General features: G+C 40.5%; 69 protein-coding genes, 1 pseudogene and 1 riboswitch (1 of these 71 only partly in view). Of the genes and pseudogenes, 58 read left to right on the top strand and 12 right to left on the bottom strand.

Going from position 1 to position 57054, the window contains the following annotated elements; translation table 11 throughout:
- The 36 genes from AWH49_RS06920 to AWH49_RS20665 form a co-directional block, all read left to right on the top strand.
- Positions 1-211 carry the 3' portion of a hypothetical protein gene (locus AWH49_RS06920; RefSeq protein WP_082862705.1) on the top strand. The gene continues 530 nt to the left of window position 1, outside the view, so 211 of the gene's 741 nt are visible here — the last part of the coding sequence; the start codon falls outside the window, past its left edge; it ends in the stop codon at positions 209-211.
- The gene (locus tag AWH49_RS06915) at positions 211-1509 is read left to right on the top strand and encodes a PBSX family phage terminase large subunit (RefSeq protein WP_063965134.1); all 1299 of its coding nucleotides are present in this window, start codon (positions 211-213) and stop codon (positions 1507-1509) included. The genes AWH49_RS06920 and AWH49_RS06915 overlap by 1 nt, the downstream gene beginning before the upstream one ends.
- 12 nt (positions 1510-1521) lie before the next feature.
- Entirely contained in the window at positions 1522-2889 is a 1368-nt protein-coding gene (locus tag AWH49_RS06910) for a phage portal protein (protein WP_063965112.1), read from the top strand.
- Positions 2870-3772 (top strand): phage minor head protein, encoded by a 903-nt coding sequence (locus AWH49_RS06905; RefSeq protein ID WP_063965111.1) that lies wholly within the window; start codon positions 2870-2872, stop codon positions 3770-3772. The genes AWH49_RS06910 and AWH49_RS06905 overlap by 20 nt, the downstream gene beginning before the upstream one ends.
- Positions 3773-3979: 207 nt before the next feature.
- Positions 3980-4747 carry a DUF4355 domain-containing protein gene (locus tag AWH49_RS06900; protein WP_063965110.1) on the top strand — a complete coding sequence of 256 codons (768 nt, stop codon included), beginning with the start codon at positions 3980-3982 and terminating at the stop codon, positions 4745-4747.
- 13 nt (positions 4748-4760) lie between these two features.
- The gene (locus AWH49_RS06895; RefSeq protein WP_063965109.1) at positions 4761-5708 is read left to right on the top strand and encodes an SU10 major capsid protein; all 948 of its coding nucleotides are present in this window, start codon (positions 4761-4763) and stop codon (positions 5706-5708) included.
- 57 nt (positions 5709-5765) lie between these two features.
- Entirely contained in the window at positions 5766-5927 is a 162-nt protein-coding gene (locus AWH49_RS19920) for a hypothetical protein (RefSeq protein ID WP_157723679.1), read from the top strand.
- A 25-nt stretch (positions 5928-5952) separates the two neighbouring features.
- Positions 5953-6216 carry a Rho termination factor N-terminal domain-containing protein gene (locus tag AWH49_RS06890; RefSeq protein WP_063965108.1) on the top strand — a complete coding sequence of 88 codons (264 nt, stop codon included), beginning with the start codon at positions 5953-5955 and terminating at the stop codon, positions 6214-6216.
- A gap of 56 nt (positions 6217-6272) precedes the next feature.
- The gene (locus tag AWH49_RS06885) at positions 6273-6788 is read left to right on the top strand and encodes a hypothetical protein (RefSeq protein WP_063965107.1); all 516 of its coding nucleotides are present in this window, start codon (positions 6273-6275) and stop codon (positions 6786-6788) included.
- A gap of 13 nt (positions 6789-6801) precedes the next feature.
- Positions 6802-7047: a hypothetical protein gene (locus AWH49_RS06880; RefSeq protein ID WP_063965106.1), complete on the top strand. Its 246-nt coding sequence runs from the start codon at positions 6802-6804 to the stop codon at positions 7045-7047.
- Between the two features lie 2 nt (positions 7048-7049).
- Positions 7050-7412 (top strand): DUF4054 domain-containing protein, encoded by a 363-nt coding sequence (locus AWH49_RS06875; RefSeq protein ID WP_063965105.1) that lies wholly within the window; start codon positions 7050-7052, stop codon positions 7410-7412.
- 24 nt (positions 7413-7436) lie between these two features.
- Complete coding sequence (locus tag AWH49_RS06870) at positions 7437-7808, top strand: hypothetical protein (RefSeq protein WP_063965104.1); 372 nt, start codon at positions 7437-7439, stop codon at positions 7806-7808.
- On the top strand, positions 7795-8286 hold the full coding sequence (locus AWH49_RS06865) for a phage neck terminator protein (protein WP_063965103.1): 492 nt from the start codon (positions 7795-7797) through the stop codon (positions 8284-8286). The genes AWH49_RS06870 and AWH49_RS06865 overlap by 14 nt, the downstream gene beginning before the upstream one ends.
- Positions 8287-9297 carry a DUF3383 family protein gene (locus AWH49_RS06860; protein WP_063965102.1) on the top strand — a complete coding sequence of 337 codons (1011 nt, stop codon included), beginning with the start codon at positions 8287-8289 and terminating at the stop codon, positions 9295-9297.
- Positions 9298-9312: 15 nt separating this feature from the next.
- Positions 9313-9705, top strand: a complete 393-nt coding sequence (locus AWH49_RS06855; RefSeq protein WP_063965101.1) for a phage structural protein — start codon at positions 9313-9315, stop codon at positions 9703-9705.
- A gap of 102 nt (positions 9706-9807) precedes the next feature.
- Positions 9808-10089 (top strand): hypothetical protein, encoded by a 282-nt coding sequence (locus AWH49_RS06850; protein ID WP_063965100.1) that lies wholly within the window; start codon positions 9808-9810, stop codon positions 10087-10089.
- Between the two features lie 37 nt (positions 10090-10126).
- On the top strand, positions 10127-10279 hold the full coding sequence (locus AWH49_RS20300) for a hypothetical protein (RefSeq protein ID WP_169815977.1): 153 nt from the start codon (positions 10127-10129) through the stop codon (positions 10277-10279).
- Between the two features lie 21 nt (positions 10280-10300).
- On the top strand, positions 10301-14587 hold the full coding sequence (locus AWH49_RS06845; protein ID WP_063965099.1) for a VldE C-terminal domain-containing protein: 4287 nt from the start codon (positions 10301-10303) through the stop codon (positions 14585-14587).
- Position 14588: 1 nt separating this feature from the next.
- On the top strand, positions 14589-15221 hold the full coding sequence (locus tag AWH49_RS06840; RefSeq protein WP_063965098.1) for a LysM peptidoglycan-binding domain-containing protein: 633 nt from the start codon (positions 14589-14591) through the stop codon (positions 15219-15221).
- 3 nt (positions 15222-15224) lie between these two features.
- Entirely contained in the window at positions 15225-15557 is a 333-nt protein-coding gene (locus AWH49_RS06835; RefSeq protein ID WP_063965097.1) for a phage baseplate plug family protein, read from the top strand.
- Positions 15544-16353 carry a phage protein gene (locus tag AWH49_RS06830; RefSeq protein WP_063965096.1) on the top strand — a complete coding sequence of 270 codons (810 nt, stop codon included), beginning with the start codon at positions 15544-15546 and terminating at the stop codon, positions 16351-16353. Before AWH49_RS06835 ends, AWH49_RS06830 begins: the two co-directional genes overlap by 14 nt.
- Complete coding sequence (locus AWH49_RS06825; protein ID WP_063965095.1) at positions 16353-16682, top strand: hypothetical protein; 330 nt, start codon at positions 16353-16355, stop codon at positions 16680-16682. The genes AWH49_RS06830 and AWH49_RS06825 overlap by 1 nt, the downstream gene beginning before the upstream one ends.
- Positions 16679-17041: a contractile injection system sheath initiator gene (locus AWH49_RS06820; protein ID WP_063965094.1), complete on the top strand. Its 363-nt coding sequence runs from the start codon at positions 16679-16681 to the stop codon at positions 17039-17041. The genes AWH49_RS06825 and AWH49_RS06820 overlap by 4 nt, the downstream gene beginning before the upstream one ends.
- Positions 17031-18203, top strand: a complete 1173-nt coding sequence (locus tag AWH49_RS06815) for a baseplate J/gp47 family protein (RefSeq protein WP_063965093.1) — start codon at positions 17031-17033, stop codon at positions 18201-18203. Before AWH49_RS06820 ends, AWH49_RS06815 begins: the two co-directional genes overlap by 11 nt.
- The gene (locus AWH49_RS06810) at positions 18196-18891 is read left to right on the top strand and encodes a hypothetical protein (protein WP_094777148.1); all 696 of its coding nucleotides are present in this window, start codon (positions 18196-18198) and stop codon (positions 18889-18891) included. The genes AWH49_RS06815 and AWH49_RS06810 overlap by 8 nt, the downstream gene beginning before the upstream one ends.
- 15 nt (positions 18892-18906) lie before the next feature.
- Positions 18907-19485, top strand: coding sequence for a phage tail protein (locus AWH49_RS06805; RefSeq protein ID WP_063965092.1), 579 nt, complete (start codon positions 18907-18909; stop codon positions 19483-19485).
- Positions 19486-19487: 2 nt separating this feature from the next.
- Positions 19488-20030 (top strand): hypothetical protein, encoded by a 543-nt coding sequence (locus AWH49_RS06800; protein WP_063965091.1) that lies wholly within the window; start codon positions 19488-19490, stop codon positions 20028-20030.
- 81 nt (positions 20031-20111) lie between these two features.
- On the top strand, positions 20112-20660 hold the full coding sequence (locus AWH49_RS06795; RefSeq protein ID WP_082862697.1) for a hypothetical protein: 549 nt from the start codon (positions 20112-20114) through the stop codon (positions 20658-20660).
- A complete protein-coding gene (locus AWH49_RS06790) occupies positions 20660-21364 on the top strand; it encodes a hypothetical protein (protein ID WP_063965090.1) in 705 nt (234 codons plus the stop codon). The genes AWH49_RS06795 and AWH49_RS06790 overlap by 1 nt, the downstream gene beginning before the upstream one ends.
- Before the next feature lie 135 nt (positions 21365-21499).
- On the top strand, positions 21500-23200 hold the full coding sequence (locus AWH49_RS06785; protein WP_157723678.1) for a polysaccharide deacetylase family protein: 1701 nt from the start codon (positions 21500-21502) through the stop codon (positions 23198-23200).
- Positions 23201-23275: 75 nt separating this feature from the next.
- Positions 23276-23734, top strand: a complete 459-nt coding sequence (locus AWH49_RS06780; protein ID WP_063965088.1) for a phage holin family protein — start codon at positions 23276-23278, stop codon at positions 23732-23734.
- Complete coding sequence (locus tag AWH49_RS06775) at positions 23731-24423, top strand: N-acetylmuramoyl-L-alanine amidase (RefSeq protein WP_063965087.1); 693 nt, start codon at positions 23731-23733, stop codon at positions 24421-24423. The genes AWH49_RS06780 and AWH49_RS06775 overlap by 4 nt, the downstream gene beginning before the upstream one ends.
- Positions 24424-24866: 443 nt before the next feature.
- Positions 24867-25445: a hypothetical protein gene (locus AWH49_RS06770; RefSeq protein WP_063965086.1), complete on the top strand. Its 579-nt coding sequence runs from the start codon at positions 24867-24869 to the stop codon at positions 25443-25445.
- 2 nt (positions 25446-25447) lie between these two features.
- Positions 25448-26020 (top strand): hypothetical protein, encoded by a 573-nt coding sequence (locus tag AWH49_RS06765; protein WP_063965085.1) that lies wholly within the window; start codon positions 25448-25450, stop codon positions 26018-26020.
- 274 nt (positions 26021-26294) lie between these two features.
- Complete coding sequence (locus tag AWH49_RS19915; protein WP_157723677.1) at positions 26295-26462, top strand: hypothetical protein; 168 nt, start codon at positions 26295-26297, stop codon at positions 26460-26462.
- A 275-nt stretch (positions 26463-26737) separates the two neighbouring features.
- Entirely contained in the window at positions 26738-27028 is a 291-nt protein-coding gene (locus tag AWH49_RS20665) for a hypothetical protein (RefSeq protein ID WP_063965084.1), read from the top strand.
- Here AWH49_RS20665 and AWH49_RS06755 read toward each other — a convergent pair.
- The 5 genes from AWH49_RS06755 to AWH49_RS06735 form a co-directional block, all read right to left on the bottom strand.
- Positions 27019-27252: a hypothetical protein gene (locus AWH49_RS06755; RefSeq protein WP_063965083.1), complete on the bottom strand. Its 234-nt coding sequence runs from the start codon at positions 27250-27252 to the stop codon at positions 27019-27021. The two genes, AWH49_RS20665 and AWH49_RS06755, sit on opposite strands and share 10 nt — an antisense overlap.
- Before the next feature lie 129 nt (positions 27253-27381).
- Positions 27382-27576, bottom strand: a complete 195-nt coding sequence (locus tag AWH49_RS06750) for a hypothetical protein (RefSeq protein WP_063965082.1) — start codon at positions 27574-27576, stop codon at positions 27382-27384.
- A gap of 45 nt (positions 27577-27621) precedes the next feature.
- Positions 27622-27993 carry a hypothetical protein gene (locus AWH49_RS06745; RefSeq protein ID WP_063965081.1) on the bottom strand — a complete coding sequence of 124 codons (372 nt, stop codon included), beginning with the start codon at positions 27991-27993 and terminating at the stop codon, positions 27622-27624.
- Between the two features lie 87 nt (positions 27994-28080).
- Positions 28081-28263, bottom strand: coding sequence for a hypothetical protein (locus tag AWH49_RS06740; RefSeq protein WP_063965080.1), 183 nt, complete (start codon positions 28261-28263; stop codon positions 28081-28083).
- Positions 28264-28353: 90 nt separating this feature from the next.
- Positions 28354-28587: a hypothetical protein gene (locus tag AWH49_RS06735; RefSeq protein ID WP_063965079.1), complete on the bottom strand. Its 234-nt coding sequence runs from the start codon at positions 28585-28587 to the stop codon at positions 28354-28356.
- A 166-nt stretch (positions 28588-28753) separates the two neighbouring features.
- On the opposite strand from AWH49_RS06735, the gene AWH49_RS06730 reads away from it, so the two are divergent.
- Both AWH49_RS06730 and AWH49_RS21200 read left to right on the top strand, forming a co-directional pair.
- Positions 28754-28978 carry a hypothetical protein gene (locus AWH49_RS06730; RefSeq protein ID WP_063965078.1) on the top strand — a complete coding sequence of 75 codons (225 nt, stop codon included), beginning with the start codon at positions 28754-28756 and terminating at the stop codon, positions 28976-28978.
- Positions 28971-29195: a LexA family protein gene (locus AWH49_RS21200; protein ID WP_063965077.1), complete on the top strand. Its 225-nt coding sequence runs from the start codon at positions 28971-28973 to the stop codon at positions 29193-29195. The genes AWH49_RS06730 and AWH49_RS21200 overlap by 8 nt, the downstream gene beginning before the upstream one ends.
- Before the next feature lie 145 nt (positions 29196-29340).
- Here AWH49_RS21200 and AWH49_RS06720 read toward each other — a convergent pair whose 3' ends face one another.
- Positions 29341-30861, bottom strand: coding sequence for a recombinase family protein (locus tag AWH49_RS06720; protein WP_063965076.1), 1521 nt, complete (start codon positions 30859-30861; stop codon positions 29341-29343).
- A gap of 342 nt (positions 30862-31203) precedes the next feature.
- Here AWH49_RS06720 and AWH49_RS06715 point away from each other — a divergent pair, with 342 nt between their 5' ends.
- The 4 genes from AWH49_RS06715 to AWH49_RS19005 all read left to right on the top strand — a co-directional run bounded on the left by AWH49_RS06715 (position 31204) and on the right by AWH49_RS19005 (position 35733).
- Positions 31204-32889 (top strand): spore germination protein, encoded by a 1686-nt coding sequence (locus tag AWH49_RS06715; protein WP_063965075.1) that lies wholly within the window; start codon positions 31204-31206, stop codon positions 32887-32889.
- The gene (locus AWH49_RS06710; RefSeq protein WP_063965074.1) at positions 32879-34108 is read left to right on the top strand and encodes a Ger(x)C family spore germination protein; all 1230 of its coding nucleotides are present in this window, start codon (positions 32879-32881) and stop codon (positions 34106-34108) included. The genes AWH49_RS06715 and AWH49_RS06710 overlap by 11 nt, the downstream gene beginning before the upstream one ends.
- A 7-nt stretch (positions 34109-34115) precedes the next feature.
- Positions 34116-35210, top strand: a complete 1095-nt coding sequence (locus tag AWH49_RS06705; protein ID WP_063965073.1) for a GerAB/ArcD/ProY family transporter — start codon at positions 34116-34118, stop codon at positions 35208-35210.
- Between the two features lie 397 nt (positions 35211-35607).
- Positions 35608-35733 (top strand): hypothetical protein, encoded by a 126-nt coding sequence (locus tag AWH49_RS19005; protein ID WP_082862696.1) that lies wholly within the window; start codon positions 35608-35610, stop codon positions 35731-35733.
- Positions 35734-36203: 470 nt separating this feature from the next.
- Here the strand turns inward: AWH49_RS19005 and AWH49_RS19000 are convergent, their stop codons facing one another.
- Positions 36204-36311, bottom strand: a complete 108-nt coding sequence (locus AWH49_RS19000) for a YjcZ family sporulation protein (protein WP_018392705.1) — start codon at positions 36309-36311, stop codon at positions 36204-36206.
- A gap of 841 nt (positions 36312-37152) precedes the next feature.
- Between AWH49_RS19000 and AWH49_RS06695 the strand changes: the two genes are divergently transcribed.
- The 6 genes from AWH49_RS06695 to AWH49_RS06685 all read left to right on the top strand — a co-directional run bounded on the left by AWH49_RS06695 (position 37153) and on the right by AWH49_RS06685 (position 39799).
- Positions 37153-37353, top strand: a complete 201-nt coding sequence (locus tag AWH49_RS06695; protein WP_063965071.1) for a LexA family protein — start codon at positions 37153-37155, stop codon at positions 37351-37353.
- Between the two features lie 291 nt (positions 37354-37644).
- Entirely contained in the window at positions 37645-37812 is a 168-nt protein-coding gene (locus AWH49_RS19905; RefSeq protein ID WP_157723675.1) for a hypothetical protein, read from the top strand.
- Positions 37813-38158: 346 nt separating this feature from the next.
- Complete coding sequence (locus AWH49_RS19900) at positions 38159-38314, top strand: hypothetical protein (protein WP_157723674.1); 156 nt, start codon at positions 38159-38161, stop codon at positions 38312-38314.
- Between the two features lie 13 nt (positions 38315-38327).
- Positions 38328-38426, top strand: coding sequence for a hypothetical protein (locus AWH49_RS21195; RefSeq protein ID WP_425305697.1), 99 nt, complete (start codon positions 38328-38330; stop codon positions 38424-38426).
- Positions 38427-38764: 338 nt separating this feature from the next.
- Positions 38765-38851: riboswitch (cyclic di-GMP riboswitch) on the top strand.
- A gap of 52 nt (positions 38852-38903) precedes the next feature.
- On the top strand, positions 38904-39227 hold the full coding sequence (locus AWH49_RS06690) for a hypothetical protein (RefSeq protein WP_034290870.1): 324 nt from the start codon (positions 38904-38906) through the stop codon (positions 39225-39227).
- 2 nt (positions 39228-39229) lie between these two features.
- Entirely contained in the window at positions 39230-39799 is a 570-nt protein-coding gene (locus AWH49_RS06685; protein ID WP_063965070.1) for a helix-turn-helix domain-containing protein, read from the top strand.
- Between the two features lie 357 nt (positions 39800-40156).
- Here AWH49_RS06685 and AWH49_RS20290 read toward each other — a convergent pair whose 3' ends face one another.
- Positions 40157-40297: a hypothetical protein gene (locus AWH49_RS20290; RefSeq protein ID WP_169815978.1), complete on the bottom strand. Its 141-nt coding sequence runs from the start codon at positions 40295-40297 to the stop codon at positions 40157-40159.
- A gap of 441 nt (positions 40298-40738) precedes the next feature.
- On the opposite strand from AWH49_RS20290, the gene AWH49_RS06680 reads away from it, so the two are divergent.
- Complete coding sequence (locus tag AWH49_RS06680) at positions 40739-41647, top strand: LCP family glycopolymer transferase (protein ID WP_063965069.1); 909 nt, start codon at positions 40739-40741, stop codon at positions 41645-41647.
- Between the two features lie 159 nt (positions 41648-41806).
- The gene (locus tag AWH49_RS06675) at positions 41807-43156 is read left to right on the top strand and encodes an FAD-binding oxidoreductase (RefSeq protein WP_063965068.1); all 1350 of its coding nucleotides are present in this window, start codon (positions 41807-41809) and stop codon (positions 43154-43156) included.
- A gap of 219 nt (positions 43157-43375) precedes the next feature.
- On the opposite strand, the gene AWH49_RS06670 is transcribed toward AWH49_RS06675, so the two are convergent.
- Together AWH49_RS06670 and AWH49_RS06665 are read right to left on the bottom strand one after the other, a co-directional pair.
- Positions 43376-43555, bottom strand: coding sequence for a hypothetical protein (locus AWH49_RS06670; RefSeq protein WP_063965067.1), 180 nt, complete (start codon positions 43553-43555; stop codon positions 43376-43378).
- Between the two features lie 240 nt (positions 43556-43795).
- On the bottom strand, positions 43796-44041 hold the full coding sequence (locus AWH49_RS06665; protein WP_063965066.1) for a DUF2164 domain-containing protein: 246 nt from the start codon (positions 44039-44041) through the stop codon (positions 43796-43798).
- Positions 44042-44554: 513 nt separating this feature from the next.
- Here AWH49_RS06665 and AWH49_RS06660 point away from each other — a divergent pair.
- Entirely contained in the window at positions 44555-45685 is a 1131-nt protein-coding gene (locus AWH49_RS06660) for an MFS transporter (protein ID WP_063965065.1), read from the top strand.
- Between the two features lie 513 nt (positions 45686-46198).
- Here AWH49_RS06660 and AWH49_RS06655 read toward each other — a convergent pair.
- Complete coding sequence (locus tag AWH49_RS06655) at positions 46199-46738, bottom strand: helix-turn-helix domain-containing protein (protein ID WP_063965064.1); 540 nt, start codon at positions 46736-46738, stop codon at positions 46199-46201.
- A gap of 150 nt (positions 46739-46888) precedes the next feature.
- Between AWH49_RS06655 and AWH49_RS06650 the strand changes: the two genes are divergently transcribed.
- The 6 genes and pseudogenes from AWH49_RS06650 to AWH49_RS06625 form a co-directional block, all read left to right on the top strand.
- Positions 46889-47128: a PLD nuclease N-terminal domain-containing protein gene (locus tag AWH49_RS06650; protein WP_018392718.1), complete on the top strand. Its 240-nt coding sequence runs from the start codon at positions 46889-46891 to the stop codon at positions 47126-47128.
- Positions 47125-48030 carry an ABC transporter ATP-binding protein gene (locus AWH49_RS06645; RefSeq protein ID WP_063965063.1) on the top strand — a complete coding sequence of 302 codons (906 nt, stop codon included), beginning with the start codon at positions 47125-47127 and terminating at the stop codon, positions 48028-48030. The genes AWH49_RS06650 and AWH49_RS06645 overlap by 4 nt, the downstream gene beginning before the upstream one ends.
- Positions 48027-48815 carry an ABC transporter permease gene (locus AWH49_RS06640; protein ID WP_063965062.1) on the top strand — a complete coding sequence of 263 codons (789 nt, stop codon included), beginning with the start codon at positions 48027-48029 and terminating at the stop codon, positions 48813-48815. Before AWH49_RS06645 ends, AWH49_RS06640 begins: the two co-directional genes overlap by 4 nt.
- 738 nt (positions 48816-49553) lie before the next feature.
- Positions 49554-51626, top strand: coding sequence for a hypothetical protein (locus tag AWH49_RS06635; RefSeq protein ID WP_063965061.1), 2073 nt, complete (start codon positions 49554-49556; stop codon positions 51624-51626).
- 59 nt (positions 51627-51685) lie between these two features.
- Entirely contained in the window at positions 51686-53623 is a 1938-nt protein-coding gene (locus AWH49_RS21085) for a beta-propeller fold lactonase family protein (protein WP_094777149.1), read from the top strand.
- Between the two features lie 18 nt (positions 53624-53641).
- Positions 53642-54070, top strand: a pseudogene (locus AWH49_RS06625) (IS6 family transposase); the annotation flags it as partial.
- A 466-nt stretch (positions 54071-54536) separates the two neighbouring features.
- Here the strand turns inward: AWH49_RS06625 and AWH49_RS06620 are convergent.
- On the bottom strand, positions 54537-56072 hold the full coding sequence (locus tag AWH49_RS06620) for a cation:proton antiporter (RefSeq protein ID WP_063965131.1): 1536 nt from the start codon (positions 56070-56072) through the stop codon (positions 54537-54539).
- 355 nt (positions 56073-56427) lie between these two features.
- On the opposite strand from AWH49_RS06620, the gene AWH49_RS06615 reads away from it, so the two are divergent.
- Positions 56428-56907, top strand: a complete 480-nt coding sequence (locus AWH49_RS06615; RefSeq protein ID WP_063965059.1) for an NAD-binding protein — start codon at positions 56428-56430, stop codon at positions 56905-56907.
- Positions 56908-57054: the final 147 nt, after the last annotated feature.

Genomic DNA, 57054 nt, shown 5'->3' with positions numbered 1-57054 from the left:
CATCAAAGCCCAGACGAGAGCTATGGCAGAATTCAGAAATTTAACGAAACAATTCCTAGAACTTGCTCATGATGAAGATGAACGGCGTTTGAAGCTGGAGCAGATGCAAATAGGTATCGATAAAACAAAAGCAGAACTGGATAAAATCAGTAACTCAGATGGTGATAAGCCGATCGAAGTCATTATTAAACGAAAAGGTGAATCGTTATGATGGCAGTTGAAAAAGAAGTGAATCCGCGCTTCGAAGATTTTCTGTTTGACTGGTCAACAAAATTTCAATTCCTTGTCGGGGGCTATGGTTCCAGCAAGAGTTATCACGTAGCGTTAAAGATCATCCTGAAGCTTTTGGAAGAAAAACGGACTGCTCTTGTTGTCCGTGAAGTGTACGATACACACCGGGATTCCACATATTCATTACTGGAAGAGCTAGTGATTGATTTGGGGCTTGATGGTCGAATTAAATGCATGACATCTCCCATGCAAATCCGCTTCCCAAATGGCAGCAAGATCATCTTTAAAGGAATGGATAAGCCAGCCAAATTAAAGTCTATTAATAACATCTCTATCGTCTGGATCGAAGAGTGTTCTGAAGTGAAATATTCAGGCTTTAAAGAATTACTCGGGCGGCTCCGGCATCCGACATTGAAGCTGCATATGATTCTTTCTACAAATCCAGTAGGGGAAGATAATTGGTCGTATAAACATTTCTTTAAAGATGAATTAAACAACCGCTTGATACTAGATGACGCGGATTTATATGATAAAAGAACAGTTGTGACAAACGACACGTACTATCACCATTCCACAGCGGAAGATAATTTGTTTTTGCCAGAAAGCTATGTTTCCCAATTAGATGAATTAAAAGAATACGATCCAGACCTTTATCGAATTGCCCGAAAAGGTCAATTTGGCGTGAACGGCGTGAAGGTGCTGCCACAATTTGAAGTACAGCCGCACGACGCTGTTATGAAGGCGATCAGCAATATTCGTTCACCAATTAAGCGGGTGGGAATGGACTTTGGCTTTGAAGATTCTTACAATGCGTTGGTTCGTTTGGCAATCGATCATGATAAAAAGATTCTTTATATCTACTGGGAATATTACAAAAATAAAATGACGGATGACCGGACCGCTGAAGATCTGGCTGAATTCAAAGAAACAAAAGAATTGATTCGAGGGGACAGTGCAGAACCGAAAACAATCCAATTTTTTAAACAAAACGGCTTCAATATAAGGGGAGCGAAGAAATTCGGTGGTTCCCGCTTGGCAAATACAAAAAAAGTGAAGCGGTTCAAGCAAATCATTTGCTCTGATCAATGTACGAATACAATTGCGGAATTAAAGCCGCTCACATATAAGAAAAATAAATTGGATGAAATTATTAAGGATGAATTTAACATCGATCCTCATACATTCTCAGCCATCTGGTATGCGCTTGATGGTTACGAAGTCTCGGACTTAAAAGGCAATGGGGTCCACAGCTTCAACAAAGCAAAATTGGGCTTATAAGGTGGTGAATCCATGTTTCGATTGGATGAAGATATAGAAGTAACGCCTGAATTGATTCAGAAGCTAATTGAAAAGCACGATACAAAGCGAGAATTAAAGCTTCGTCAGTATTATGACGGAGAACACGACATTTTAAAGCGGAAATTCGAGGATGAAACGAAGCCGAATAATAAAATCGTCACAAATTTTTGTCAGTACATTACGGACTTGAGTATCGGTTATTTTACCGGGAAGCCTGTGAGTTACAGCATCTCCCAAGAGCAAGAGGCTGCTTATATGGAGCAGATACAGGAGATATTCGACCTAAATGATGAACAGCAGGTAAACGCCGCTCTCGCACAATCTACGAGTATTTATGGCAAAGGAGTTGAAATCCTGTATACGACGACAGGATTAAACAACGAATTAGAAATCCGCTTTTGTGAATTGGATTTAACCGAACAAAATGTCATTTTGGCGTACGACCGCTCCGTGGAAAAGAAATTGGTGCTGGCCATCCGCTATTTCAGAAATAAAGACATTCTTGATGATAAAGAAACGACGCAGGCATTTGTATACACGTCGGATACTATTTCTCATTACATTGGTACAGATGAAGGATACCAACTTAAAAACGAAGAAGACCATTACTTTCAGGAAGTGCCGATTAATGTGTATTGGAATAAGGAAGAAGACGGCAAGGGAGATTTTGAAGACATTATTACCTTGAACGATGCCTATAACCTTCTGCAATCCGATGATATTAACGAATCAAACTATTCTAACGATGCCTATCTGGTCTTTAAAGGACTGTCACCGGATGCGGAAGATATCCAATTAATGAAGGAGCACCGTTCAATGAAAGTCGATGGCGATGGTGAAGTAAAATGGCTCATTAAAGACATTAATGATACATGGAAAGAAAACTTGAAAAGCCGATTGGTAAGTGACATTCACCGCATATCTGGTACGCCGGATTTATCCGATGATTCATTCGGTGGTAATCAAACGGGTGAGTCAATGAAATATAAATTAAAAGCATTTGAGGATAACCGTGCGATGAAAGAACGCTGGTTCAAACAAGGCTTGCAGCGGCGCATATGCTTGATTACGAACATTTTAAATATCCAGGGTCATGCGTATGACTGGCGTTCCATTGTGCCGGCATTCTCTGCTAACTTGCCAAAAGCAGATTTAAGTGTGGATGAAATGATTAAATTGGTTGGGGCTGGCATCCTCAGCAAAGACACGGTCCGCTCAAAAGTTAGCATCATAGAAGATCCAGCCGATGAAGCGGAAAAGATTGAACAGCAGGAAGCGGAGTATATTCGCTTAAACGTCAATCCTGTAGCCTCTTCTGAACAGAAGGAAGTGGTAAGTAATGATGCAGGAACGGTATAAAAAGCTTACTGAAAAGCTGATAAAGCTCACAGGGATAACAGAAAAGGTACTCATTACTGAGTACATGATCACCTTGCAAGAGATTCACGCACTTTTAGAGACGCAGTATAAGCAATATGAAGAGGATGGAAAGCTCACCTTTGATGTCATGACCAAACACAACCGTTTAAAGAAGTTCGAGCAAGGGCTGATTGACCATATCGTTGTGCTTAATAAAAAGGTTGGCCCCACTCTTATAAAGCACCTAAAAGACTTATATACAGAGGGTTATTATACATCTGCTTGGATTCTTGAAACCGAAACGCTGACGAAACTGGCGTTTAGTGCTGTTCAGGTAGAAGTGTTGGAGAATGCTATTCAACATAACTTTACTGGCTTAACGCTGAATGAGCGGCTGCAAGCACAGCGGAATGAGGTCATTTTAAAACTCCGTCAAGTTGTGACGAGCGGCTTGCATGAAGGGCAGACGTACCACACGATGGCAAAGGCTATTCAAAATCAGATGGAAATGAGCGCCACTAAAACTATGCGGATTGTGCGGACGGAAGGGCATCGCCTTCAGGAAAGTTCAAAACATGATAGCACGGAACATGCTCATAAAAATGGCGTGCGAATGAAAAAAACATGGAACAGCGTGGGAGATGAACGCGTGCGAGATGCTCATCAAGACTTGAACGGAAAAACAATTCCGATTGACCAGGAATTCACCAGCAAAGCGGGTGGCAAAGGGAAAGGCCCTGGCATGATGAATAAGGCGGCGGACGACATTAATGACCGTTGTTTCCTCACGTATTCCATTGAAAAGATCGAGAAGCCGCAACATGCCGAATTAAAAGACATGCCGCTTGAACAGTGGAAGAAGGAGCGACTAAAAAATGGCTAAGTATCGTAAAAATCAGTTGTAGTTGATACGCCGTTTGATACAAGAAAAGCGCTAAAAGAGATTATAGATAGAAATACGGGCTACCGATAAGGATAGTCTTTTTTTTATTGCCTTTTTTCATGTCTGTAGGCGTAAAAGAACAGCATGAACTAAAATATTGAACATTGCAGGGGCAATGCAACTGTAATGGGCAAGGAGGAACTATTTATGATTAACCATCAACCTGAAACAAAACTGCCTTTTTTCTATAAACCATCATTGCCGCTCCGTTTAGACATTCAGTTCTTTGCTGATGAAGATGAGCAAGGTGGGGGCAATCAGTCTACCGCTGTGGTGGACGAAGACAATCAGCAACCCGCTGTGGGGGATGAAGACAACCAGCAACAACAGGGGAAATCGCCGTCAACTATTACACTGACGGAAGAAGAGCTGCAGAAACGCCTGCAAAGTGAAACGGATAAACGGGTCACGGAAGCGATTAAAAAGCGTGAAGAATCATTGCGTAAGGAAATGGAAGAAAAGATCAAAATCGAGCGCAAGGAAGCGGAAGAGCTGGCAAAACTCACAGCTGACGAGCGGGCAAAATTCGAGAGCGAGAAAGAAAAAGCCCAACTTCAAAAAGAGAAGGATGCTCTTGAAGAAGATCGCAAGGCGTTCCAGCATGAAAGACTGTTTCTTGAAACAGAAAAGGCATTGACGAATGAGAGCTTGGATGATCGTCTCGCACCTTTCTTGATCGGTGAAGACGCTGAAAAAACCTATGAAAATATCAAGATTTATAAAGAAATTCACCAAGAAGCGGTACAGAAGGAAGTCAATGAGATTTTGAAAGGCAAGAAGCCGCTTATTGGCGGCAAGCAAAACCTAAGTGAGATCGAGCAGCTTGAATCTGAGCGTCAAGACGCATTAAAACGTAAGGATTTGGCGACTGCGGTTGCACTTAAAAACAAAATCCATCAATTAAACAAAAAATAGGAGGTAATGAATCATGACAGTCATTACAGGACAAGGAAACTCTTTTAATCTCCCTAACTATTCAGGTGAATTATTCACAGCGGATGCAGAAACAACACCTTTTCTAACCATGATTGGCGGATTAACAGGGGGTGGGCTTGAAACAACTAACAAAGAATTTTCAACTGCCAGCCTTTATGATTATCCAACACCGGCGCAACCGGCAATTTCAGAACAAGCGTCCACTACGGCTCCTGCTGCTAAAACTTACGCTCGTTCACAAGAAAAGAATATTACGCAAATTTTCCAGGAAAAAGTGTCTGTGACGTACCGCAAAATGTCCAATTCTGGCCGCTTGAGCGGATTGAATACAGCGGGTGCACGCGGCAATACGGCGAGCGAGAAGGATTTCCAAATCGCACGTGCGTTAACGAAAATTGCGCGTGATGCAGAACATACCTTCCTCAATGGTCAATATGCTGCAGGTGCAACAGTTACCGATGCGGATAAAACACGTGGGATGTTTGAACTTTGTTCCACGGGCAATACCATTGCCGCAGCGGGTGCGACATTAAGCAAATCGTTAATCCAACAATTGCTTCGTACAATGGCGACAAACGGAGCAATGTTCTCCGATCCGGTATTATTTGTGAATGCGTACAACAAACAAATCATCAGCGATATTTATGGTTATGCTCCGCAAGATCGTAACGTGGGCGGCGTGAACATTCAACAAATTGAAACCGACTTTGCCAAAATCGGGATTGTGTGGGATCGATTTGTTCCAGCCAATTCTATCGGTGTTTTTGATTTGGCGTATGTAGCACCTGTCTTCCAGCCTGTTCCGGACAAAGGTGTTCTCTTCTATGAAGAGCTTGCTAAGAGCGGTGCAGCTGAAGATGGGCACATCTACGGTGAAATCGGACTAGATCACGGTCCATCGTTCCTTCATGGAAGCATTACAGGCCTAGCGGTTTCTTGATGACAAGGGAGAAGGTGCTCTTCTCTCTTTTAATCTTCATAAAAAGGAGGAATTCTGGTGGGGAAAATTCAAAATGACAACCGTGTAGATCCGGTTTTGAAAGAAGTGATTCAGATGCCAGCGCAAGCGAACAGCACTGCTGTAGATGTTGCTGGTTTGAATACACAAATCAACAGCCTTCTTCAGAAACTGCGCGATACAGGATTAATGAAAAACTAACTAAAAAATTAAATGAGGTGAAATCATGAAATTCTACGGCCATGGCATTGTATGGGATAAAGACAACGATAAAGCCCTTTGTACCTTCGAAAACGGGGAATACGAAACGGATGATCAGCGGGCCATTGATTTATTAACCGAAGCGGGATTCGAGCATGATGCAGAGGAACCTAAGTCAATAACAGAGATGGGCGTTCCGGACCTGAAAAAGCTTGCGAAACAGCAAGGTATTGAAGGGTACAGCAAAATGGATAAGGAAGAATTGCTTGCTGTTTTAGTCAGTGAGTAAGCGTGACACTGGCGGAAAAAAGAACGTTTAAAAGCCACCTGATGAGGTGATGAAAGATGGCTAGATCGAGAAGAACGATCAGAAGTTTGAGCGAGCTGGATGCGTTAGCGGATAATCTAGCAGCGTTAAATAACAAAAAAATCAAAGTGGGTGTCTTTGGTTCGGATGATGCTGAAATGGTAACGATTGCCCGCGTCCATGAATACGGAACGAAAATTCAAGTGACGGATAAAATGCGGGCATGGTTTGCGTATCAAGGGTTCCCTTTGAAAAAGGAAACAACCGAAATTGTCATTCCAGAACGTTCTTTTCTTCGCAGTGGATATGATGAAAACGCGGATGATATAGCTGATAAAATGGAATCATTGATGCCTGATGTCCTGGACGGAAACCTTAATCCAGACATATTCGCCGATATGATCGGTCTTGAAATGGCCGGTTTGATCCAAAAGAAACTGCGCGATCTGCGCGATCCGGCAAACAGCAGCATGACCACCGAACGTAAAGGATCATCAAATCCGCTTGTTGACACAGGTCGGCTAGTTGGTTCTATCCGTCACGAGGTGGAATGAAGGAGGTGAGATCATGCTCGTACAAAACAAAGGGAACAGTGTCCATCATATCGGTGCCGTGCTGTTTCCGGGTTTAACTCGTTTAAGCCCTGATGATGCAAAAGCATTTCTTCAAGCTGCTAAATACCCGAATAATCAAAGCTTGATCGACAGCAAGGAAATTGAAATCGTGAAAGCAGATCAACCTAAGAAGCAGCGAAAAGCGCAGGAAATCGGCTCGGACGATGTTAAAAATGCCCTTGTGTCCGAGGAGGTGTAAGCATGTCCGCACCTTATACAACGATTGAGAACGTGAAAGGGACTGTTTCCCATCTTGCGGCCGTACCGGATGCACAGCTTAATCTTATTATTGCGGATGCATCATTGGAAGTGGACGGGCTTGAATTGCTGGAAAAATACCAGGCAGACGTATACAAAGAAAAACTCACCCGTTATTTATCGATTCATCTGGCCACTTTAAAACCACAGGAAGTGGTGAAAGAAAAGCTGGACGTGCTTGAACGGACGTATAAAAGCGAAACGGGATTGAGCGGTTTGTCTGTCACGGTTTACGGACAGGAGTACGAACGCATGGTAAATGAATATACAGTATCAACAGATCACAATAAAGTGGTCTTTTTTTAATGTTGAAAAAGGTGGTGTTAAAAAGTGCCTGAAAAAATAAGTTTCGCATCGATGATTCACTCATTTGGCGTGATCTTTAAAGCAGACGTGGAAGCGGCTGGCGGTTCTTATGCTTCTAATGGGGATTGGATCGACAGTACAACGTATCCAGCGGATGTGACAGGGGTTTTACTTCCTTTCAGTCAGAATGGTTCCGGTAAAGATGAACTTCATTATTCTGAAGCAGGTACGTATTCGACCAAAGATCGGAAGTTGCTCACATTGGTCTATCTAAAGCTAGGACAGACCATTGTATATAAGGGTATCCGCTATACGATCCAGGAATTCGATGATTTTACCGATTATACGGATGTGAAAATGTACGTGGCAAGGTGGGTTGGCAATGAAAACAAATGATGTGAAAGCCATGATTGAGGTCCTGTCGGTTCACGCAGGCGTTTTAATCGTCAAGGCAGACCAACAGGGCGCTAAACAGCCGCCGCTCCCATACGGGCAATACAAGGTCACGTCACCGCATATCAAAGGACGAGGCCGGGGAAACGTGACGCAATATACAGAAGGAGAGTCCGTATATGAACGTTTGACGACGCAGCCTTTGATGTCCATCTCATTCAGCTTTTTCCATGTTGATGAAGATTTATCGAGAGAACTGGCTGTGCTGGCTCATGGCTGGTTTCAATTTGCGGGCGCTCTTTATTTCATTGATGAAGGGACAGCGGTTCACCGTCTTGGAAACGTGGAAAATCGAACGACGCATATTGTGAATCATTATGAATATAAACACGGGTTTGATGTCCAGGTACGTTCGAAGCATCACATCGACCGTGAAATGGAATGGATCGAAAAAGCGAACATCCAACAGGAGGGAAATTAAATGACCATGAAAGACGTCAAAGTCACCATTAATTTACGGAAGCCACTGGGTTTAACGGGTTTAGGCAAGCCGCTCATCCTTGCGCAAAAAACAGGGACAAGCTCGCTTAAAAATTATAGCTCGATTGAAGCGGTGAAGGTTGATTATATTGAATCAACATCCGTGTACAAAAAAGCATTCGCCATCTTTAATCAGGAACAGCCGCCAGCGGTAATTGCCATTGCTACGTATGACACCGCAGCGGTCGCACCAGCGCCAAAAACAGCAGTCGATGCGGTTACGAAATATTACGATGAGGATTGGTATTTTGCGGTTGTATCCGATGAAGTGATCGCGGAGCAAATCAAAGTAGCTGATTTCATTGAACTGAAAAAATTCAAAATGTTCTCCATGCGTACAAAGCTCCAAGCTGACCGTGCAACCATTAAAGCGAAATCATATAAATACACAATCAATACGTATCATGTGCCGGATGAAGGCATTGATGCGGCGCTTGTCGGTGCGCTCGGTTCACAAGAGGTCGGGTCGCTTACGTGGAAATTTAAAACGCTGAAAGGCATCACGCCAACTGAAATGCTGGACGATGAAATGAATACGATCCATGCAGACGGGGCGATCTGTTATGTCCGTAAGATGGGCATTGCTCAAACGTCTGAGGGAAAAGTGGTATCCGGTGAATACATCGATGTCGTGCATGGTCTGTCATGGGTGATCACAGAAATTGAAAAGAATGTACAAAACACGTATATCCAAAACAAAAAACTGCCGTTTGATCATCGTGGGATTGCTACGCTGGATTCAGCAACGAAAACAGCACTTAAACTGGGCCATCGTCAAGGGATTATTGCAGAAGATGATGCGAAAAATCCGATTTATTCCACGTCTACTTTGTCACGTACTGAAGTACAAGCGGCAGAACGTGGGGCGCGTATTTATAACGGTTTGGGCTTTTCTTTTGAGTTGGCAGGAGCCATTCATGAAGCCAATATCACAGGCGAAGTCATTAAATAAAGGAGGGACTAATCAATGGGATCATATAATGCGGATCTTTGTGTATTAACAGTAGGATCACGAATCATAACAGGGTTTGAAGAAGGTACAATGGTCAATTCAGAAAAGGATGAAGATTTTTTCTCTGAGAAAGTGGATGCGCAAGGTGAGGTTATTGTGTCCGAATCCAATAACCCATTAGGGACGATCACGTTCACGTTATCGCAAACATCACCTCATGTGGCATATGTGGAAGCGTTGGCTAAAAATCGTACAGAATTCCCTATCTGGAATAACTATTCAGGAACGCCAAAAGAAGTAACGGGCGGCACGCGGGCACGAATCAAGAAAACGGCTGGCAAGGAATATGGCGATGAAGCCAGCGGGCGTGAATATGAAGTCAAGGTTTTCGATTACACGTCAGAGTGATAGAATATGCAGCCAGGTAAACGCAAGAAACCAAATAATACCACGAAGCGGTCCACTCGGGCTGCTTCTTTATTTTTACACACAAAAGGAGAGATTTTTAAAATGACAACTAAATTAGGTACCCAAAAAATCGTTGAAGTAGAAGGCACAGAATACACATTACAACACCCAGGACACCGTGAAGCGACAAGAATTCAGGATCGTGTTCAGACAGGTGAAGGGAAATTTTCGACGGAAAAATTTTATGAGGAACTAATGAAACACGTCATTGTTTCACCAAAAGTAAACTGGGAGTACTTTGACGGGAATGAAGCAAAAGGCATCGAGGGACATGATGGGTTTGATGAACTCATGAAAGAGGCTGCCGCCTTTCTTCGAGAGTGAAAACGGCAGTAAAACAAAGGCAATTCTGAAAAAAGAAGTGAATGAGGAATGGTTTTTCTATCGCCCTATTTTAGAGCGTGGCCTTTCTTATGCAGAAGCGGAACAGCTCTCCCGCTATCAATTGGATAAAGTCAATGCAGCGTACGACATTAAAATCGAGATGGAAAAGAAAGCGATCAACAAAAAATAAACAGACGAAAGGGGGGAGAGGATGGAATCTGTTCGTGATTTACTAGTTGATATTGGCATCCATGCCGATACATCACCGATTGCAGAAACACAGCGTCATTTACGAGAGTTGCAGCGGCAGATCGGCGGGTACGAAAGAACGCAAACAAGTGCAAACAACAACATTATTCGTTCGAATCAACGTCTGATTGACGAGACACAGGTGGTCAACCGGCAATTAGGAGCGCAAAGTGATGTCATTCGCCAATTAGCTCAAACAGCTGGCGGATCTGCGCGGCATATGGCGGACAGCTGGAACAGTATGAGCGGTGACATGCGTCGCTCGTTGGTACAGAATCATAACAACTTGGATAAGTATCGCCGGGTGTTGGCGGATGTAGAAGGCGATGTGTTCAAACTCAGCACGCAGATGGGGCATTACAGCGGAACGACCAATGACTTTATGCAAGACATTCGCAAGCTTGGGAAAGAGCATAAAAAAGCTTCTGATCAAATGATTAACAGCAATTTGGCAATGAGACAGGGCTTTATTCAACAGATCGCCACGATGAGCGCTATGAGCGGTCAGAGTGATAAAATCATCAAGAATTACGACCGCATGGGCAATGTCATGCTCAGTGTGAACAAACCGTTTCTTAGTATTACAAGCGGAATGGAGCGCATGGCCCGTGAAGCGAACGCGGCAAATTTGGCTCTTCAAATGCTTGGTCCAAATGCGAGTATGAAAGATTTAGCGGATCAAATCGCGTTGATTAATCAAGGGGTAATGCGCCAGCAAATGGTCCTCATGTTTGCGGCTGCTGCCTGGATTGCATTCACAGCTGTTGTAGCGAATGCTGCGCTCGGTCCTGATCCCGCAGAGGTCAAAGCAGAGCAAGACCTGATAAACAAGATTTACAAAGACGCGCTCGCGGATCGTATAAGTGAAATTAAATTATTCGCGAGTATTTTCCAAGATGTAGCGACGCCAAAAATAGATCCTGACCAGTTATCAAAAAATCTTCAAGAACAAGTCGTCATTATCCGTAATTGGTCAAGTAATTTAAAAACATTGGCTGGACGAGGCGTGAGTGATGCTATGATGGCTGAACTCCAAAAGATGGGGCCTTCTGCCGCTTCTGAAATTCAGGCGATGACTCAAATGACGCAGCCTCAATTAGATCAATATGTAAAAGATTTTCACCAGCGATATAAACTCATCACGAAACAAGCTACATCCGAACTCGCCAACTTAAAGAAAGAAACAGATAAACAAATAAAGGATTTGGAAGACAGTTTAATGCCGCTCGGTGTTGCCTGGGAGAATTTTAAAGGAACTTGGACGAAGGCAGTGGCACCGTTCGTTGAATTTTGGGGACAAATTGCTGCAACGATTGTGAATGTGGGTACCAAAGTAGGTGAATTTGTTCAACGTCTGAATGAAATTAGTCCGTGGTTTACAAGAATTGGCGGAATGTTTATCTACTTGGCATCAACGGCTCTTTTGATGCTCACGCCTTTAGCGGCAGGGATAGGCTGGGTTATGGGGTTAAAAGCAGCATTTGCCTCGATTATGCTCGTGATAGGTCCGCTTGTTCAAGGCCTGGGAGCCATGATGGGTACCGTCCTTCTCGTTTCTGGCGTTGTTCTTGGTCTAGGTGTTGCGTTTTATTTGCTGTGGACACGTTCGGATAAGTTTAAAGAGGGCGTCATTAATGGCTGGAATACGATTAAATCGTCAGCTGTTAGCGTATTTGGATTCATAAAACCGTACATCATGCAGGCGCTTGATACCATTGTGACGTTCGGGAAACAAAAACTGGATCAACTCCGTGCGTTTTGGGATGAAAATGGCACGCAAATCCTGCAAGCAGGGAAAAACGTGTGGACCGTCATTAGCACGGTGATTGGCACAGTTTTAGGTGTGATCTGGAAGGTCATGAAATTTGTGTGGCCTGCGGTGCTCCTGTTGATTAAATCTGTATGGGGCAACATCAAGGGTGTGATCGACGGCGCATTAAAAGTGATTATGGGCATTGTCAAAATCTTTACAGGGCTTTTCACATTAGATTTTAAACTAATGTGGGCAGGCATTAAACAGGTCTTTTTTGGAGCCATTCAATTTGTTTGGAATTACATTAACTTACTGATGTTCGGGCGTATTTTAAGTGCTGGAAAGCTCTTTATACAAGGGTTTAAAGGCGTATTCGTCGGGATGTGGACTGGAATACGTTCCGCATTTACAACCAGCGTGAACGTTGTGAAAAGTACGGTTTCTGACGGTTTTACAGCCATGAAATGGATCGGCGAAAGCATCATGAAAGGATTCAAGAATGCCATTAACGGGGTCTGGTTAGCCATTCATGGAAATTTTATGGGAATGCTTAGTCGTATCAAGTTAGCGGTAAAAACAGCCTGGGGAACGATGAGGGAAGAAACAAAAATAATATTCGGTCTGTTCAAGTCCGATATTGGAAAAGTGTGGGAAGGTATTGTCAAAGGAGCCAAAGACCTGCCGAAAAGAATTGGGGCTGGTATTAAAAGTGCTTCCGGAGATGTGACTGCCGGAGTAAAAGCGTTAGGTACTGATATTTTCAAAGGGATCAAGAAAATCATCGATGGTGTAACGGACGGTGTTAAGTGGGTTTTAGGCAAACTAGGCGCTGAATCGATTATGGGAGAATGGAAAATTCCTCAGTATGCTAACGGAACCAATTATCATCCCGGAGGACCCGCCGTGCTGGGCGACGGACGAGGATCGAATGCAGGACCGGAACTTTATCGCACTCCTCGTGGAGACATGGGATTAAGTCCGTCAACAAACACGATCATGAACCTTCCGAAAGGGACGCAAGTACTCTCTGCAACCAATACACGTAAAGTACTAGGGTCCATTCCAGCATACAATCAGGGCAATACTACTGTAGGAAATTTCATGTCTGGAGCTGGAAATGCCATTAAAAATACTGCATCCGGTGCATGGGACGGGATTAAAGATGCTGCCGGAAAAGTAAAAGATATTGGCGTAGATGTCTTTTCTTACTTTGGTAATCCATCCGGTCTTTTGGATAAAGTATGGTCCGGACTGGGCGTCGTGTTCCCTCAAATGAAAGGTGTTTTTAAAGACGTAGGATCTGGCGCTTTGAAAATGATTAAAGATGCGGCTGTCAACTTTGTGGGAGGAAAGTTACTCTCTTCGGGAGGATATACAAGCGGTATGGAAAAAGATCCGCATAAAGTCGGACGCGGAGCTGGTATGGGCGGCATGATGAAGTACGTTGAATACTGGTATAACCAGGTCAAAGACCGATTCGGGCCGACGCGTTTTATGGGTGGATTTGCGGATCGAGGCGTGGTGGGGAACTCAAACGTGAAAAGTATGCACGCATACGGACGCGCTTTTGATATTGGCGGTTCGCATGAAACTATGTCTAAAATCGCTGAATTCATGCGGCAAGTCAAAGATATTCAGTATGTTATTTATAACAGACGAATTTCAAGCTCTGGCGGCGCATGGCGTCCATATACAGGGTTGAATCCGCATACCGATCATGTTCATGCGGATTTTAAAGGTGTACAAATGCCTGCTGAACAGGCTCACAGCGGGGCTATTCCTAATGTTACGGGTGGAGCGGCTGCGTGGAGGCCCGCAATCATTCAGGCAGCTCAACGAATGAATGAAGCGGTAACACCGGCACAAGTACAGGGGATCATTGCACAGATTGATCGAGAATCCAAAGGGAATCAAAGAATCTTCCAAAGTCCTGCTGTTAATGACATTAATATGAGAAATGGAACGCCGGCACGCGGTTTGCTTCAATATATACCGTCAACTTTTAAGAATTACATGGTAAAAGGACATTCTAATATTTTATCCGGAATAGACCAGCTCATGGCGTTCTTTAATAATACGAATTGGCGGCGTGATTTACCTTATGGAAAAAGAGGATGGGGGCCGACAGGCGCCCGGAAATATGCAAACGGCGGCATCGTGACGAGAGCGCACATGGGGCTTGTCGGTGAAGCTGGGCCAGAGGCCATTATCCCGCTCAGTGCTGCAAGACGAGCTAGAGGATTAAGTTTACTTTCAAAATCCGCGTCTGCAATGGGTGTAGGCATTACTGCAGGTGATCATTTACCCGCTGAATCGTACAGTCCAACAAATAGCGCTGGTTCACGTAATATTACCCTTACGTATAGTCCGGAAATAAACATCACGGTACCTGCAGGTGGAAATGTGAGCGAAAGCATTAAACAACAGGTGGAAAGTCAGCTTGAAGCGCATTACAAAAAATTGCAGGCATTACTGCTTAATCCGGAGGGGGTATAAGATGGCCAGACTTGGACCAATTAATCTTTCGATTGAATCAGAAGGGGATTCCAGCTCCATCGAAGCGACCACCTATCCCGTTGAGCGAAGTGAATCGTACACGGACCATATTATCACCAAGCCGGATGACTTTTCGTTGTCCGGCTATATTTTAGGCCCGAATTATGTGAGGGACAAGCAGTATTTAAAAGACGAAATGAAAAAAGGGACGGTGTTCACGTATGTGGGGCGGAATATTGCCAAACAGGTGATCATTCTTTCCATCGATGGGAATATGCATTCAAACATCGCGAATGGGTCTGAAATCAGTATCAAGCTGCAAACGGTCCGCTTTGCAGCGTCGCCGTGGAAAAAAGTGAAAAGCACCGGAGAGAAAAAGCCGGTTGACACAAAGCCTGAAGCAACAAAAGAACTGTATCACGTTGTCAAAGCGGGCGATACCTATTCATCTTTAGCGAAGAAATACAACACCACTGTGAAACAGCTGCAAGAGTGGAATAAATACCCGCCAACGAAAATCCCGGTTGGTGTAAAGTTACGCGTCGGCACCATCGGGCAGGGATCGAATGCGTATTCAACAACAAATGGCATCGGTCAGGGTGCAAGCTCCGGATCAACAACAGGAGGGAACTGACAGATGATTTATATCCCGATCGAAAAGGATTATTTGCCTGAAGAATTTGAGATTCAGTTGGCCGGGGAACAATTTGTTCTAGGAATTAATTATAACGAATCCTTTGATTTCTTTACGGTCGATTTATACGATGCGGCCCGGAATCCGATTGCGCTTGGTGAAAAAATGATTCTCGGGCAATATTTGTGGCAAGATCAACCGGATGCACGATTGCCTGCACCGGCGCTTCTGCCAATCGATACATCAGGGAAAGAAGGGCGCATCACCTTTGGTAATTTAATGGTGACAACGTTTTTGACCATAGATTCGGAGGTTGATGTGATTGACGAATCCTAATTACATTTTTAAACGGGTCACGATTATAGACATTCAAGGTCTCAATTGGAACACCACATTTAACGGAAATGATTTTCACATTACGTTTGAAGTGCCTTTTGATAGTGATACGGCGCCTAATGAAATCACGGTCAATATTTATAACCTAACGAAGTTATCTGTCGGCCGGTTAGGAAAAGGCATGAGCGTATCCGTGCAGGCCGGGTATGTGGGAAATTATGGGGTGTTATCCCGTGGGAAATTAACCTCTATTCGCACGTATCGAGAAGGTGCGGACCGAATCACGGAGCTGAAAATCATTGACGGGATGGATGTCTCTGCAAAGACGGCTGAAAAAAACATCACATTCAAAAAAGGGGTGCTCGGAGAGGTCATCATCAAGAAATTGGTGGATTTGCTCGGATTGCGCTTGACTGAATTGAAGCTCCCTGACAACAAACCCTATCCAAAAGGCTATATCGTTTCCGGTAAGTTAATGAACCATTTGATCACAGTAGCGAAAGATTGCGGCGCGTCCGTGTTCTGGAAACGGGGAAACCTAGTCATCCGCTCACTGAAGGAAGCAACCTCTGAAATCTGTTTTCTTTCTGAAGATACCGGTTTGATTGGTTCACCTGAATATTTCGCGGACGATAGCGGGAAAGGGTATCGAGCCAAAAGCCTATTGCAGCATAAAATCACACCGGGCGTATTGGTCGAATTTAAAAGTCGGACATCGAACGGGCAATATCGAGCGCGAAAAGGGAAACACGTGGGGAATGGTTCAGAGTTTATCACAGAAGTGGAGGTGATCTGATGGCAGAAGATACGAATTTTTTCGAGCGTTATGCGGCACAAATTGGTGCACAAATACATGTAGCTGCACCTGCACGCGTCGTGAATGTCTATGGCACAACGAGCGCGGACGTGCAAACGCTGTATAAAACAGAAGAGGGTGACGGGCACTTTATCCTGGCCGCTCCCATATTAAAGCACGTCGGTCTTGTGTCAGAGGGTGATGTGGTCTATGTGTCCTTTGCGGACAGACCGCTCGATCATATGAACGGAAACAAATCGTTTGCGCCAGAGTTTTCAGACCGTCACCGTGTCATAGATGGGGTCGTTATAGGGGTGTTTCCATCATGAGGGCGCCAAAGTTAGTGGATGGAGATTTAGTTTTTGAAAACAATGAATGGATTTTTGTTGAGGGTGATGAAGAACTTGCTCAATCCGTCGAGGATGTTTTGCAAACGCGGAAAGGTGAGTTTTTTTTGGAAGCAGAACATGGGCTTTCGTATGATCATCTGCTTGGGAAACGGGCTGATCAAGCCGAAGCGCGGGATGACATCATTGAAGCCATTTCACAGGAAAATAGAATTCAGTCGGTGACAGATGTTCGAATCATCGATGATAAAGGAAAGCGGAACCGCTCGGTTTCTCTTGCGTTAGAAAAAGAGGACGGCACAAAAATGGCGTTAAGGGAGGTGCCGGTCGATGCTGGATAAAAATGGTTTCAAACGAAAAACATATGCGGAATTAATTGATGATATGGGGATTAAATCACGGGAGTTATACGGGGAAAACACCAACATCAGCCCACGGAGCCCGCTTGGTATCATCATTCGTTTGTTCGCTTATTTTTTATCTGTCGTGTGGGAATTATCCGAACAGGTATACAACGCCGGATCTGTAAGCAAAGCAGATGGAGTGAGCTTAGATCGGCGCGTGAAAAATCGCGGCATCACTAGGGAATTAGCATCGGAGTCGATGGTTTTGCTCACCTTCACGGGTATGCCTGGCTTTGTCATCCCTGAACAAAGACAATTTTCCACGGAAACAGACATCTATTTTTATCTGATTGAAGATGTCACGTTGGATGAAACAGGAAACGGAGCAGGGCAAGCTGTATCCGTCGAAAAAGGCGCTTATACAAAAGTTGGGGAAAATACTATCACCGTCCAGGTCGAGCCACTAAGCGGTGTAACGAGCGTGAATAATCCAGGGCCAGCAGAAGGCGGACGGGATGTAGAAAAGGACGAGGCACTTCGCGCGCGTTATTTCAAGCAAGTGGAAGGAGCTACAACCATCCCAGGTATGCGCTCTAAGCTCCTTGAACTACCGGGAATTCAGGCGGTCAACATCGTCGAAAATGAAAAAAACGTCGCGGATGCAGACGGCCGGCCGCCGCACTCATTTGAAACCTATGTGCTCGGTGGAAATGATCAAGAAATTGCGGAAACGATCTTTCGGAATAAAGCTGGGGGGATTCAGCCTTATGGAGCAATTGAAAAAACAGTATTAGACGATGGCGGCTGGCCAAAAAAGGTAGGTTTTACCCGCGCTGAAGTGGTGAATGTTTCGATTAAGGCGACGTTAACGACAAATAGCGCTTTTGGATCAAATGGTGCAAATCAGGTCCGGACCTTGCTTGTATCCTATATTGGTGGAGAGGACGCGGATCAAACCCTCTATCCTGGTTTGAGCATGGGAATTGATGTGGTTCTGTGGCGATTAAGTCATCAAATCGCGAAGGTTCCTGGTGTCAGTGATCTTCAATTGACCGTTTCTGCAGATGGCATAAACTATACGGCATCTAACATAGATATCCTGCCGCTTCAGGTCGCTCGTACAAAGGCGGCCGATATTGAGGTGATCTTGATTGCTTAAGTTGTTTACGCTGGAAGACATTCTTTATCGCCTGACAGATCGGTGTAAAAAAAATAAGAATAGCAATCTCGGAAAAATGATGCAGATTTTTTCCGATGAATTGGAGCTGCTGCAAGAAACGAATATCCGAATTGAAGAATGGCGGGAAATTGACAATGCAGAAGGGCTCGCGCTGGATGAGATCGGGGAAGATTTGAAGCAGCCGCGAGGGATTGCGGCGGATGAAGTATACCGTGTCTTATTGAAAGCGAAAAGCGCGGGCAATCAATCAAACGGGGACATTAACAGTTTGATCCGCGTGATCTCCATTGCATTAAATGTGCGGCCGTATGAAGTGAAAATCTACGAGCTATGGGATGATACGCCCGAGCATTACTTTATTTCGCCACATCAATATTCAACCGTTGAAAAAAACGAACCAAAGCCAGCGGCTATTAAAATTAATAGCTTCCCGATTGAACGGCTGAATGAAACGGCACTTTCTCCGAATCATTTTTATAAATTGGTCCGGAGCAGTATGTCCGCAGGCGTTGAATTGGAAGAGCTGGTGCTGGAAGGGACGTTTGAATTTGGTGATATGGATATGGAAGAAGATGAAACGAAAGGATTCTCGGATATAGAAGGAGAAATCGGTGGCTATTTAGGTATTGCTTTCTCATCTGACAATGAAATTGATTTGCCGATTTAAAGAGGAGGTGTAGGCGTGGGATTTGAAAAACCGTTACCGCAATGGAATGCTGCAGGTGCAGAACCACCAAGTTCATTAAGAAATGAAGGCTGGAAAGTACGTCAGAGACCACCTGCCGATTATTGGAATTGGTTTATGAGCAGGACGTACCTTGCTTTACTCGAACTACAGCAGGACGCTATTCATAAAGACAATTTGAAAGATGCCACGACAACGGTTAAAGGGATTGTGCAGTTATCCAGCTCTACAACGAGTTCTAGCGAATTGTTAGCAGCAACGTCAAAATCCGTGAAAGCGGCATACGATCTTGCGAATGGAAAAGAGTCTCCGGCGGGAGTGATTACGAAAATCGAACAAACTTCTTTTAAAAAATTCAAGAGCAGTAAAGATGCAAACGGGATTTTTACAACCATAGAGTATCGGCGTAAATTGGATAACACACTAGCTGTCAGAGCCGTTTTAAGTGGCGGAACAAGCCCTAAATACACAACAAGAACGATTACGTACTATGCGGCAAACGGTACGACTGTGGCAAAAACAGAAGTCTTTATGCTGTCTTATGATGCGGACGGCGTTCTGATGAGTGAGGTGTAAGAATGATTGAGATTAGTGAACATGGCGGCAGTTTTGCAGGGGGAAGGGGTGGTGTTAAGAAAATTCAACACATTACCGCAGGTTGGGATCACAATGGTCAATTATCAAAATTCGTGACGATCGAAAAAATTAATCGAGATAATGCCTATATTATCATCCATTCCCCCAACGGTGACGTGGGCAATGGGTATCACGCTTTTCATGCCTCTTTAGATATTGCGGGAAACGGGGATTCTTTGGTGTGGTTTGGGCGGCATTATTATGGACAAATAAGCGACCCTATGCACGTAACGGTTGTTGAAATGGAAAAACTTAAATCGAAACAAATAGGTACGGACGTTGCCGAAGCCACTGGGGATATGCCGATCACGTTTTCCGCGGTCAATCCTGCCAAAACGATTATTATTGTCAGTGTGTCTTATGAGTTTGCAGGAAGTACCTACAAAAAGCATCATTACGGGGTTATAGTGTCCAGTACGACCGCCACTATAATCAATGTGTTGAATGGCGCGCAATATTACTGGCAAATCATCGAGTTTGATTAGGGGACATAAAGAAAATAACCACGCTTTTCAACTAGGATGGTTGAAAAATGAAGTTAAATAATATGGATCTGAGGTGACGAAATGGCACAACACACAAGCGCTGTATTATTAACAGACGGGGCAGGTCAGCCTATTCCGCAATATTTAGATACAGCCGATAAAACGGATTCTCCACAAGGGACATTTAAGCCGCTTACGAAAAATCAACCTGTGCAGCTGGCAGGCATTAGTATTCCAGGTGGGCTTCCTGTGGATTTACAAGGGGCGAGTATATCAGCGGATTCGCTTTCGATAGAAAATGTACAATTCAAGACGCAGGAAGTTACGTTTCATGATGCCGTAACTGCAGCGGGTGAAGGTACACCCTTCACTGTAGGAGCTTACAAAACGTTGACGGTCGAATTATACGGATCGTCTGCAGCGAGAGAAATCAAGTTTTACGGGGTATCGGCCAGCGGGATCAAGAGATCGATTCAGGGAATTAACCTGCAGTCGCTCACATTCGCATCAAGCACAACCGGAACAGGTGAGATTTGGTCGTTTGAAATCACAGGACTGGAAACCGTCATCGTCGAAGTGGTGTCAGTTACCGGGGGCGCGGTTATGGTAAAAGGCAAGGCGGTGGCATAATGGCCGATCAAATCGCGAGAGTGTTAGCAAAGCAAGCAGCAGATCAAGTGAATAGCCTGGATCAAAAAATGGAGAGTGTATACGATTTGGTTTATACACCGCCTGGTGCAATCCTTGCTTTAAATCCTAATGTCTCGGTGAAGGAATACGGTGATCTGATAGACTCCATTCTTTTGACAGGCACTATCACGCGGAATTTAATGGACGTGACGAAGGTAGAATTTTATAGGGGGGCAGCATTGCTCCAAGCGGTGAATAATCCAAGCGCTCAAGGCGGCACATTTACGTACACAGAAAATACTGACGTGGCGGACACAGTGACATTTAAAGTGAAAGCCTATGATGAAAAAGGATCGGCTGAAGCGTCCAAAACAATTACTTACGTCTATCCGATGTATGCAGGAAGCGAGGCGGCTGCAAGCCCGACCGCTGCACAGGTCAAGGCGCTCACAAAACTGGTGAAAACAAAGAGCAATACGGCGCACGCGTTCACGCTGTCGGACAGTCGCTTTGTTTTTGCGTATCCGCAGTCGTATGGACTGCTTACTTCCATCACGGATGCAAATGGATTTGAAACGATCGGCGCATACACCCGGACCACTGTTACGATCACAGGGCTGGACGGGATAGCGGTGCCGTACTACGTGTACACGCTGAACAACCCGACGAGCCAAACGAAATTCACCAATACATTTAAATTTTAAGTAAGGAGGGGATTATTCATGGCTGGAATCCCTTTATCCAGTGGTTTTGATCTTAATTCTGGCATACCGCTGGATTCTCGCACAGTTTTTAACACGCTGACCGAACGGGACGCGTTACCGAGCGGGCGGCGTTACGTGGGCCTATCCTGCTACGTGACAGAAGAGAACCGCAGCTATCGCCTGGTGGATGGCATCACAAATAACGATTGGCAGGATATTTCCAAGCTGGAAGATCCGGACTTCTCAGCGGGAAGTTATGAGCTGCCGGGGGAAGATGTTAATTTATATCGCATAAAGAGCAAAGGGATCACGCATACCGTCGTTGAAATCGCATCACCTGACCCGAATGTGAACGGGGGAAATGAGGCCACTATCGCCCTTATGAGGGAAGTAGACGGCGAATCGGGCGGTCCGGAATTTGTTGACATTTACAACAATGGGTATGAGGATTCCAGGCAAGCGGGTATTCGGATTCAATCACGCGGAACTGGGCAGCTACGTCCATTCGTCATTGATTTTTTCAATGGCGTCACGCGTACCGAAACGTTCAGAACCCTTCCAAATGGCGAATCTCATTTTAAGGGCGAGTTGTTCCTAAATGGCGAGCCGCTCACGCCTGGCGGTCAAGGTGGGGTGGGTGTGCCGTTTGATCCGGTCAATACAGAAGGCGTAGTGCTGCTCACGGGGTCTGATTTTGGTGGTTGGGTCAAGCGGTACGGCGACCGGATGGAAGCAGATACGGTGAACAGAAAACACGCGCGGCAGGGCGTCAAGATCCTGATGGCAGCAGGTGACGCGAACATGACGGCGATTCGTAACAACTATTTAGCTCCGATTGATCTTTCCCGCACGGCAACGATCCGCGTGAATCTGTTCGTGGTCAATGCTCACAATATTGTGGATCTTGAATTGTATTTTGCGGAGACAGCAGATTATACAAACTTCATTTCCTATCGAATCGGAGAGGGTAAGCTTTCCGAGGGCTGGAACGAGCTCATTATTGATACAGCTAGTTATATAGTCGAGGGTGTGGCCGACTTAACCACAGCAAAAACATCCATGCAGATCCGGGGCATTCCAGCAGAAACAGGCGGCTGTGAACTTACTTTTGATAGCATCGTTGGCTACAAAAAAGGCAAGGCGAAAGCTATTTTTACGTTTGATGACGGTTGGCTATCGCAATATACAAAGGCGTTCCCGCTTCTTCAAGCACGCGGATTCAGGGGAAATATTGGCGTGGTACCTACTTGGATAGATGAAATTGTTGATCCTGCTTACGAAAAAGTGATGTCGTACAATCAATTGGCTCATCTTTATGAGTACGGATGGGATCTTTTCAATCACACGTACAGCCATCCAAACTTGAACAACGGCACAGTGGCGGTCGCCGTTTCACAGGTTGAACAGTGCCGTGATTGGCTGAACAATGAGGGCTGGACACGGGCGTCTGAAATATTGGCCTATCCTTACGGGGGCCATATAAACATTGCGGCAAATCCTGACTTCCGAAACGTATTACGCTATGCCCGTTCTTTAGTTGAGGGGATCGACTCAAACGTCATACCGGACAAAATGCGCGGGAAAACGCGAAATCTGATTGATGGTGTGACACCCGCTTCTGTTATCACGGACATTGATACAACCATTGAGGCAGGTGGAACCATCGTGTTTACCAATCACCTTATCGCAGATACGCCGCCTGCAGATCCATATGGCATGTACTATTCAACAGCCAATTTTACGCAGATTCTCGATTACCTGTACACGAATCGGGATGAAATCGAAGTCATTACATTGTCTGAATGGGTTCGTTATATGGAAAGTGTACAAATGTAAGTATTTAAAAAATAATCGTGTCTATGTAAGGGCGTCCATTCCGGGCGCCTTTTTAAATGACAAGGAGGTAATAGTATGGGAGGCGTTGATTTGGATCATTTGGAAGTCGTGCAGCTGTATTTATTTGGCGATGTGAAGTTTTTAGATTTATTATTAATATTGATGGGGATTGATATTGTCACAGGGATATTTAAAGCTGTGAAGAACGGCAATTTGTGGAGCCGAAAAAGCTTGTTTGGATATGCTCGCAAGCTGCTGGTTTTCGGGGTGATTATCATGGCTAACATTATCGATCAAATCCTGGGTTTAAACGGGGCGGTTACCTATGCGACGGTTCTTTTTTATATCGCGAATGAAGGATTGTCAATCGTTGAAAACCTCGCAGAGTTGGACGTGTTAATCCCAGCACACATCGCAGAGCGTTTAAAAGTTATTGAAACAAGCGATAGGGATTCGCTTGTTCAGCAGATAAAAGAAGAAATCGCTGGTAGCAAGGTGGATGAGGAAATCAACAAGAAGGAGGGCTTGAAGTGAGTAAAGAAATCATAGTTGTCATCGATTTTGGACACGGTCTTCCTGATCCAGGTGCAGTAAAGTATGGCCAAGAATATCAATATGCAGCATCGATTGGCCGTGAAATTGCAAAGCGCCTGCCGGATAACGTGAAGATTGTGTTCACCCGTACATCTGACAAAGCGTTAAGTAAGGATAAAAGCCGGGATTTAGCGGCACGTTGCGCAGTATCGAACGAAGCAGGTGCAAAGCTATTTGTTTCGATCCACCTGAACGCAGGCGGGGGCACAGGTTACGAAACGCTGGTTTATTCTCCAAATGAAGAAGCAAACATTGTTCATGCGGAAATTAAAAAAGTGTTGGATAAGTACGGTGTAACAGACCGAAAAATCAAAGTACGCAAAGATTTAGCTGTATTAAATGGCACGAAAGCCACAGCCTTATTGCTGGAAATGGCGTTTATTGATAACAAAAAAGATATGGAGCTGTTAAACAATCAGGAGTACTTTAGTACGCTATGTCAGGCAACAGCTGACGGTATTGCAAAATCGGTAGGTGTCGCCCCTAAATCGGCAAAAGCGGCCACGATCACGCTTGGAAAGTACCGCATTTTCACTGGTGTTTTTGACAGCAAGGAATCGGCCGAAGAAGCTGCAGCTCTCATTAAAGAAAAAGTCGGCTTGAATCCGTTTATACGAAAAGAAGAATAATAAACACGAGCATGCCCTGGTTACGTTTTTGCGGCCGGGGCTATTTTTCGTTCATTTGATTTTCACTTTATCCCAACACTCATTTTAGTATTTTGAAACGTTTAAACACAGTAAATTTAATGAATACAAATAGACTATTTTCGACACTTTATTTAGTTTACAGCTTAAATTTATCATTAAAATATTAACTAATTTGTAATATAAACTACTTAAATGTAAAAAAATATGAAAAAATGTTGTGTATGTACCCAATTACCTGTAACATATTACCTGTAATATAAACACAAAGATAATTGGAAAGGAGAAAGATAAAAAAATATTAATGATCATTAACTCAATCCTAGTTCCACTAATCATGTTTTATCTTTAGCTTATCGTGTTTAGATTTAAGTTTCTTCATTTCGATTTTTAAAAATTTAAAAGCAAGGGGATAATCGATTAAAATGTTTTCAAAATTAAAAATATTGGGAAGTTTAATAATGTTGCTTAGTCTTTTTGGAGTGTTATCTTCTAATCAAGCATCTGCTCATACTGTTACTGAAACCGGAAGCGAATCAAGAGGATTTGTGGTAACTAGTCATACGATTGACGGTCGAACTACTACGTTCTATTATACCTTTACCACAGAACAATTTTGGAAAGATCGGATGGACACTGGTAGATACTATCTTAATAGTGAGACCAATGGTAAGTTAACAGCATCAAATTATCTACCACAAAATGCAACTAACTTTGTAGAGGACGTAACATACTATAATTCTGGATGGGTAGCACGGACTCTTTCGAATGTATCTGGACAACATAAAACAATGTGGATCATGCAGTTTAACGCTGCTTACCAAAATGATTTTCCAGCTGCTCAATGGAGCCGGATTGCTCAACACGAGCTGGGGCATGTATTCGGATTAAAAGACTTAACATATCAAGTAAACATTAACCGATTAATGTGGCAATCCGCTGGAAACTACGCGGGGTTAACACAAAATGAAAAATACGGATTAGGACACATTTGGGGGTATTAATCATGAATAAAAAGAGTAAATATTTATTGTCAGTTATAGGTGTATCTCTAACGTCTCTTGGGATATATGGATTTTATGGTGGGGAAGAGCAAAATACCACAACTAAAGAGTTGCCAAAGCAAGAAGTAAAAGTGGCCGAGCAAGAAGTAAAAGTGGCCGAGTTAGAATCGAAATTAACCGTAGAAGCAACTTTTCCTTCATATAATCTTGAAGAACTCAACCAAAAAGCAGATTTGATTATTGAAGGAAAACCAACCGCAGTGTTAGATAGCTATATGGTCGATGAAAATGTGCCTTTCACAAAATTCGCTTTTAAAGTTAATAAAGTGTATAAAGGTGATATAGACAAAAGTAAAGAGATTGAATTTTTACAAGATGGAAACAGTGAGATGGTATTTGAAGACCACCCATTATTAAAAGTTGGTAAAAAATATATACTATTTTTGAGAAAATCCGAATTAGGCGACTTAATTATGGTTGGTGGGCCAGCTGGTAAATTTGAATATAAAGAGTCACTAAAAGCGTATGAAGACAATTCAGGTGTCCAATTGGATGAAAATTTGACACTCAAATAAGGAGTAGATTGTTATAAAAAAAGCGTTAGCAACATCTATAATCATTTTATTATTTGTCGCGGGATGTTCCAATACTGAAGAGTCTAAAAATGCTGCTAAAGAGAACAATAATACTGCTGAAGAGAACAATAATATTGGGGAACATACAGGTTATACTAGTGAAGAGTCCTATGCTGCCGTTGTTGTAATTAACGGACAAGATTATATAGGTCAAGGTTTAGTATCTAACGATGAATTTACGGTAAAGGAACAGGTAGGCAAAGTTAAAAAGAAAGTGGAGCAAGAAAAACGTCCATCAGAAAATTGGAGTTCGAATGCCTTTGAGGAAGGAACTAAAATTTACTCTGTTAATGAAAAAAGTGATGTTTTTTTAATCGAAGTTGGAGGCAATGAATATACAATTCTTACTCAAACAGGAGTACATGCCGAAGAAAATGAATAACTGTTGTTTTTTTCATTAAAAAAGCTATAAAAAAGGAACCGAACTATAGAGCGAAACAAAATAAAAACACCTTAAAAGCAGCTTTAAAGCTGCTTTTTTGTCTTTAGACAATCCACTTTAAGGATTAGGATCAAATTTTGATCAATCTTTTTTCAAAACATACTCTTTCTTTTTGTTTATTTATCAAGGTTATTAGTACTAATTTGATCAAACTTTATTTTGAAAAAAGGAAAATATGTTCGGTATAGTTGTAAAAAAAGAAGGGAGCTGCTGAAATGAATGGATTGCTGCTTACGTCGAAAGAAGAGAAAATGTCAATTGAGATCATGTATATGGCTGCGGATAATACGATCACGAAACGACGTATTATTGTCACAAGTAGGGCTGACAACTATATTAAGGCCTATTGCTTCACCAGAAAACAGAAATGGACGTTTAAGCTTGAGAGCATTTTAGCAACTGTGAAACCAGCTAAAGGGAAATGGCGTAAACTACTTTCACCTATAGTACTCAATAGGAAAAAGTTAATGATACAAAAAAGACCGGCCGAAGCCAGTCATCCTTGATCGTTAATCACCATTGGCAAAACTTGAACCTTCATTTCCTTCCAGTTATCAAAATTAATTTCCTCTTCATGATACCAATCCAACATACCAGGATCCCACTCATTACCGTCATCAACAATGCATTTTAAAATCTCACTAAAAAAAAGGGGTTCAGTCACTATTTTCTTTTGGATATTCCATAATCGAAATAAACCGTGATGCTTGACTGCTTCGAGCAATATCAACTTGACCAGCTCCTTTCCCTTTAGTATAACTATCCTTCAATTAATCTAATGTAAAGATTAGGTGAATTTAATTTTATATTAACAATAATGAAAAAACTGCCTGCTCATAAAGAGTGGACGGGATTTTATTTAGTACAATTTTTGCATAAACGGATACTTTTCCAAAATAAACTCGAATGTCCCTGCGTCTTGAACACCTTCGTTTTTCGGCGATGAGCCGCAAACTAAATGATAAATTGTATTTATATGAGATAACGCAACAAAATCTTTCACCTCTAACACTTTTCCGCATTTATTACAGCGCATTAATCCGAGTACATTCATTAGATTATCTCCTTTTCTTCTATTATATAAACGAATGAAATTTACTTACTTCGGAAAAACATCTGACCAAGAAATTCGCTTTCTTATAAACGTCATGCTGGGTTCATGTCTGCCGCGCAAAGCATTATATGTTTTAGCGCTTCTTGTATTCAATTGATCTGATCGTTGTCTAAGCCACTGGACAAGCGCATGATTGTCCATCAAAAGAAATTTCTTATCTACAAAATTATGGGTAGGATCGTGCTCTTTTCGCCAATCAGAATAAGTAATCTCCATAATACGTAAAAAAGTTTTTCGCGTGGGCAAATAAGATTCATTATCCATCTCATGAGTATACGGAAACCGACCATTTTTTTCGCGAAAATCAATGATGGATTGTTCGATTTTTTCTGGTATCCATTTTGTATTTGTTTTCATCAATATCACTCCCTTAGACCCATTATAAATGGAAGGGGCGGGAGTGTTTGTAAAGATTAGGTAAAGAAAAAGACCGGTCGTAGCCAGTCATACAAGATATTTCCCAATTATGTCTTCAAAAGAGCCGATTTCAATTACTTTTTCTCCTGGTAAAGGCATCGATCCACAACTAAAATGGACAACGGAATGTATCTGAGATATTCCGACATACTCATCGCCCTTAATCATATTTCCGCAATTCGGGCAAGTCATTACAATTTTCTCTGCCATGAACTCAGCTCCTTTTCTTCTATTGTATAAGGAAGCGAAGAGGATTTTTGTAAAGATTAGGTAAATAAAAAAGACCGGCCGCAGCCGATCTTATATCATCATTCCGTTACACATATCATGCACCTGATCTAATCTAGCGGTTAAGATTTCTGCCTTCACAGGTTCATTAAGCTGAGCGCATAATTTTATATAACTCATCATAAACATTTCATCATGGCCATTGTCCACGCAATCTGTCCAAAATGCAGCTTGCTGTTTGATATGGTCTTCATTCAGCTTTTCTTTCAAAACTTTGCCTTCGTTAAAAAACAATCCATTAATCATAAATATCACCTCTAACGCTAATATACCCAATAAATAAGACAGGCGTTTTACAGTATGGTAACATTTCCATAAATTTTCAGTGGAAATGAAAATATATGCTTGTTTTTTTCTTGGCTAAGGAACGCTTGTTCTGTATAATAATATATTAAAGAAGGGGGCTACTAAAATGAACGGATTATTGTTGATGTCGTTGGAAGAAAAAATGCCAATTGAGATCATGTACATGGCTGCGGATAATACAATCACGAAACGACGTATTATCGTAACAGCTATTAATCAGGATTATATTAAGGCCTATTGCTTCACCAGAAAGCAGAAGAGGACGTTTAAGCTCGAGAACATTTTAGCAGTTGCCAAACCACGCGAAAGGAAAGTGGCCAACTATGCCTAAACCCTTGACTGAAAGACGACAAAAAATATTTGATTATATCTGTAGTTATATTGAACAAAATAATTATTCACCGTCAGTAAGAGAGATCGGAAAGCATGTCGGTCTTGTATCTACATCTACAATACAGTGGCATCTCGATCGATTGAGAGCAGATGGATATGTGACTTGGCAAGATGGGAAGCCGAGGACGTTGAGATTGTTAAAACAAATCGGATAAATAATAGTATGGAAAGTGAAAGTCCTTTTATATAAAGGGCTTTTATTTATTTCAATATTATATAGAAGAAAGGCGATATCCCTCTAAATTAGAGGTTATCACCCCTTATTATTGAAATAAATAGGGGCGAACACCCCTACTTATGTTATTTACGTTTAGTACTATGCCACGGATAAGGATCTTCACTAATTGGTATATCAACGGAAATGGGTGCGTTTTTCAGCCTACATTGCAGTTCCAAATGATCCCGATGCAATAGACCAGAAGGGAATAACCGTCCGATTAATTGCGCTTTTTCAAGCGGTGTTAATTCTGTTTCAAATCCTTCTGCTGCTTCGAACAATTCATAAATACTTTCATAACCATCTACTTGTCCTTTTAGCAGCAAGATCTTTGCTTCCAGATCCTCGTTTTGTATAAGCAAGTTGTCTAATTCATTTTTTATTTGCAGCTGTTTCTTTGAAAGTGAATCTTTGCTAAACAAACCATCTAGGAAGAGATCAAGTAAATTGTCTAGCTTTTCATTTAGCTTAGAAATGTTTTTGGTGTTTTGATTAAACTGATTCTCCATGAAGGCCACTTTTTCATCATCATATTCAATGTCTATATATTTTTTTGCTTGTTCTTCACCGGATAGAATAGCTTTTATCGCTTGGATAATTTTATGTTCAAAACGGACTGTGTTAATGCTGATGTCGCACACAGTTTCATCTTTAAGACGTAGTTGTCGGCCGTGTTTTAAATAATAACGCGGCGCAGTTTTTGTACCGTGAGCAGTTAAATTTATTTTCCGTCCGCATTCTCCACAGACAATATGCGTACGTCTTAAAATATGCAGATCATTTTTTTGTCGGCTGGTTACTTTATACTGTGATCCTCTTTTAACTCGCTCTTCCTGAATTTGCTTCCACGTTTCCTCAGTTCGCAGCGGAGGATAAATTCCTTCAATTGTGATCGTTTCGCCATTCGAAAATGTTTTTTCCATCACACCATGAAACGCCTTTGAAACCAGGCGTCTATGCACCAGTGTCTCATTCCATAGATGACCGGAAGGCGTACGGGAAATCTTATTTAATTCACTGGCGATCGAACTCATACCCAGCTGCTTCTTTAAGTACAACTCATCAATAGTGGGGATCACCCAAGACCATTGTTCATCTAGCTCATATTTCTGTTCATCCTTATTGTATTTATAACCGAGAGGTGCTTTGCCCCAGCCTTTTCCTTCACGCATTCTCTGGCGTTTTCCACGCATCATGCGGCGTACAATGGATTTCTTCTCACGTTTAGCAATGAGATTTTTAATATCACTAATAAACTCTTCATCCTCATTTGTCAGGTCGGTGACTGAGCCTGGTTCAGCGATTTTAACACCGTTATCTCTCAAGGTGGATTTTAGGTATTCCCAGGCGATTGTATCAAGCCGAGAGAGCCTGTCCTGGTCAATACAGAGTACGACATCGATCCGTCCTTCTTCCACTATATCTAAAAGTGCGTTTAAGCCCTGTTTATCGAGCTTACCACCACTGTCCACATCTTTGTATTCACCGATGACTTTCCAACCCTGGCTGCGAGCGTAGCGGCTTAATTCAGTATGCTGTGCAGCAAGAGAGTAACGATCTTCCTGCATCTTTGTTGAAACGCGAATGTATATTGCTGCTCTCATTCTATATCACCTCATTATCAGCTTTTAACAAAACGAAGTATTATTCAATCCTCATTTGAATACAAGAGGGCGTTGAAGACATTCATAACTAGAAGTTAGAAATACAAATGTGTATTACTGTAAATATAAAAATCCTTTCAGAACGTTTTTTCTCGGAATATATGTTCTTTTAAGTGTACAAGAAAACCCCTTCTTATAAAAGGGAGGAGTTGATGAGAATTAATGTGCGTTTTCGTATAGACCAAAGTGATCTCCTCTTTTCCATTCAAACAACCAATATGTATAAGCGGGCAAGTACCTGGACAGAATGGATGAAAAAAGAAAGAAAGGTAATTTAATACGATGCTTTCATTCTTTAAACAAAAGAAAAACAGAAGCAATCCACAACAGCCAAAAGAAGAGATCTATGCACATAAACAAAAGAAAAACAGAAGCGATCCACAACAGCCAAAAGAAGAGATCTATGCACAGAAGTCTTCTGTCATGATCGACTTTTCTCTCTCCAAAAATCTGGAGGACATCAAACGAATCACTGGAAACAGCCCGGATATTGTCATTCGAAAAGTCAAAATCGGCGATCAGGCAAAAACGGACGCAGCGGTTCTTTTTGTGAAAGGACTCGTAGACAGTCGAGCCGTGGACGAATTCTTCATTGAGTCGATCATGAAGAGCAATCATTTACAGGAAAAACGTACTCCTGAAGACCTGATGGGTCTGATCACGGATGAGGTCATTCCGCTCGGTCAAGCTCAATCGATGCGTAACCAGGAGGAAATCGTCGACTCTTTAATGGCGGGCAATACCCTCATTCTGATTGATGGAATCGACGAAGTGCTGACAGCTGGTACACAGGGCGGGGAAAAACGAGCCATTCAAGAGCCGACGACGCATATTTCGATCCGTGGATCCAAAGAAGGGTTTACGGAAACCAATGAAACAAACATCGCCATGGTTCGCCGGATTATTAAAAGCCCGGATTTATGGGTAGAATCGATGACAATCGGACAAGTGACGAAAACAGACGTTTCCATTATGTACCTAAAAGGCGTAGCGAAAGAGGACATCGTGCAAGAAGTCCGTACACGATTAAATAGAATTGACATTGACGGCATCCTTGAATCGGGCTATGTCGAACAATTGATTGAAGATCAGACCATGACGCCCTTCCCGACGATTGATAACACGGAAAGGCCCGATATGGTCGCGGCCAATCTTCTGGAAGGAAGGATCGCGATTTTGATTAACGGAACGCCGTTTGTGCTTCTTGTTCCCGCTCTTTTCGTTGGATTTTTCCAGACTATTGAAGACTATAGCAGCCGTGTTGATATCGCCAATGGCCTCCGCTTTTTACGCGTCCTTGCTTTCTTTATTTCTCTTGTGGGACCCGCTCTTTACGTAGCGGCAACGACCTTCCATCAAGAGATGATCCCGACCCAACTGGTCTTTATTATTGCGGCCCAACGGGAAGCCGTGCCGTTTCCAGCCGTTGTCGAAGCGCTTATTATGGAATTAACCTTTGAAATTTTACGTGAAGCGGGGCTCCGTCTGCCAAAAGCGATCGGGTCGACCGTCTCGATCGTAGGGGCTCTCGTCATCGGACAAGCGGCTGTGCAAGCGGGGATTGTATCCCCGGCCATGGTCATTGTCGTCTCCGTTACCGCCATCGCCAGTTTTGCGACACCTGCTTATGGGATGGCCATTTCTGCCCGTTTGATTCGATTTGCCTTTATCATCAGCGCGGCCACCTTTGGCTTTTTCGGCTTAATTCTCGCTTTCTTTCTGATGATTGTTCATTTGTGCGGCTTGCGTTCATTCGGGGTTCCGTATATGAGCCCGTTTGCGCCATTCTCTCCGTCCGATTTCAAAGAGACGTTTTTTCGAAGACCTTTATGGGCAATGAACGAAAGACCACGGATGGCCGTTGGGAAGAATGTAACACGTCAAGGCGAGAACCAGAAGCCGCAGCCTCCCCTCTCTCGTGAGATGATCATGACAGACCAGAAAGAAGGTGACACGCATGAATCGTAAAGGGATGTTTCTTTTTTTGCTGATCATAAGCGTTTGTTTCCTTTCTGGATGCTGGAGCAAAAGAGAATTAACCGATCTCGCCTTTATCTCTGCTTATTCCCTTGATCTAACTGAAGAGGGAAACTATGAAGCGACTGTACAAGTGATTAGTCCAGGGAACATCACCAGTGGACTTCAAGGCGGAGGTGGGGGGTCATCCTCTCCACCCGTTATTGTGTATTCGGTCACAGGAGAAAACTTGAGTGATATGGACGCCCTGATCACCAAAAAACTCTCCCGAACGCCTTATTACGCCCATACCGATCTGGTCGTTATTAGCGAGGAACTGGCCAAAAAAGAAGGGCTTCCGCCCATCCTGGATGAGCTTGACCGCGACATCGAATTCCGGACGACGACGACGGTCGTCATCGCGAAGGAGACAAAAGCGAAAGATTTACTCACAACATTGACAGGGACGGATCGAGTACCTGCGACAAACATTGTAAAAATGCTGGATACGACAGAAAAAGCTCTAGGTGAAAACGTACGTGTCAATGTTCATGAGTTAATTACTCAAGTCACCTCCAAGGGGAAAGAACCGGTTTTGCCTGGTTTCACATTAAAAGGGGATCCTATGCAGGGGAAAACGGTGAAAAGCGTTCAATCAACGGAACTGGAAGCGGCTCCGGAAGCGGATGGATTGGCCATGTTTAAAGAAGGAAAGCTGATTGACTGGATAGAAGGGGAAACAGCGCGAGGAACGCTGTGGACACTGGATAAAATCAAAACTACAATAGTCAGCACAAGTTGGGAAAAAGAGAAAAAAGCCATTGCCTATAAAGTGATGCGTCAAAAAACGAAGGTCTCTGCGACCCTTACAAAAGGAAAGCCAAAACTATCGATTTCAACGCGAGCAGAAGGAGATATTGCGGAAGTAAAAGTGCCGGTGGATCTGACGGATCCGCACGTCATTAAAAAGATTGAAAAGGAGCTTGAAAAAGAAATCAAGAGCGAAATCGAAAAAGCGGTCCAGCAAGCGCAAAAAGACAAATCGGACATTTTCGGGTTTGGCGAAGTGGTGCACCGTACCGATCCAAAAGCGTGGAAAAAGCTTGAAAAGGAGTGGGATGACCGTACGTTTGCGGAATTAGACGTCGACGTAAAGGTTGAGGCGCTTATACGCCGCACGGGATTAGTCAACAACTCCCTTCATACAACGTTGAAAAAGGAAGAGAAGTGATCAGGTGATGGAAAAAGCGAAAATGAGTGCCTATCAGCTCTTCACACTTATTCTTTTATTTGAACTTGGCAGTACCTTGGTGCTTCCGCTTGCCAGTGAGGCGAAACAAGACGCTTGGCTGGCGATACTTATCGCAATGGCTGGCGGTTTTTGCCTGTTTTTCATGTATTACGGCCTTTATCACTACTATCCGGATCTTCCGCTGACGGAATATGTGCAAATATTACTAGGATCCGTTTTAGGAAAAGGACTGGCCTTCTGTTATGTTCTCTATTTTGTATATGGAGCTGCAGCCATATTACGTGCTTTCGGGGAAATGCTGGTCACCATTGCTTACCCGGCTACGCCTTTATTTGTCATCAATGCCCTGTTCATTCTGGTGATCGTTTATATGGTTTATAAAGGAATTGAAGTCATCGCCCGAACAAGTGAAGTGTTGTTTGTCGCCATGTGCCTGCTTCTTTTGAGCGGCTTCCTTTTATTGATCATTTCAGGAACTATTCATCTCGAAAACGTAAAACCGGTACTGGAAGAAGGACTGTCTCCGGTGATCAAAACCGCTTTCACCGGAACGTTGTACTTCCCATTTGGACAAATCATCGTCTTTGCGATGATTTTCCCTTATATCAAGGAACGTAAAAAAGTGAAACGCACCGGGTTTTTAGCAATAGGCATGAGTGGCCTTATATTGGCCCTTGTCGCAGCAGGTAACATAAGTGTTCTCGGTTTGGATCTTGCCTCACGTGCCCCATTTCCTTTTCTAGCTTCGATCCAGTCGATTGAAGTAGCCGGATTTTTGGAGCGTTTGGATATTTATTTTATCCTTTTTGCGATGATCGGCGGTTTTTTTAAGATAAGTATCTTTTTCTATGCGGCGGTGATGGGAGCGTCTCATTTATTTCAGGTGAAACATCCTTCCCGTCTTGCTTATCCGATGGGCATTGTCGTTTTACTTGTATCCATGGCCATCGCAAGCAGTTATACGGAATATATTCAAGAAGTAAGAATTATGCTGCTATATGTCTATATGCCGTTTCAAGTCATCATCCCTGTTCTTCTCCTCATCATTGCTTTTTTCAAAAACAGAAAGAAAGTAATATAGAAAGAATAGGTTCCCTTTTTATCTATTATTCGTTATCGTCATTCGGTACATTACAAATACTCCATTCTAGGTATTCAATGGATGAAGTGATCAATATGCAAGAAGTGACAGCACATGGCGCGTAACTGGAACGCAAAGAAACCATTTGCTATGGCATTCTTTTTGACAGCAAAGCCGAAGCCGATTGTTACATGCTTCTTTTGACAGATCTAGACGTTGAAAAGGTGGAAGTACAGCCAGTGTTTGAAATCATATCGACATACGCAGTCACATGCTATGGCTGTAATGGATCTGGACGTCGGACAAACCCAAAAACAGGACACGCGATCAATTGTGATCTATGTTCCGGAAAAGGTGAAAAACGAAGGCTAGGGCGAAATACACGGCAGATTTTAAAGTGTATTACAAGGAAGGCCAAACAGAAATTGTCGATGTCAAAGGTGGACCGGCTTCACGGGATTTCTCACTGCGACGAAAGCTACTAGAAAAGGCGGTTCGTGGTGAGTGGAAGCGAAAGCAGTGATACACAGTAGACCCAAACTGTGTCAAAGACTGAATGGAAAGATGGCCTAAAGAGTAACCCTATTTTTCTGGTCTAGTTGAACTTAAAACTATAACTAATAGAATTAATGATATTCGGATAAGTCTTTCTTCAGTAACAGTTTTAAGTAAGGCACTTAGAAGAGTTCCAATAATAGGATCTTCTTCATAAGAAAAAGTGTGTGTTTCTATAACTTAGACCTAACGGGGAAAAACATTATAGTGTTAAAAATTAAACATTTTATGTCACAGTTCGAACAAACTATGAAGCAATGAGGAAGGGGCGAAATGTTGCAGGATGCGTAAAACGTTCACAAATATTGAATTTAAAAAAGCGGCTGTATTTACTTCATACAGTCGCCCAATATTGGATTGGTGGCTACAGCAGGGGGAGGAGGCAAAAGCTAGATTAATTCAAAAAGGTCTTACGGATAATAGGTTGCTTCCTAGCAGTCAGTATCCGCCACCCATGAAAGATGCGCCAACGATGATTAATAAAATGAACAAAACAACAATTAGCACAAAGCTAGAGCCGTATCCACCAGATTTTTCGCAACTCATAATTATCACCTCTTTTTAAATATAGTATGAAAAAATAGAGCCGATTCTTGTACGAATGGTTCTATAAAAATCAAAAAGTGTTATCTGCAACGATTGCAGCCATGTGAGTGATTACGGTGACTATATGATGAATTCATGTAATTTTGTGATGGATCCATGTGACACTGTGATGGATCCATATAGCCTGGATCTACGACGACGTTTCTTGTCACAGGCTGATAAATATGACGAGGAACGTTAACAATATGCTGCCGATTAACATTCACGATTGGGTGAATGACAGGAACCTCGCGTTTAATGTAGGAATCATGAAATACACACTTTGGGGGACAGATGATTGGTCTAATAGGACAACGCATTAAAATCACCTCCTTGTTTACTATAATAGATGCACTATGAAGCGATTTGGAAACGGACAAACATCATGGGTGAGATTTTAAATTTGTTAAAAATGACATACACACAATGCAGGTAGCTATCTGCTCTTTTGAAAAGAAGACGATTATCGTGTTGGGATTTATAAGTATTGGCAGTGACATGAGTTGAAAGCAAGGATGATGGTCGATGCGTAGGGAAATGAATGTTCGAGATAACAATCATGGAATGGGGGCACGATTATCGTAGGGCATTTGAGCAAGTTGGAAATACTAGAGTTACGAGCTTTAGGATGGAAACATCAGAGTGAAAAGAGAAATGGGGTTCTGATTGCGAGGTAAAAAGGGAGGAAGCACGATGTCAAGAATTATCATTTGCGTTCTTACTAAACCGTAGTATTACAAACAATCCGCATTTCAAGAGCAGAAAAACGCATTGCCAGACTTGAAAAGAAAGAGGGAGAATCATGCAGCTGACACAGCGACAGCAAGAAATATTTACGTTCATTGAATCATTTTCTTTCAAGCATTTGGAAATCCCATCAATCGAGCGCATAGTACACGAATTTGAAGGCAGCAGCGCAAGCAGGATCAGCCGGGCCATGAACTCATTGTGCGAGAACGGCTTGCTTTTTCCAATCATTAATCGAATCAAAGAGGAACAGTAGAAAAGAGAAAGAATCGAAAACGCAAACAGACCCGCTCGGTATCATGTTGTCCGGTCCGGTGTGCATGAACTGACACGCAAGGAAATTGAAGCAAGGGCTTATCCGATTGAAATGATGACGGCCAGGCTTCCGGACGGTATGAAGTGGCAGTTTTTATTCACGGCGGCGGATTATCACAGGGACTATGAAGAATATGAATGAATTAAGCAACAAAGAAAGGCGGCTGGATATAGTCGATATAATAATAGTCTTGTTGACGGGATGTTTAAAAATTGGTGAGTGGGAATTGGCATGTATTTTGTAATTGTTCCAGGTGGATTTTGTGCATACAACATTGAAAGTTTTGAAATGCTAGATGAAGCGAAAGATTGGGTGAAAGAGCTCATTGAAGTAGGACATAGAACAGCACGGTTGGCGCAGAAAATCCCGATGAAAATCAAAGTGGCAGTCGAGTTTTAAACAAAAAATAGCCAGGTTAATACCTGACTGTAAAAGAGTTGAGAAATGACAAAATAGGGTTGGGATATGACGGGAAACCGTCGTACAAAAACAGTATACCCATTCTAGAAAAGTTTATTCAAAAAGACCGAGATTTCTCCCAGCTATATAAAAAAATCCCTGCTAAGGGATTCGTGCCACCCTATTACGATTTTTGTTTGTAGAATTCCATTAATTCATGAATAGAACATACTATCCCTTCAATATGAAACCATAACTTCTCTTCACCTCTTTATACGAGCTATAAAGCAAACTTTATAGGCATGTTATGAACTTACAATTAGCTTAGCTTGGTGTCCTTTTTTATTTGCCGAAAAAGAGTGTTTGTGATGAATCCAAGTTTGCAAGAGCAGTTATTGAAGCGAAAGTAGAATTGACCGAGCTTGGTTTACAGGATAAATCATTGATTAACAGCATGATTAGCGAAACAGAGTTCGTGATTTGCGGAAGGATTATCGTTTGAGGACACAGCTGAATTGCTCGGCATTACAATATCTTCTGTCCAGACGTATTCAGAGCGGGCGGAGCAGAAAATTGAAGATCGGAAAAACGGCAGCCTTTTTCTTGTATCATAGGAAAGGCTACTTTGTGTCGTCAGGAAAAGGAAGTTTAGTCAAGTTTCTGCATTGTATAGGAATTTAGTTCTATTAAAGTAACGTTGTCAATTTTTATACGACGATCAGTCAACAGTATTTCAAACATGTAAAATAGACTATATAGTACCTTTGGTATGTATCTCTCCCATAAAATGAGTAGAATTGGCTGAGTTTCTCATTAAATGAACCAATAAGTCTCCTGTAAATGAGTAAATATACATTAATAAATAATGAGTAAAATGAAATTTAATAATTGAAATAATTACTATTTTTGTTGACGCGACATTATTCGACATGATTTAATGTATATAAATTCTTAATGAAAAAGGCAAACTTATCGAAAGGTAAGGACGCAAAGCTATGGGTCTAATGTTCTGATGAATTATGACAGCCAGGTTGCCAAATAGGGCTTTAACCCCGTATTTGGATCAATAACTGTTTAAGGTAGGGTGAAAAATGCGGGGAGAAAAAAATGAATTAAAAATGAACGTTGAAAAGTTTTTTTTGTTATTACAAAACTATCCGGATGACTTTGATTCGACTTCAGTATTCGTAAGGTTTTTGCGATCTTTTTTAAGGGTAAATGCTAGTGAAAAAATGTTACCTACTATTGAAATAATGACATTGATAAAAGAGCAGAAACCCAATGTGTTCTATTCGATGAGCAAACTTTCAGAAGAAGATAACATGTTAGCCTTTTTGACTAGTTTATCGATGGATTTTCAAGAAGCAGAAAGCCGACTCCAATCCATTTACGAAGGTAAAGGAGTAGGGCAATAAGGATGAGACGAAAATGGACAGATAAAGATGTTTACTTTTTAGAAAAACGGGTTGGGAACTGCTCCTTATCAGCCATCGCAAGCCAACTTAATCGAAGTGAGACAGCTATTTCGTTGAAATTAAAGAGACTGGGCCTGGGGAACACAAAAAACGCTACGGGCTTCTTAACTAGTAGTGAGTTAGCTGAAGCGTTAAATGTGGACAGAAAAACAGTATACAATTGGATTCAGTTTCATGGACTTGAATCAACATCGCGTATAACATGTTATAAACGAAAATTTTACTTAATTGACGTTCATTCTTTTTGGAAATGGGCTGAACAAAACCAAGAGAAAATCGATTTCAGTATCATTGAAAAACATGCCCTGCCTCCTGAACCAGATTGGATAGATGGAGCTCGTCAGACTAGTACAGACAAGAAAATAAAGACATATAAACGTTGGACAACAAAAGAAATTGAACTCCTTTTAAAGTGGAAAAAAGAAGGGTTAAGTTTCAAAGAGATTGCCGAAAAGCTGAATAGAAGCAGAGTTAGCGCTGAGCGTCGTTACGCACGATGTAAAAATAGCTAATAGTAAGGTTTGGAGCGTATAGAAAAGAGTACAGATTCCGTGAGTGCTCTTTTTTGTCGTACAGCTACTGTATATGTGAGCAGGGTAAATTTTTAATTACTTTTATTCTAAAGTTAACTTTGTTTTATCACATTTCCCAAGGATGCTTTTTGTCGAAATGTATGGGGAAATGAAACAAAAAACCATGTACGATTTCGATATTGTAGACGTTGATGTAAAAACAATTAAACAGCAAGGAATCGGCCGAAGAAGCTGCATCTCTCATTAAAGAGAAAGTCGGATTGAATCCGTTCATTCGAAAAGAAGAATAACAAACAGCCCGCCTACTCGTCATGAGTAGACGGGCGATTTTTATTATTATAATTTGTCTTTTTTAAAAGCTCTTAAATAACCCATTGACGCTGCATATGTTGCTGCTCTTGGCGGAATCCCTTTTTTCTTTAATTCATCCACAGTATTTTGAATCTTTTTCCTAGCATCCACATTATCTTGGTTCAAATAGAACAACTCCTTATTATTTTCTATTTTACCTTTTTGTCTTTTACGAGTGTATAGCCACCCTGGACTTATTTTGTCAATTAAAAGAGGTAAGTATACAAAAAGGCCCGGCAGCAGCCAGTCAACCTCGTTCAGTTTTATATTCAACTAGCCAGTTATTTAAATAAAAGGAAAGGCTAATACTTTCCTCGTTTCATAAGAGAGAAGGGGCAAAAAAAGTGTGTTTTAAGCTTTATCAGCATTTGTTGCAAACAAGTTGATATAGATTCCTTCAAACTATTTTTCGAATTCTTCAAAAGCCTGTTGGATAAAGCCTCTCCTATTCGGGGCTATTGGTTTTTAGAATAAAACCAAAGCGACATATTTAAAAACAGCCTGTCTTGAAAATCGTTTGGAAGGATGTGATATTATTAAGTCACATTACATTAGGGAGCCGTGTATATGCGAAGACAAGACAAGCGAAAAAAAAAACGAAGTAAAAGTAGCTTTTTAGTAGGTTTCTTTTTGATCGTGCTGCTGGTCGGGGCGGGTATTACATTTATGTTCTATCAGTTCGTCGAAAATACGTTGAGCGGTGAAGACCTTTATTCAGACAAACGGAAAGATGATGTGTCACTCCAGGATAAAGAGGGGTTTACGGTTCTTTTACTTGGCGTGGATGAGCAGGAAGGAGACACAGGCCGTTCCGACACGATGCTGTTTATGTCCGTGAACAGGGAAGAAAATAAGGCGAAAATACTAAGCATTCCCCGGGATACACGTGTAGAGATTGTGGGAAAAGGCACGAAAGATAAAATTAATCATGCCTATGCATTTGGTGGTGTGAAAATGTCAGCGAAAACGGTTGAAAACTTTCTTGATGTTCCGGTAGATTATTATGTAGAAATAAACATGAAAGGCCTGAAAGAAATTGTAGATGCTGTCGGCGGTGTGGAAGTACAAAATGATTTTACTTTTTCATATGGCGGAGATGATTTTGCTGAAGGACGCATTACATTAAGCGGATCTGAAGCATTGAACTACACACGAATGCGAAAGGAAGATCCAAACGGCGACTTTGGCAGACAGGCCCGGCAGCGTAAAGTGATTGAAAGCATTTTAAGCAAAGGGAATGACGTGGAAATGATATTCAGATTTACAGATGTGATGAAGGCGATTCGTGACAACGTACAAACGAACTTGTCGTTTAGAGATACGATCGCTATTTATGCATCAACACGTGATAACATTGAATCCCTAACAATTGATGGTAATGATGAAAGAATCGGTGGCGTTTACTATTATGTAGTGGATGATGAAGAAGTATCACGTGTATCAGATGAATTTAAAGAACATTTAAATTTGAAATAAAGAATCAGGCTAAAAGAGCTGATTCTTTTTTCGATTTGTCTGCAAAATTCTCGGACATTTCGAAATCCATACTCTTCCCTTATTAAGCATGTGCCTTTCTCAAAGGTTTTTCATAGTATATAACATTCACTCTACATTATTTGAGAAAGGGGTTCTATTTTGGAGAAGATAAAGCTTACAGGGCGAATTGTTACCCCTGATGATTCTGAATATGAACAGGCAAGAATAAATAATAACTTAAGCATTCCAAAATTCCCGAGTAAAATTGTATTTTGTCAAAATACTGAAGATGTATTAAATGCATTGAGGTGGGTAAGGGAAAATCGTACACCATTTCGGATGAGGAGCGGCCGGCATAGCTATGAAAATTTTTCATTAGTCAATGATGGTCTGATCATTGATGTCAGCGAAATGGACGAAATTATTATCAATGGTAAAGAAATAACAGCGAAAATAGAAGCCGGCGCTAATTTGGGGCATGTATATAATAAATTATGGGAATACGGCATGACTATTCCAGCAGGCACCGAAAGCAGTGTAGGTGTTATTGGCCTTACACTCGGTGGGGGAATAGGTATGTTAACACGACTGTTTGGACTTACTTGTGACAATTTGATTGAAATTGAAATGGTAAGGGCAGGTGGACATAGAGGTGCCGAGCTTATTAAAGCAAACAAGAATCACAATAGTGATCTATTTTGGGCTTGTTGCGGAGGCGGTGGCGGAAATTTTGGTATTGTCACGTCCCTTACATTCAAGCTGCACCGTATTTCAAAGGTGTCAGTCTTCTCCGTTACATGGGGATGGGATGATTTCGAGGCTGCATTTAATGCATGGCAAAATTGGGCACCTAACACGGATGAACGTTTAACTTCACAAATTGAATTAAAATCAAAGGAAGCAAACCAAATTATCGCTCAAGGTGAATTTGTTGGTCCATCATCCAAGTTAAAGGAGCTTCTTCGGCCTTTAACGACCATCGGCTCACCAACAAGTGTATCGGTAAAGGAAGTCCCGTACATTGAAGCTGTGCGATTCTTTGACGTACCAAGTGGAAACCGACCAGCTCTCCGTAAGAAATCAGGATCCTTTCTTGAAAAACCTTTTCCACCTAAAGCAATCTTGACGATGAAACAATTTTTAGCAAACGCTCCAAATGAAAATTCCGGCATATGGCATCAATCTCTGGGAGGTGCAGCAGGCCGGATAGCCCCTAATGAAACGGCTTTCTATTACCGGGACGCCATTATCGCTCAAGAGTACCTGGCTACATGGAACGATTCCGTAGAAGAACGGCAAAATATCCGCTGGATAGAAGAATTAAAGAGGGCCCTATCTCCATATACAACGGGTGACTATGTGAATTTTCCGGATCGATATATCAAAGATTGGCCAACAGCGTACTATGGAGATAATTTTAAGCGACTTCGAGAAGTAAAAATGGAATATGATTCATTCAACCTATTTAATTTCCCTCAAAGTATCCCTCCTTTTAAGAAGTGGTTTTAAATGGTAAGTATCAGTTAGATACATTACGGTGAGCTATAAATAAGGATAAATCAAAGAAAAAATCCCGTTGGATTTGTTATTCTTCTAACGGGATTTTTAGGGTTCTAATTTAAAGTTCATTAGATTAAGGCTTTATTAGCGACTGATGTTGATACCCTTGTTAAACGAACGGGCAGGTTATTTTAACAAGGAAATAGTAAAACAACAATAATTAAAAGATTAAGAAGTCTTCTTTGTTGGACGATCCTTTATTTTTTTCTCTGAAATAGTCCGCTGTGTAAAGGATTTCTCTGTTTGAGTTTTAGAGGTCATTCCTTTTGGTAGTGCCACTAAAGAACCAATAAAGACAACGCCTAAAATCATTGAAATAATCCATCCAAAAATTTCGATCGGTAACATAATATGAAGTCCTCCTTTATTTAATAAATTTGGATTAAGTAGTATGTATACCCATTAAATGAGGATTTAAACATAGAGGGATTTTAAAATTAGGAAACAGTCAATGAATATTAGATGGTGGAGTAATAGGCAGTATATTCAAACTATGAACTAAAAAGGAAATGAGAGCTGATCAACAGTAAAACACAAACTGTGAAGTAAAAGAGTGAACTATGATCTAATTCACTCTTGAAAAATTAATTATCTTTTTATCGGACGTTCTAGAGTTAATATTTCATCTTCAAGTGAGGAAAATTGCTGTTCAACTACATGTTTAACATCTAAAACAGCAGCGTTATAGAAATGAGGAGCAAGTGACTCTTTAACGAAATCTAATACTCTTTCTGCAGCAAATTCAGTTATTTCTTCATCTCTTTCTTGTGAAAAGAAATATTGAATGTCAGAAATCATTAATTGTTGTTGCTCTTTTGTAAGCTTTAAAAACAAAATAGAACACTCCTTTTAAAAAATATATTACTGTAACTTTACATGCGAAATTCAGAAAAATACAGACTATATTTTTACAGATTGTTATGTCAATAAAGGAGAGAGTGAGCATCTTTAATTAAGGTTAGTACATACTAAATTTATTGCACAGTCAGTCCGTTGAAGAGAAGGATTGGGATGAGAGAGATCAAGTTTAGAGGCTCATCTATATTGGAATTAGTTACCTCTACGCAGTGGGGTTACAGATAAAGTTATTACATTTACAATAATGTTGTTTAAAAACATGAGTTATGTTATTCAACAATCGGGCGCGATTTTGGAATAACACTGAGATTTAAACGACTTTAGTGTTATATTTTTTAGTGTGGTGGAGTATTTTTTATTAAAAATTAAACACCTTTATTTTCACTTTACAATAAGGGGATTTTTGTCCTCTTTTAAACATCTTAGAATACCTAATTCTACCTTTAAATGAATAATATCTAGGAAGGTCTTATATTGGAGGTACTCAATATGTATCAGACAGGTAGAGTACATTTGATCGTGGGTTGGATTACATTGTTTCTTATGGGAACAGATTTATTTGTGGTTTCTCCATTATTTCCATTTATTTCTGAAGAGTATGGGGTTCCTTCTGCCATTGCAGGATGGATGGTAACAGGCTTTGCAGTAACATATGCTATTACTGCTCCTTTTTTTGGGTGGTTATCCGATAAAAAGGGAAGGAGCTTCTTTATCACCTTGGGCTTATTTCTCTTTGTTATTTCTAATGTATTAACGGGCCTTGCTCCTTCGTTTTCATGGTTAATCATCAGTCGAGTTTTTGCTGGCTTATCTGTTGCTTCTATTACACCTTTAATTTATGCAATCATTGGAGATATAGCGCCTCCTAACCGACGGGGAATATGGCTTTCTATTGTTGTTTCAGGGCATTTAATGGCCCTTTGGGCTGGGGCACCACTTGGAACATTGTTACAGCATTTTGTTGGTTGGCGTTCGGTATTTTTTGGAATAGCTACTATTGGAGCAGCTTTAGCCATTGTCAACTTCAAAACATGGAGAGCCATTCATCAAAAGCATTCAACTATAAATTTCGTACAAGGGAATTTATTTAGAATACTGGGTTCAGTTAGTGTAACAGCTATCTGGGCAATTTCTATGTATACTCTTTATGTATATCTAGGGGCTGCTCTTTACTACGAAAACAAATTTTCCTCACCTGATATCGCATTAGCTGTTACCTTTTATGGAATTGGTGCCGTTTTGGGGAGTCTTTCAAGTGGGCAATTAATAAATAAGTTCGGAGAAAGCATGATTTCTAAGGTAACACTTGGTTTATTAACTATAAGCCTAATTTCCATAGGTATTTTCTTTTCATCTGGAGATTGGATTTATTTTTTCCTGTTCATGTGGGCATTGGTTGGATATGCAGGATTCACCTCATATCAGGCTCGACTTGCAGCTGAATATCCCGATAAAAGAGGTATCGTCATGGCATGGAATAATACAGCCCTTTATATTGGGATTACACTAGGTTCCATGATTGGAGGGTATGTCATCACTAATTGGGGATACTTGATGCTACCATATATTTGTGCGGGAACAGCAACCATTAGTTTCTTTCTAAGCACGTTGAAGAACTAAAGAAAATGATCAAACTTTATTTCAAAGCAACAGTATATCTATTAAACTAAGGGCCTGTTATTTAGGTTGATTTGCAACTTCTATGTCAGAGAGCATTCCCTGAGCTTCATAATTAAAACTAGGCAAATATATCTTGTAGGCCTACTGGAGATAAAATATATTGTAGCTCTTGTGAAAAGAGAGCAAGCTCTTCTGAAATCGTGAGATTCATAAGAAAACGCCATCCTTTATCTTATTGTTAGAAAAAGAATAGCGTTTTTTTCGTTTTTAAGGCATAAAGAAAATTTAACTTGATGGGCATGGGGTCCTACCAACAAAACGCGGAAAACATACGCTAAGCAAATTCCAACATGAAAAAAGCCGAGTTTTCCTACGCTAAGGAATCATCGGCTTTTCTTATAATAAAATTTAAGGCTAATATATCCGTTCAAATGACTGTCGGATAAATAATGAGCTATTTGTCGAACATTCCAATCACCGGGTCGCTACAAAAGTTAGTATTATTTAATTCGTTTAAGTATCTGGAATAATTGTAACAGCGATTGTTCGAACTGGAGCATCTATTTCATTGCTCGTGGTATGGTAGTATTTTGTCATTAATTCGTTTAATTCGTTTTGAAATTGTATAAAGTGTTCCTCATCTATTTTTAATTCTACTAAAGAAAAAGTAGCACCATCTTCCCGGCAGTTTTGTTCTTCTAATTTCTTAAGATAACTGTGATATTGAGTCATAAGTGATAATTGATAATATGAAACATAATCAAGCTTTTTCTCACTAGAAGCTTTTTTCCAATCTTCTACATTAAGCCTAGCCTCAATTTCATTTAAAGCGTAATATTTTTCGGAAACAGATTTCACCTTTTTTTCTTTAATAACGCGAATAATACCAGAATCCAACATGACTTGTATATGTCTATATAAAGTTGCTTGAGGTACATCTTTAATAATTTTTACCATTTCTAAAGGTGTTAATCCATTGTCTTTATTCCTCATTAGTACCTGAGAAATTTTCATTCTTACTGGATGCAATAAAACTTCAACTTTATTAACCATAATGTTCTCCTCGTTTGTGTTTATTAATTGTTTTTCTATTTACCATCAATTTTATTCTTATTATAAATAATGAGAATAGGTATTGCAATGCACTTCTTTTGAAGTTATCATTATCAATAACGATAACGAGATGAAAAGGAAGTGTTAAAAATGCAACTGCACTATGGGTTTGATGAATTAAAAGATATTGACTTTATGGCTTTTATTCCCATAATATTGCCGTTTTTTGCAGTAGGTATCCTATTAGTTTTAATTGCTTTAATTGATTTATACAGACATAGAAAAACGAGAAAAAGCCTTCTCATGTGGACATTTATTATCCTTTTTGTTAATACACTTGGTCCAATTCTTTACTTTGTTATAGGGCGAAAGGATAGTGAAAGATTATGAAATTGGAAATCAAAAATGTGACGAAAACATTTAAAGAAAAAATCGCTGTCAATAATTTCTCGATGGAACTGCAATCGGGAGAATGTGTCGGCTTGATCGGACCGAATGGAGCTGGGAAATCCACATTAATAAAAGTGATTTCAGATATTATCGACCCACAAGCAGGCGAAGTTTTGCTGAATGGGAAAAAAATATCGAAAATGAAAAGGGAAATTGGCTACCTGCCACAGTACCCTAACTTTTTTCATTGGATGACAGCGAAAGAAACTCTTACGTTTATGGGAAAGCTTTCTGGATTGCAAAAAGAAGAATTAACAAACTCAATACCTGAAATTTTGACAAAAGTTGGACTGAGAGGCGAAGAAAATTCAAAAGTTGGCACATTTTCCGGTGGAATGAAACAGCGACTCGGTATTGCACAAGCACTACTGCATAAGCCTTCGCTTATTGTCATGGATGAACCGGTATCCGCATTAGATCCAATCGGCCGAAGAGAAGTGTTAAACCTGATCGAAGAAATAAAAAAAGATACAACAATTTTATTATCAACCCATATATTGGGCGATGCGGAAGAAATATGCGAACGATTTGTAATTATAAAAAATGGAACAAAAATAGAAGATACAACGATCACCGAACTGTTAAACCGCAATAGCAAAAATAAGCTAAACGTAGAAATCACAGCAAAGGATCAAAAATGGATTGACGTTGTAAAAAAATTACCTTATGTGAAGGAAATAGAGGTCATTGGGCATAAAGTCCAAATAAAAGTTGAAAACATCGAAAAAAACAAAAATATGTTACTAGAAAATGCGCTTGAGCATAAAGTGGACATCGTAAAATTCGAAATCAATAACGATACTTTAGAAGAAATCTTCTTAAAATTGGTGGTGAAGGAATGAATAAGTTTATTGTACTGATAAAAAAAGAATTTGTTCAAATGGTACGTGATTTTAAAGTTATTTGGCTACCGATCGTTTTTATCTTTTTAGGGATAACTCAGCCTATAGTAACTCATTACTTGCCATCAATTTTGGGAGCATTAGGCGGTGGTCAGGGAATTACAATTGATCCGAGCATGACCGCTCAAAAAGGCGGAGAAGTACTAGCCAGCACGTTAGGATCTCAATTTGATCAGCTCGGGCTTATGATTCTTGCAATCTCAATGATGGGTATTATTCAAACAGATAAAGCAAATGGCATGTTAGCCTTTATTTTAACACGACCTGTTACGGTTATTTCATATATAGCTGGAAAAATTGTATCAAATTATTTGATAGCAGCTTTTAGTGTAGCAATTGGATACTTTGCTTCTTATCTATACGTAAACTATCTTTTTACAGATGTTCCATTTTCACACATGATTACTGCACTAGTATTTTATCTTGTATGGGTTCTTTTTATCGTATCTTTTACAACGATGATTAGTACTATTTTTAACAGTCAGGGTATTATCGCATTAATTTCAATTGTTTTCCTTATAGGTTGCAGAATTATTGTTGGTTTAAGTACAGTTATCGATTTTGTAAATTCAGCAAGTATGAGCAAACATGCAATGGAAGTGCTGATCACAGGATCAGTAAATTCAAAAGCAATAGACAACGCACTAGTAACGCTTGTTTGGATTGTGCTGATACTCTTTGTAACGAATTATTGGATTGCCAATAAAAAATTTAATCATGAATAAGCAAAAAATAACTGTGATGGGAAGATGAGGATTTTTGCTCTGGTTTAGTATCGAAACTCTCACTTCGGTATTTATTGTTTACTATATGTTCGTTTATCAAGGTTATTGATATCGCTTTGATCAAACTTTATTCTAAAGCAATCTTTATAATTCAAAAAAGGGACATGATTTTCCAGGAAGGAAACCCCATACCTTTAGCTTTGGCTATGTCAAAAATGATTTTTTAAGATAAAGAAATAGTTGAAGTGAGGAAAAATGATTACGACTTTACAGAAGAAACTCGTCAAAAAAAGAGCATCTGCTTAGGTGAAAGCAGATGCTTTGTCAACAAATAGGGGAATATGCTATCATCTTTACCAGTTTTTCAGATTTATATACATCTATTTATTCACTCATTGATTAATAATCCAAACTGGTTTATTTTCATATTTATGGGTTGCTTTACGATTAATCTAATCCTATTTTTCATCTTTAAAAACTAAATTGATTAGGAGTATCTTTTCACTTTTAACGTTAATAAGTATGTTTAAATCTTTGATAATCATAAGAAAAGCACCCACCGAACATAAGGGTGAAAAATTAACTTTTTTTAATTTTGTTTTAAATAGTTTTTAATTTAGTTTTTGTATCATAACGTCATTATTTAAATATATGATAATGAATATTATTTTCAATTGAAAATAAATATAGAAATATTAATATCAATTATAGAGTGATGAATGAAGGAGACAAACTATAATGAAATCACAACCATGGAAAGTGATGACGACAGTTGCATTGGCTTCATCACTATTATTAACGAGCGCTTGCTCGTATGAGAAAAAAACAGTAAAAGAAGAAACAAAACCACAAACAAGTAGCGTATCTGTTCCTGTTACAGATTATACGTTCGATACAGCGGGCAACATGTTCGCTTATGCAGAATTTGAACTATCAGGGGAACCTTTAGTAGAGGGACTAGGCCTTGATTTGGATGTTCTTGATCCGAAAAAATTAGATTCACCTACAAAGTTTGATTATACAGCAGGAATTGAATCATATGAATATTCAGAGGAAGCTATGTATGAAGTAGTTGAAAAATCAGGATTAGGATTACATTTAATTAATGGTCCTGTTGTCAAAGAATTAGCAGAAAAGCAAGGGAAAGAATCACATGAACTATTAGGAGAGCGTTTCTATAAATTAGCCGATGCAGTTGGCTATCCCCGTGAAGAGATTTTTAGAAATATGTTTCCGACCTTTATTGAATATGCAAAAGGTGATCCTCATTATGTTCAAGAAGTAGATACTTCTAAATATGCGTCAGGTGAAGAAAATACATACGTTCCTGAATATCAAGTTAACTTCAAGTCGCTTCGATGGGATCGTACTAAAATGGATAAAGTATTAAATCCGGCAGCCTATGGGGGAACATTCTTAAAACAAGCTCTTTGGGCCGGAGATTTTATGGGGGGATTTCATACTGTAGACAGTGATGAAGAATTGGAAGGTGAAAAGCCAACAGACGATCATGATGAAAACATTGCTCTTGGTGTTAGCTCAGCAGATGGTATGCAAGGAGCAATTTTAATAGAGGAAATATGGAACAAATTAAATTATGTTCGAAATCACTTATTTTACAGTTCAAATGATAATGGATTAACTGCTGCGAATGTTGGAAGTCAGTATGATCCATCAAAAGGTTTTGTTTATTTACCCCATACAATTCAAGTAACAGAAGACGGAAACATGGACGTGCCAAATGCAGAGTCATTAGAAGTAACAGATGCGCGTAGTGTTTTAACAGATCAATGGTTAATGCTTTGGCCTTCATCTGAATTTTTCGGAACGACAGATCAGCGTATGGAAAATGAAAATGTCGCACCATCATTCAGAGCGCTTTTTGATAATGATCCTTATCCTTCTGCAGCACAAGTAAATCTTGATAACAATGCAGAAAACGATGTGACATCAAATGATCCGTATTCTGTTAACCGTGATGTATTGCTTCATGTGTTTAAAAATATTGATGCCATGCACTTTAATGAAGAAGAAGGTGCATTTGTAGCTGAACATAATGGTAAAGAGCAAGGAAATTATGTAGACACGTTTAATGCAGGTTATACAATTGAATCACTTCGAATTTTCCAGCGTGCAATTGATGGTCTCCCAGTTGGATATTCAAATGCAGAAGACGCTAAAGGATTAAATACAGCTGAAGGAAAACGTGCAATTGAACTAATTACAAAACAAGCAGATTTTATAATTGATAAACTGATGACAGATTCAGGCTTAGTTGTAAAAGGCTATACATTCGGTAAAGGTGCAGATGAGGAAATTACATTAAATGCACAACTTGGAGCTGTTCGTGGCTTAACAGCAGCATATCTTGCGACAAAAGATGAAAAATATCGTAATGCTGCGCGAACCGTTTATCAAGCAACGGATGAAACGCTTTGGGATAGTAAGGCCAAAGCCTATAAAACTGTGAAAGACGAAATGAAATATGATGCTTTTACTGCAGGTGGAGTATCTGCTATCTTACGTTTAGCGATTAATAATCTAAGTAATGTTGAAGGTGATGAAAAGCAGCCAGAAGCATTAGAAATGGAAACCATTATTTCACGATATGTTGATTTTTATGAGACAGTCATAGATGGTCCGGATCTTGAACAAGGAATGCAGGCTAGTGAATTCTGGGATACAGGGGATTTCTACATTGATAGTGATGAGTCTGGAAATACAGATGGGGATCAAGTTCCACAAACTCAAGCTGGACATGGAAAATACGGCGTTGCTCCTGTTCTTGTACCTGTTGAAGTAAAAAAATAAGATAAAGAGGGTAGGTAATCGTGAAGAAAATTGCCCTTTTCTGGTTAACGCTCCTATTGATGGGGGCGTTAGTTGGTTGTAAGGAAGGAATAAAAACAGTAGTAAAAGAGAAAGAGCCAGAAGTTGTTCGGAACTATGCTGTAAACAGCAACAATATTATTATGAATAAGGCTGGCGATACTATTTATATTGCCAATATTGATATAAATACAGTTACCGTTGTTGACAGTCAAACAAAAAAGGTGACAGCTGAAATACCAGTCGGAAAATCCCCCGTACAGCTAACCCTTTCACCAGATGAAGATATATTGTATGTTTCCTGTAGGTATGACAATAAAATTGACATCATTTCCATTGAAAAAGAAAAAGTGGTTGATTCCCTTGATGTCGGAATTGAACCTTATGGTATTGTAACAAGTCAGGACGGTAAGAGGCTGTATGCTGCAAACTATCGATCTAGCACAATATCAGTAATCGATCTAAGTAGAAAAAAGGTAGAGTCTGAGATTGAAGTTGGTGATCGACCGAGAACATTAGCGATTACGGCAGATGGGCATAAGTTATATGTACCACATTATCTAGAGGGAAAAATTAGTGTCATTAATACTAAAACTGAAGAAATAAAAAAAGTGATTAATCTTGCCGTTTCACCTGATAAAAATGATCGCAAAAAAAGCCAAGGGATTCCAAATGCATTGGAACAATTTGTTATTTCATCAGATGGAAAAAAAGCTTGGATTCCTCACATGTTAACAAATGTTGATACACCCATTCACTTTCAAGAAACAATTTTTCCAGCCATCTCTGTTATTGATTTAACAACAGACGAAGAGATTATTGATGAACGGAAAGAATTGTTCGAAGAAATGAATATTACAGATGAAAAGAATGAGACAATCATTTTCGCAAATCCTTATGATGTCGTCTTTCAACCAAACGGCAACAAAGCATATGTTGTCATGTCTGGGAGTGAAGATCTCGTTGTGTTCGATTTAAATCGTGGAGGTAACGCAACGCAAAGTTTAAGAAGAATTGAAGGAAATAATCCAAGGGGTGCAGTGATTTCACCTGATGGGGAAACTATTTATGTTCATAATGCAATGAGTCATGATCTTGCTGAAATTTCGACCGGGGGTGAGGGATCCTACGCTCGCGTCAAAATGAAAGGTGAAAATCTTGCATTAATATCAAAAGATTCTCTATCCCCGCTAGTAAGGGAAGGGAAAACGATTTTTTATAGTGCCAATAGCGAGGAGTTTCCGACAGAAATTACAGGTAATAATTGGATGAGTTGTATTTCTTGTCATGCTGATGGTGAAATAAATGGGCGTACTTTAATGACCTCAAAAGGTCCACGAGATGTACCAAGTAATGTTTTAACTACAAAAACCGGGTTATTTATGTGGGATGGAAGCCGTGATGACTTTAAAGATTACCTTTTAACCGTTCAGGGCGAAATGGGTGGTATGATGGAGCTTGATCCTAGTAAGCCGCTTCCAAAAGAAGTAGAGCATATGTATGATGCGATGTTTGCCTATCTTGATGATCCGAACTCATTCCCTGTACCAAAAAGTCCTTATCGTAATAAGGATGGAAGTCTGACAAATACAGCAGAAGAAGGTAGAGAATTATTTGAAGGGAAAGCAGGATGTATTACTTGTCATGCAGGACCTCAGTTTACAGATAGTGTAAAGGCTGTTGATGAAAATAGTAATTTGACAACTAACAATACTAATTTTTTGCATGATATCGGTACTACTAATCCGTTAGATAAACCATCTAAAGGTGATGCAAGAGCAGGTTATTCAAACCCAAGAGATACTCTTCATTTTGATGTTCCAACATTAAGAGGGGTATGGGCAACTGCACCTTATTTTCATGATGGCAGTGCAAAAACGATTGAAGAGGTTATTGAACGAATTCAATATGAAGGGAAGCCTACGTTTACAGATGGTGAAATTTTAAAATTAGCTGAATATGTACGTTCAATAAAATAGAAGATTATGAAAGTGTAACGTGCTGTTGATTCGAAAGGAAACACCATCGATTTTCACCTAAGCAAAACAAGAGACTACAAGGCTGTAAAACGCTTTTTCAAGAAAGCTTTGCGGTCTTTTCATGTTTCGAAACCTCGTGTCATAACAGTGGATAAAAACCCTGCTTATCCTCTAGCCATCATAGCCTTAAAAGAAACAAAAAGCATGCCGACAGGCATGCAACTCAGACAAAAGAAATATTTAAACAATATCGTAGAACAGGATCATCGTTTTATCAAGAAGCGAGTTCGTTCTATGTTAGGATTGAAGTCCTTCCGAACGGCTAAACAGATTATTTATGGGGTGGAAGCGATGCATATGCTGAAAAAGAAGCAACTTCTTCTAAGGGATAACTCTGTCCAAAATCAAATAACGTTCATCCATCAATTGTTTGGTTTATCAGCTTAACTAGCGATTCTGATAAGGTTTCATACGTCTTTTTTTAATGAATACCATATTTGCACCAGAACCTGAAATTCTTATTCGTTTCCTTAAGTCTCAACCGATTCAGACGATTAATAATTAAATAACCAGAATCAAATATCACTCTTAAAAGCAATTCCTTTCCTCTTCGCATTGCGATCTGTTATTTAAAATACAAAACAGTACATTGAATTTTAAATCCTTACTGGTTAAACAGTAGTTTTGTGATCAATCAAGAAACAGTCAAAAGAGGATGAAGATGGTTATCAAGATTATCCTCATCCTTTTTTATTAGTGCAAATTATCGCTTAAAAACTGCGCAAATTATCGTCAAAAGTGACAGCGATAAAGTAATGCGTCTTACACCCATCGCCTCAACTACCAATTAATGAACGCCACCAGATTTAGCGGCCGTCCACTGAACAACGATCAAATGGAAGATCGAGTATTGTTAAACAGGTTCCTGAGGGCTTTCCAAATGAACGATTTCGTCTGTGATCCTGTCATGCTCCTGCTGTGCTACCTCGTTGGAGATAATGCCTTCTTTTAATAAGTTATCAACTGCTTCATATTGGGCATACAAAGAATGCTTTTGTAAGATGGTTTGCTGCTTGTTTTTTAAATCTGGATATTTTTTAAAAAGCAATTCTGTTTTTTGCCGGAGTTCGATTAATTCTTGTTTATAGCGGTCGGTGATTTCTTTTGAAATAGTTTCGTGAATCAGAAGATTGCTTTGAACGTGCTGGAGTTCTTTAATAGCAGTCTCTAAACGGTGTCCCTTGGCAATTAATTCTTCATATTCGCGATTGCCTTCTTCTTTTTTATTAACCCCTAACCGCGCCAAAAGTGGTTTAACAGAAAGTCCTTGAACAACCAATGAAAATAAAACAACGCTAAAAGCCAGAATGAGGATGTCTTCGCGCCCTTCAAAATCTCTTGGAAGACTCAGGACAAGAGCTATAGAGAGAGAGCCTTTTAAACCGCCCCAATTGATCGTATGCTTCCAGGAAGCTGGGAAATTTTTCGCAAATGCCAGGCTTACATAAACGGACACACTTCGGGCGATGAGAACAATCAAAATAGCTATAAAGACCAATCCCCATTTGTCAGCTAAGTTAATTCTGGTGATTTCGAGACCAACCATTAAAAAAACAAGAGAGTTGGCCAGCAATGCAACGACCTCCCAGAAATTGTTGATGTTGAGCTTTGTCATTGGGCTCATCCCGATTCGTGCTCCGTAATTACCGAAAATAAGCGCAGCCACTACGACAGCAATAACACCGGAAGCTCCAACTGTTTCCGCCAGCAGAAAGGAACCGTAAAACAGAATAACGCTGAAAATAATTTCTAACGGATAATCATCATAATACTTGGTGAGCTTTGAGAATCCGTAGCCAAGAGCTCCACCAACTATCAGACCAAGGGAAATCACTTTAATAAATTCCCATAATCCATAACCGGCCCCTTCTATGCCAAGATCCATATAGGTAAGCAGGTAAAAAGCCGATATATTAAATAAAACAACGGCTAATCCATCGTTAAATAAACTTTCTCCTTCAATGACGGTAGCGAGTTTTTTCGGTGCACCTACACTTTTGAAAATAGACAAAACACTGACCGGATCCGTTGCACTCATAAGAGCAGCAAAAACAAACGCTGCCGGGATGGAAAGGTTTAAAAGCCATATAGATGAAAAGCCAACGATAAGAAAAGATAAAAGTGTTGCCCCAAATGCCAGGGCAAGAATAGGCTTTTTATTTTCTTTTAAATGAGAAAAGGGAAGCTTAAAGGCCGCTTCTCCTAACAGAGCCGGTAAAAACAACGTAATAATAACAAAATTAAAAATTTCCGCTTCTGTAATAAAATCTTTTAATGGTTCTAATCCAGGAATATGAACAAGGCCTATAACAGCTCCTATAATAACTAGCGCAATGGGATAAGGCTGCTTAAATTTCTTCGCAATCGCTGTAATACCGGCAGCAATCATCACTAAAATAAGGCCAAGTTCAAATATGTAATGTAAATCCAAATGTTCCTCCACCTGCTTCCCTCCATTTCTTCTATTGAAATAATGAATTGGCGCACCTAAAAGGTTTCCCTAACACTGCGATCACTAAACCTGTTCTTAAAGGCATAAACAGTTTTTTTCATTCTAAAGAAGTTTAATTATTCATATTGGAATTTTGCCTATCAGATTGTTATAACAAGTGTGTAGTCAAGGTTTCAAAACGAATAAATATGTTTTCTTATTATGTTTTAAGAATCTTTAGATTCGGGATAGATACATTTAATCAATGAGTTGAAAATTGGATGCATATTAACAATTTAAAGTTGGTGGAAAAATGAGATTTGAAGGGATGAATCACATTATCATCATTGGATGGAGTGAAAAAGCAAAAGCGGCTGTCCAAGAAATAATTAAAATTGACCAAACTATTGATATTGTCGTCATTAATAATGCCGAAAGAGCTCCTGTCATAGAGGAACAGGAACGTCTGATTTATATTGGAGGGAACGCTACGGATGAAGAAATATTGCTTCATGCAAACTTGCCCAAATCAAAAGGTATTCTCATTTTTGCCGAAGAAAGAATACAAGCAAACTATTCTATAAAAGATTCTTTGCTTGTTGATGGAAAAACATTATTAGTAGCCACTGTCATAACATTAATGAAAGAAAAAATGAATCTACCTGTTCCTGTTATCGCCGAGATCACAAGTCACCAGCATATCCAATTATTCAAAGACGTTAAGGTTAATGAATTTATCCTTACAAAAGGCATTATTTCCAGTAAAATAGTAAAATCATTGTTTCCTGCTTAAATGACCTTTATAAAAAAGAAAAAGCCGAAATTCCTAATATAACATAAGGGACTGACCCCATAGAGTGAGACAAATAAAAACACCTTTCAGTTGAAAAACGGGTGTATGGACTACCTAAAACAACTTGGAGGTGTTTTTTCTGTGGGC

Origin of the sequence: Domibacillus aminovorans (genome assembly GCF_001643235.1) — a bacterium.
GTDB classification, from domain to species: Bacteria; Bacillota; Bacilli; order Bacillales; family Domibacillaceae; genus Domibacillus; species Domibacillus aminovorans.
The sequence above is the reverse complement of the archived record's forward strand: the minus strand, read 5'-3'. Positions and strand labels throughout refer to the sequence as shown.

Coding starts and splice junctions, on each gene's coding strand:
- AWH49_RS06915 (WP_063965134.1), top strand. CDS start 211: ATGGCAGTTGAAAAAGAAGTGAATCCGCGCTTCGAAGATTTTCTGTTT.
- AWH49_RS06910 (WP_063965112.1), top strand. CDS start 1,522: ATGTTTCGATTGGATGAAGATATAGAAGTAACGCCTGAATTGATTCAG.
- AWH49_RS06905 (WP_063965111.1), top strand. CDS start 2,870: ATGATGCAGGAACGGTATAAAAAGCTTACTGAAAAGCTGATAAAGCTC.
- AWH49_RS06900 (WP_063965110.1), top strand. CDS start 3,980: ATGATTAACCATCAACCTGAAACAAAACTGCCTTTTTTCTATAAACCA.
- AWH49_RS06895 (WP_063965109.1), top strand. CDS start 4,761: ATGACAGTCATTACAGGACAAGGAAACTCTTTTAATCTCCCTAACTAT.
- AWH49_RS06890 (WP_063965108.1), top strand. CDS start 5,953: ATGAAATTCTACGGCCATGGCATTGTATGGGATAAAGACAACGATAAA.
- AWH49_RS06885 (WP_063965107.1), top strand. CDS start 6,273: ATGGCTAGATCGAGAAGAACGATCAGAAGTTTGAGCGAGCTGGATGCG.
- AWH49_RS06880 (WP_063965106.1), top strand. CDS start 6,802: ATGCTCGTACAAAACAAAGGGAACAGTGTCCATCATATCGGTGCCGTG.
- AWH49_RS06875 (WP_063965105.1), top strand. CDS start 7,050: ATGTCCGCACCTTATACAACGATTGAGAACGTGAAAGGGACTGTTTCC.
- AWH49_RS06865 (WP_063965103.1), top strand. CDS start 7,795: ATGAAAACAAATGATGTGAAAGCCATGATTGAGGTCCTGTCGGTTCAC.
- AWH49_RS06860 (WP_063965102.1), top strand. CDS start 8,287: ATGACCATGAAAGACGTCAAAGTCACCATTAATTTACGGAAGCCACTG.
- AWH49_RS06855 (WP_063965101.1), top strand. CDS start 9,313: ATGGGATCATATAATGCGGATCTTTGTGTATTAACAGTAGGATCACGA.
- AWH49_RS06850 (WP_063965100.1), top strand. CDS start 9,808: ATGACAACTAAATTAGGTACCCAAAAAATCGTTGAAGTAGAAGGCACA.
- AWH49_RS06845 (WP_063965099.1), top strand. CDS start 10,301: ATGGAATCTGTTCGTGATTTACTAGTTGATATTGGCATCCATGCCGAT.
- AWH49_RS06840 (WP_063965098.1), top strand. CDS start 14,589: ATGGCCAGACTTGGACCAATTAATCTTTCGATTGAATCAGAAGGGGAT.
- AWH49_RS06835 (WP_063965097.1), top strand. CDS start 15,225: ATGATTTATATCCCGATCGAAAAGGATTATTTGCCTGAAGAATTTGAG.
- AWH49_RS06825 (WP_063965095.1), top strand. CDS start 16,353: ATGGCAGAAGATACGAATTTTTTCGAGCGTTATGCGGCACAAATTGGT.
- AWH49_RS06820 (WP_063965094.1), top strand. CDS start 16,679: ATGAGGGCGCCAAAGTTAGTGGATGGAGATTTAGTTTTTGAAAACAAT.
- AWH49_RS06815 (WP_063965093.1), top strand. CDS start 17,031: ATGCTGGATAAAAATGGTTTCAAACGAAAAACATATGCGGAATTAATT.
- AWH49_RS06800 (WP_063965091.1), top strand. CDS start 19,488: ATGATTGAGATTAGTGAACATGGCGGCAGTTTTGCAGGGGGAAGGGGT.
- AWH49_RS06795 (WP_082862697.1), top strand. CDS start 20,112: ATGGCACAACACACAAGCGCTGTATTATTAACAGACGGGGCAGGTCAG.
- AWH49_RS06790 (WP_063965090.1), top strand. CDS start 20,660: ATGGCCGATCAAATCGCGAGAGTGTTAGCAAAGCAAGCAGCAGATCAA.
- AWH49_RS06780 (WP_063965088.1), top strand. CDS start 23,276: ATGGGAGGCGTTGATTTGGATCATTTGGAAGTCGTGCAGCTGTATTTA.
- AWH49_RS06770 (WP_063965086.1), top strand. CDS start 24,867: ATGTTTTCAAAATTAAAAATATTGGGAAGTTTAATAATGTTGCTTAGT.
- AWH49_RS06765 (WP_063965085.1), top strand. CDS start 25,448: ATGAATAAAAAGAGTAAATATTTATTGTCAGTTATAGGTGTATCTCTA.
- AWH49_RS20665 (WP_063965084.1), top strand. CDS start 26,738: ATGAATGGATTGCTGCTTACGTCGAAAGAAGAGAAAATGTCAATTGAG.
- AWH49_RS06750 (WP_063965082.1), bottom strand. CDS start 27,576: ATGAATGTACTCGGATTAATGCGCTGTAATAAATGCGGAAAAGTGTTA.
- AWH49_RS06745 (WP_063965081.1), bottom strand. CDS start 27,993: ATGAAAACAAATACAAAATGGATACCAGAAAAAATCGAACAATCCATC.
- AWH49_RS06740 (WP_063965080.1), bottom strand. CDS start 28,263: ATGGCAGAGAAAATTGTAATGACTTGCCCGAATTGCGGAAATATGATT.
- AWH49_RS06735 (WP_063965079.1), bottom strand. CDS start 28,587: ATGATTAATGGATTGTTTTTTAACGAAGGCAAAGTTTTGAAAGAAAAG.
- AWH49_RS06730 (WP_063965078.1), top strand. CDS start 28,754: ATGAACGGATTATTGTTGATGTCGTTGGAAGAAAAAATGCCAATTGAG.
- AWH49_RS21200 (WP_063965077.1), top strand. CDS start 28,971: ATGCCTAAACCCTTGACTGAAAGACGACAAAAAATATTTGATTATATC.
- AWH49_RS06720 (WP_063965076.1), bottom strand. CDS start 30,861: ATGAGAGCAGCAATATACATTCGCGTTTCAACAAAGATGCAGGAAGAT.
- AWH49_RS06715 (WP_063965075.1), top strand. CDS start 31,204: ATGCTTTCATTCTTTAAACAAAAGAAAAACAGAAGCAATCCACAACAG.
- AWH49_RS06710 (WP_063965074.1), top strand. CDS start 32,879: ATGAATCGTAAAGGGATGTTTCTTTTTTTGCTGATCATAAGCGTTTGT.
- AWH49_RS06705 (WP_063965073.1), top strand. CDS start 34,116: ATGGAAAAAGCGAAAATGAGTGCCTATCAGCTCTTCACACTTATTCTT.
- AWH49_RS19000 (WP_018392705.1), bottom strand. CDS start 36,311: ATGAGTTGCGAAAAATCTGGTGGATACGGCTCTAGCTTTGTGCTAATT.
- AWH49_RS06695 (WP_063965071.1), top strand. CDS start 37,153: ATGCAGCTGACACAGCGACAGCAAGAAATATTTACGTTCATTGAATCA.
- AWH49_RS19905 (WP_157723675.1), top strand. CDS start 37,645: ATGTATTTTGTAATTGTTCCAGGTGGATTTTGTGCATACAACATTGAA.
- AWH49_RS06690 (WP_034290870.1), top strand. CDS start 38,904: ATGCGGGGAGAAAAAAATGAATTAAAAATGAACGTTGAAAAGTTTTTT.
- AWH49_RS06685 (WP_063965070.1), top strand. CDS start 39,230: ATGAGACGAAAATGGACAGATAAAGATGTTTACTTTTTAGAAAAACGG.
- AWH49_RS06680 (WP_063965069.1), top strand. CDS start 40,739: ATGCGAAGACAAGACAAGCGAAAAAAAAAACGAAGTAAAAGTAGCTTT.
- AWH49_RS06670 (WP_063965067.1), bottom strand. CDS start 43,555: ATGTTACCGATCGAAATTTTTGGATGGATTATTTCAATGATTTTAGGC.
- AWH49_RS06660 (WP_063965065.1), top strand. CDS start 44,555: ATGTATCAGACAGGTAGAGTACATTTGATCGTGGGTTGGATTACATTG.
- AWH49_RS06655 (WP_063965064.1), bottom strand. CDS start 46,738: ATGGTTAATAAAGTTGAAGTTTTATTGCATCCAGTAAGAATGAAAATT.
- AWH49_RS06650 (WP_018392718.1), top strand. CDS start 46,889: ATGCAACTGCACTATGGGTTTGATGAATTAAAAGATATTGACTTTATG.
- AWH49_RS06645 (WP_063965063.1), top strand. CDS start 47,125: ATGAAATTGGAAATCAAAAATGTGACGAAAACATTTAAAGAAAAAATC.
- AWH49_RS06640 (WP_063965062.1), top strand. CDS start 48,027: ATGAATAAGTTTATTGTACTGATAAAAAAAGAATTTGTTCAAATGGTA.
- AWH49_RS06635 (WP_063965061.1), top strand. CDS start 49,554: ATGAAATCACAACCATGGAAAGTGATGACGACAGTTGCATTGGCTTCA.
- AWH49_RS21085 (WP_094777149.1), top strand. CDS start 51,686: ATGGGGGCGTTAGTTGGTTGTAAGGAAGGAATAAAAACAGTAGTAAAA.
- AWH49_RS06620 (WP_063965131.1), bottom strand. CDS start 56,072: ATGATTGCTGCCGGTATTACAGCGATTGCGAAGAAATTTAAGCAGCCT.
- AWH49_RS06615 (WP_063965059.1), top strand. CDS start 56,428: ATGAGATTTGAAGGGATGAATCACATTATCATCATTGGATGGAGTGAA.